A 57,405-nucleotide genomic window follows, 5' to 3' on the forward strand; every position below is an offset into this window, starting at 1 on the left:
GCCGGTACGCCCCGGACGCCCGCGGCGCCCCGGACCCGCGCCGGGCGGCCGTGCCCCGCCCGCTGGTCACCACCGCGCAGGTCTCGGCCCGTAACGCTTTGCGCACGCCGCAGTTCTGGTGTCTGTGGGTGGTTCTGTGCACGAACGTCACGGCGGGCATCGGCATCCTGGAGAAGGCCGCGCCGATGGTCTCCGACTTCTTCGCCCGCAGCCCGGCGCCGGTGAGCGCGTCGGCCGCCGCGGGCTTCGTCGGCCTGCTCTCGCTCGCCAACATGCTCGGCCGTATCGTCTGGTCGGCCACCTCCGACCTGGCGGGCCGCAAGAACGTGTACCGCCTCTACCTGGGCGCCGGCGCGCTGATGTACCTGCTGATCGCGCTGGCCGGGGACGCCTCCAAGCCGCTGTTCATCGGGTGCGCCGCGGTCCTCCTCTCCTTCTACGGCGGTGGGTTCGCCACCGTACCGGCCTATCTGAAGGACCTGTTCGGCACGTACCAGGTGGGCGCGATCCACGGGCGGCTGCTCACCGCCTGGTCGACCGCGGGCGTGCTGGGTCCGCTGATCGTCAACGCCGTCGCGGACGCGCGCCGCTCCTCCGGGCACACCGGTTCCGAGCTGTACACGACGTCCTTCTTCGTCATGATCGGCCTGCTCGTCGTGGGGTTCGCCGCCAACGAGCTGGTGCGGCCCGTGCACCCCCGGCACCACGAGCCGTCGTCCGCGGAGGCCCCGCCCGCGGCCCCCGCGCCCGCCGCTCCGAAGGGAGCCGCCCCGTGACCGCCCGGCGCACCGCCCTGCTCGTCCTGGCCTGGCTGTGGGTGGGCCTGCCATTCGGGTACGGCCTGTACGAACTGGCGCTCAAACTGAGACAACTCTTCACGGGATGAGAGAAGACGGGGTGGGCGCATCCGGCCTCGGAAGCCGAAGACAGGGTGGGCACCTCCGGCCCCGGGAGCCGGGGAATGCCACGCACCGGGCCCTCACCACCACATGCGAAGGCGGACGTCCATGGCAGAGCTGCACGATCTGACCGCGTTGGAGCAGGCCGCAGGGGTACGGACCGGCGAGCTGTCCCCCGTCGAGATCACCGAGCACTACCTCGCCCGCGCCGGGGAACTGGACGCGACGCTCGGCGCGTTCCTCACGCGTACGCCCGATATCGCCCGCAAGCAGGCGGCAGCGGCGGAGGCCGAGGCCGCCGCCGCGCGCCGCGAGGGCCGTACGCTGCCGCCGCTGCACGGCGTGCCCGTACCGGTCAAGGACCTCAACCAGGTCGCCGGTGTGCGCTGCACGATGGGCTCGCGGACGCTGGCCGACAACGTGGCGCAGCGGGACGACCACGTCGTCACCAAGCTGCGCCGAGCGGGCACGATCCTGCTCGGCAAGACCAACACCCCGGAGTTCGGCCTCCCCTGTTACACCGAGAACCTCCTCGCGCCGCCCGCCCGCACACCGTGGGACCTGGAGCGTTCGGCGGGCGGTTCGAGCGGCGGGGCCGCCGCCGCGGTGGCCGGCGGGCTGGCGCCCGTGGCGCACGGCAGCGACGGCGGCGGGTCCGTCCGTATCCCCGCCTCGCTCTGCGGGCTGTTCGGCATCAAGCCGAGCCGCGGCCTGATCAGTTCCGGCCCGCTGCTCCACGACGTCGCGGGCCTGGGCACCGCGGGCCCGCTCGCCCGTACGGTCGCGGACGCCGCCGCGCTGCTGGACGCGATGGCGGGACCGATGCCCGGCGACCCGTACGCGGCGCCCGCGCTGCCGCCCGGCGAGACGTACACCGCGTACGCCGGGCGCGACCCGGGGCGGCTGCGCGTCGGCTGGCTGGCCGACGTCCCGTTCTCCGGCATCGAGGTGCACCCGGACTGCCGGGCCGCCGTCGCGGAGACGGCCGCGCTCCTCGCCGGGCTGGGGCACGAGGTGGACGAGCTGACGCTGCCCGGCGACGACAGCTCCCGCTACGCCTTCACGCGTGTCTGGTCGGTGATCGCCGCCAACCGCCCGGTGCCGCCGGGGGCCGAAGCGGACCTGATGCCGCTGACCCGCTATCTGCGCGGGCGCGGCGCGGAGATCACGGCCGTGGAGTACGCCCGTGCGCTGTACGCGTTCCGGATGCTGGGGCAGCTGATCGCGGACGGCGTGATGCCGCGGGACGGCGGCTTCGACGTGGTGCTGACCCCGACGGTCGCCCAGCCGCCGCCGCGCGTGGGCGGGCTGCGCGACGACGCGGACCCGCAGGCCGAGTTCGCCGCGGTCGGAGCCTTCACCCCGTACACGGCGCTGTACAACGCCACCGGTCAGCCCGCGGTGAGCGTCCCGCTGCACTGGAACGCGGCGGGCCTGCCGATCGGTGTCATGCTCGGCGGGCGGTACGGCGAGGACGCGACGCTCGTCGCGCTCTCCGCCCAGTTGGAGGAGGCCCGGCCGTGGGCGGGCCGCAAACCCGCGATGTGGTGAGCGTCAGCGGTCCGCGCCCCGCCGGGCGGCACGGCGGCCGTCGCTCCGCCCGGTGGCACGGCGCTCGTCGTCCCGCGCGGCGGCGTCGCGTCCGCCGTCCCGGGCGCCGGGCGCCTCGGCGCCGGCCGCGCAGCGCCCGTCCGCACCGTCCGTACCGTCCGTACCGTCCGTACCGGAATTCTGCCGTCCGGCCTCGCGGCGGTCCTCCGGGGCACGCGCCGCGGCGGCGCGCGCCCCGGACGTCCCGCCTCCGCCCCCGGATGCGTCCCCGCGTCCCCGGGACGGCCCGCCGACCCGGTCCACACGCAGCCGCCGCGCGCCCGGTCCCTGCTCGCCGAGCTGGTCGTACGGGTTGGACAGCGCGCAGTTCTGCAGGGACAGGCAGCCGCAGCCGATGCAGTCGGCCAGCCGGTCGCGCAGTTCGACGAGCTGGGTGATGCGCTCCTCCAGCTCCTCGCGCCAGACCTCGGAGAGCCGGGCCCAGTCGTCCCGGTTGGGGGTGCGTTCGTCGGGCAGTTCGGCGAGCGCGTCACGGATGACGGCGAGCGGGATGCCGACCCGCTGGGCGGCGCGCACGAAAGCGACCCGGCGCAGCGCGTCGCGGGTGTAACGGCGCTGGTTGCCCGCGGTCCGGGTGCTGCTGATCAGTCCCTTGGACTCGTAGAAGTGCAGGGCGGAGACCGCCGCGCCGCTACGCGCGGAGAGCTGGCCGACCGAGAGCTCGTGGACCTTGTGAGGAAGCTGGGGCACGCAACCAACCCTATCCGTGTACATGCCCGGTGGGCTGCGGGGATGTGCCCGGTCCGGGCCCCCTGGCAGGCGCGTCCGGGCCCCCGGGCAGGCGGACGCGCCCCGCCCCCGGCCACCGCGCGCGCGGGCGGCGCCCGGTCACAGATAGAAGCGGCTGAGCGTCTGGGCGACGCAGACCGGCTTCTCGCCGCCCTCGCGTTCGACGGTCACCGTCGTCGCGAGCTGCACGCCGTCGGGCACCTCGGTCACGCCCGCGATCCGGGCCGTCGCGCGCAGCCGTGAGCCGACCGGGACGGGAGCGGGGAAACGGACCTTGTCGACGCCGTAGTTGATGCCCATCCTGACGTTGTCGACCCGCAGCAGCTGCGGTACGAGCGCGGGCAGCAGCGCCAGCGTCAGATAGCCGTGCGCGATGGTGGAGCCGAACGGGCCGGACGCGGCCCGCTCCGGGTCGACGTGAATCCACTGGTGGTCGCCGGTGGCGGCGGCGAACAGGTCGATCCGCTTCTGGTCGATCTCCAGCCAGTCACTGGTGCCGAGGTCCTCGCCGACCGCGTTCCGCAGTTCGTCGAGCGAGCCGAACACCCGGGGCTCTGCCATGTCCGTATGCCTCCTCAGGCTCCGCAGACGCGGACCGTACCGTCCACCGACTAAGCGCTTGCTCAGGATGCTCAGGATGTGCGGCGGGCCGGTCCCTGTCAATGCCTTCCCGGCTCACCCGTCCCGTCGGGCCTGGCTCACGGCCGCGCGCCGACCATCCGCAGCACCAGACCGGCGTACAGGTCGCCCACCTCCTCCGGCGTACGGGCGCCCTCCGCGGAGAACCAGCGGGCCACGTCCACGCAGAGCGACAGCACCGCGAGGGTGGTGCCCGGCACGTCGCCGACCGTGAACTCCCCCGCGTCGGCCCCGTCCTGGAGGATGCCGCGCAGCGAACGGTCGGTACGCCGCCGCAGATCGGCGACGTGCGCGTAGTGCTCCTCGCTCAGCGCCTGCAGCTCGTACTGGATGACCCGGGCGGTGGTGTGGTGCCGGGCGTGCCAGCGCGCGAAGGTGCGCACGGCGACGCCGAGCCGCTCGGCGGGGCCGCCGTCGGCGCCCGCCGCCTCCTCCATGATCCGCAGGGCCTTCTCGTGGCCGATGCCGCTGATCCGGAAGAGCAGCTCTTCCTTGGTCTTGTAGTGGATGTAGAGCGCGGCGGGGCTCATTCCGGCCCGGCCCGCGATGTCCCGGGTGGTGGTGGCGTGGTAGCCGCGTTCGGCGAACGCCTGGACGGCGGCGCAGACCAGGCGGCGGGCCGCTTCCGGGGACACGTCGGCCCAGTCCTCCGCCGGGCCGTCCGTCTGCTCCGCCTCCGTGACCATCGCGTACCCCGATCCTCGGTCCGCCGCGGGCCATCCACGACGGACCGAACACCTTACCCCGCCGGTGAGCAAGCGCTTAGAGCCGCCGGACGCCGGGCACGGAAGGGCCGTCGGGCGCCGCGCGCGGAAGGACGGAAGGCCGGAAGGGCCACCGGCCGCCGCGTACGGAAGGCCGGAGGGTCAGAACGCCGAGACGCCGGTGAGCGCCCGCCCGATGACCAGCTTCTGGATCTGGCTGGTGCCCTCGTACAGGGTCATCACCCGGGCGTCGCGCAGCAGCTTGCCGACCGGGTACTCGTCGATGTAGCCGTAGCCGCCGAAGACCTGGAGCGCGTTGTTCGCGGCGCGCACCGCCGCCTCGGAGGCGAACAGCTTCGCCTTGGACGCCTCGGTGACGAACGGCTCGCCGCGGTCGATCAGGTCGGCGACCCGCCAGGTCAGCAGGCGCGCGGCGTCCACGTCCACGGCGATGTCGGTGATCAGCTCCTGCACCAGCTGGTGGTGGGCGATGGTCCGGCCGAACTGCTCCCGCTGCGTGGCGTACCCGACGGCGGCGTCCAGGGCGGCCTGCGCGATGCCCACACAGCCGGCGGCGACCGACATCCGGCCCTTGGCCAGTGCCGACATCGCGACGGAGAAACCTTTCCCCTCCGGGGCCAGCATGGCGTCTGCGGGCACCCTGACGTCCTGGAGGACCAGTTCGGCGGTGGCCTGCCCCCGCAGCCCCAGCTTGCCGTGGATCTCCCGGCGCTCCAGGCCCGGGGTGTCCGTGGGGACGAGGAAGGCGCTGACGCCCTTGTGGCCGGGGGCGTCGCCGGTGCGGGCGAACAGCAGCACCACGTCGGCCCAGGTGCCGTTGGTGATGAACATCTTGGTGCCGTTGACGACGTAGGAGTCGCCGTCCCGTACGGCACGGGTCGCCAGGTTGCCCGCGTCCGAGCCGGTGCCGGGCTCGGTGAGGCCGAAGCAGCCGATCGCCTCGCCGGAGGTCAGCGGGGGCAGCCACCGCCGCTTCTGCTCCTCGTCGCCCCAGGCCGCGATGGTCTTGGCGACCAGGCCCAGCGACACGGAGACAATGCCGCGCACCGCGGAGTCGCCGCGGCCCAGTTCCTCGGTCACCAGCGCGTAGGCGAGGTGGCCGCCTCCGGAACCGCCGTACTCCTCGGGGACCGTCAGGCCCAGGAAGCCCACCTCGCCGAGTTTCTTCACGATGCTCCGGTCGACGCGTTCGGCGCGGTCCCAGGCGGCGGCGTGCGGGGTGATCTCGCGGTCGACGAAGCCCTTGGCGAGCTGCCGGGCGGCAGCCTGCTCCTCGCTGAGCTCCAGGTTCATCAAGGCCCCTTGGGGAGGGTGACGGCAGCCGGGCCGCCCGGACAACCGGACGCACCTTAACTACCACTGCTAGTTTTCGGGCGGCAGCCTCTACTATGTGCGGCATGGCCCGACCCCGCAAGCCCCTCCTGAGCCGGGAGCGCATCGTCACCACCGCCCTCGCACTCATCGACGCGGAGGGGCTGGCCACCCTGTCCACCCGGCGGCTCGCCGCCGAACTGGGCGTCAGCGGGCCGTCCCTGTACAACCACTTCACGACCAAGGACGAGATCCTCGACGCCGTCGCCGACACGGTGATCGCCGAGGTGGACGTGTCGGCCCTCGCCACCGGCGCCGACTGGCGGGCCGGCCTGCTGGCCTGGGCCCGCTCCTACCGCGCGGCGCTCGCCGCGCACCCGAACATCGTGCCCTTCCTCGCCCAGGGCCCCGGCCGCCGCCCGGCCGGCCTGAAGATGGCCGACGCGGCCTTCGGCGGCATGGTCGAGGCCGGCTGGCCACCGGCCCAGGCGACCCGGATCTGCGCCATGGTCCGGTACTTCGTCGCGGGCTCCGCGCTGGGCTCCTTCGCGCGCGGCTTCGTGGCCGACCCGGGCGCCTACGACCCGGCCGACTACCCCCACCTGGGCCAGGCGCACCTGCTCGCGGAGCATCAGCAGCGGGTCGACGAGGGGGCGTTCGAGACGGGCCTGCTGGCACTGGTCGACGGGCTGGCGCTGCGGCATCCGGGTCCCGCCCCGCCCTCCGCCATGTAGCTGTAAGGTACATCCGCCCGGGTGGTCCCGGTGCGGCGCGCGTCGGCCCGCGACGTGCTCCGCCTGCGCGAGGGGAGACGACGTGCGTGATCCGATCGCCGCGGTACGGGACCGGAGCGCGCCGTGGACCCGGCACCGCCGGACCCGGTACGCCGTCCACGTCCTGCGCGGCCAGGCCCAGGTCGACTTCGTACCGAGCGCCGTCACCGGCGCGGTCTTCTCGCTGGCGCTGTGCGCGGCGGGCTGGGCGTACGGCGCGTACGGACTGCTCGGCACCGCGGCGGGCACGGCCACGGCGCACCTGCTCGGCGTGGACCGCGGCCGGATCGCCGCGGGCCTCGAAGGCTTCAACGCGTGTCTGGTGGCGGTCGGTTCGGCGGTCTTCCTCGGCCCCGGGCACCTGTCCACCGCGCTGGTCGCGCTGGGCGGCTGCGTCGTGGTCACGGTCGTCACGGCGGCCGTCGCGCGCGTACTGGGCACCTGGCGGCTGCCGACGCTCACGCTCCCGTTCTGCCTGGTGGCGAGCGCGCTGACGACCGCCGCGCCGGGCTTCGCGCACCTCTGGCACCAGGCCGCGGCCCCGGCGGCGCTGCCGCGGCCCGCCGGTCCGCCGTCCGGGCTGTCGTTCACCGACCTGTGGCACGCGCTGTTCGCCAACGTCGCCCAGATCTTCTTCATGCCGCAGTGGTACGTGGGCGCACTCTTCCTCGCCGGGATCTTCGCCGCGAGCCGGACGGCGGGGGCGGTGGCGTGCCTGGGCAGCCTGACCGGCACCGGCACCGCGTGGGCGCTGGGCGCTCCGACGACGCAGATCACGTCCGGCATCGCGGGCTACAACGCGGTGCTGGCCGCCATGGCGCTGTGCGGGGTGTTCCTGGCGGCCGACCGGTGGAGCGTGGCGTACGCGGTGGCGGGGGCGGCGGCCGCGACGGCCCTGACCCCGGCCCTGACGGCTCTCACGGCCCCGTCCGGCGGCCACGCCTTCACCTGGCCGTACGTCCTGACCACCCTCGTCTTCCTGGCGGCGGCCCCGGCGTTCCCCCGCCTGCGCAAGGCCGGTGAGCCGGCGCTCGCCGTATAGGCGGTACGGGAACGGCGCTCTGGCGTCCAGCCCGCACCGACGGCAACGCTCTCATGGTCGGCACCTTCCTCACCGTCGCCGTGGGGGCGGCCTGGCTCAACGGCACGCTTCCGGGCGGCTTTGCGGAAGACGGCTGGTCCGCTTACGCGCTGGGGCACGCCGTCGCGGCGGGAGGTCTGCTGATCGGACGGCACTGGCTCCGACGCGGCAGGCAGGCGACGAGGGAGAGCCGCACACAGCACCAGCCGGTCCTCGCGGCCCACCGGGACGCGGTCCTGGCCCGCGAGGCCGAGTCGAAGCGCGGGGACGGACCGGGGCGGGAATAGCGGGGGGCCATGGCCGACTTCACCGCACCCTGCCCGGCGGCCCGGCAGCCGTCACCGTCTCCGACCGCGCCGCGTACACCGCCGCCACGGATCAGAAGACGACCAGGGCGCGGCCGCCCTTGCCCTCGCGCATTGCCTGAAAGGCGGCGGGGATGCCGTCGAGGGCGATGTGTTCGGTGACCATGCCGGACAGGTCGAGCGCGCCGCTGCGGACGTGTTCGGCGATGCGCGGCAGGTCGGCGGCCGGGTCGCTGTTGCCGTAGACGCAGCCGGACAGGGTGCGGCCGAAGTAGAAGAGTTCCAGGGCGGAGAAGGTGACCTGCTGGTCCTGGCCGCCGATGCCGACGACGGTGGTGCGCCCGCCGCGCCGGGTGGACGACCAGGCCGTACGGATGGTGTCCGCCCGGCCGACGCACTCGATCGCGACGTCCGCGCCGTGCCCGCCGGTGAGTTTGCGGATGCGCTTGGCGGTGTCGTCCGACGCGACGAGGAACTCGGTGGCGCCCGCGGCGCGGGCCAGTTCCTCCTTCGCCGGGGACACGTCCACGGCCACGATCGGGCCGGCTCCCGCGATCCGCGCGGACTGGAGGGTGGCCAGGCCCACGCCGCCCGCGCCGAACACCGCCACCGACTCCCCCGCCCGGACCCGCGCACTGTGGTGCACGGCGCCCCACCCGGTCAGTACGGCGCAGCCGAGCAGCGCCGCGTCGGTGAGCGGCACACCGGCCGGCAGCGGCAGCGCCGCGCGGGCCGGGACGACCGTCTCCTCGGCGAAGACCGCGGTGCCCAGGCCCGGGTAGAGGTCGGTGCCGTCGGCGGCCAGCCGGGCGTACGGGGTGTTCGCCGCGGCCCCGGAGTCGGCGCACAGCCAGGGCTCGTCCAGCCCGCAGAAGTGGCAGTTCCCGCAGGAGGGGGCCCAGTTCAGGACGACCTGGTCGCCGGGGGCGAGGGTGCCGACGCCCGCGCCGACGGCGGTGACGGTGCCCGCGCCCTCGTGCCCGAGGACGGCGGGCGCGGGCTGCCGCAGCGTCCCGTCGGACAGCGACAGGTCGGAGTGGCAGACGCCGGCCGCCGCCAGGCGGATCCGCACCTGGCCCGGCCCGGGGCCGGGCAGTTCGATCTCGGCGACCTCCAGCGGGGCACCCACGGCGGTCAGTACGGCGGCACGGGTCATACGGACGTGGCTCCTTCGGACTGTGAAACGCGGACTTCGAAACGCGGACTTCGAAACGCGGACTGCGAAACGGCCGGGCTCAGAGCTGGAGGGACTTGGTCTGGAGGTACTCGCTCAGGCCGTGCGGGCCCAGTTCCCGGCCGATGCCGGACTGCTTGAAGCCGCCGAACGGCGCGAGCGGGTTGAAGCGCCCGCCGTTGATGTCGACCTGGCCGGTGTCCAGGCGCCGCGCGAAGGCGACCGCCTCGTCCTCGTCCGCGGCCCAGACCGCGCCCGCCAGGCCGTAGACCGTGCCGTTGGCGATCTCCACGGCCTCCTCCTCGTCCGCGTACGGCAGGACCGCGACGACCGGGCCGAAGATCTCCTCCTGGGCGATAGTCATGCCGGGGGTGACGTCGGCGAAGAGCGTCGGGCGGACGTAGTAGCCGCGCTCGCGCCCTTCGGGGGCGTCCGGTCCGCCCGCGACGACCCGGGCGCCCTCCTCGATGCCGCGTTCGATGTAGCCGCGGACCCGGTCGCGCTGGGTGGCGTTGACGACGGGTCCGAGGCGGCTGGCGGCGTCCAGCGGGTCGCCCGGCACGTACTTGGCGATGGCCGCGGCGGCCAGTTCCAGGGCTTCGTCGTACCGGTCGGCGGGGACCAGCAGCCGGGTCCAGGCGCTGCACGTCTGACCGGAGTTGGCCATGACGTTGGCGATGTTGACGGCCACGGCCTTGCCGAGGTCGGCGCCGGGCAGCACCACGTTGGCGGACTTGCCGCCGAGTTCGAGGGCGCAGCGCTTGACGGCGGCTCCGGCGATGGCGCCGACCTTCCGGCCGACGGCGGTCGAGCCGGTGAAGGAGACCAGGTCCACGTCGGGGTGCTCGGCCAGTGCCTGGCCGGCGACCGGGCCGCGGCCGGTGACGAGGTTGAAGACGCCGGCCGGCAGGCCCGCCGCGTCCGCGCACTCGGCGAAGAGCTGGGCGGTCAGCGGGGTGTCCTCGGCGGGCTTGAGGACGATCGTGCAGCCCGCGGCGAGCGCCGGGGCCACCTTGGCGACGATCTGGTGCAGCGGGTAGTTCCAGGGGGTGATGGCGCCGACCACGCCGACCGGTTCGTGCAGGACGGTGGAGGTGCCGATCTTCTCCTCGAAGGGGTGGGTGGCGGCCAGTTCGGCGTACGAGCCGGCCACCGCGACCGGGACCGCGGCGTGCACCGCCCTGCTGAACGCCAGCGGCGCGCCCAGCTCGGCGGTGACCGTCTCGGCGATCTCCTCCGCGCGCCCGGCGAGCTGGTCGCGCAGCGCGGTCAGCCGGGCGGCGCGCTCGGCGGGTGCGGTGCGGGCCCAGGACGGCAGGGCGGCGCGGGCGGCGCGTACCGCCGCGTCGATGTCCTGCGCGGTACCGGCGGGGACGGTGCCGATGACCCGTTCGTCGGCCGGGTTGACGACGTCGATGGTGTCCGGTCCGGCGGCGGGCCGCCAGCTTCCGTCGATGTACAGAGCGTCGTGCTGCTTCACGTCGTCGCCTCCCACGCCGGTTGCTGTCCCGTGGGCCCCGAAGGTACCCGCCCGCCCAAACTAGCGGCGGTAGTTTTACGGCGCCAGCCCCCTTACCGGCCACGGGGGCGCGCCCCGTCGCGACGGGTTCGCTCGTCGCAGGGGCGCCCGGCGGCGGGCGGCGCCGGAGGGCCGTCGCCGGTTCTCTCCCGGGGCGGTGGCGCCGCGGCCTTGCGCGCCGGGCGGGCGGCGACGGCCGCCGAGGCCAGCAGGAGGGCGCCGAGCATCGCGAACGGCGCGGCGGTCCCGGCCAGCCCGGCCAGCAGGCCCGCCCCCGCGGGGGCCGCGACCTGGCCCAGGCGGTTGCCGGTCAGGCGCAGGGCGAGCGCCGTACTGCGGGCCGCCGCCGGGGCGGCCTGGACGACCGTGGTCATGGACAGCGGCTGGCCGACGCCGAGGCAGAAGCCGAGGACGGCGAGCATCACCGCCAGCGCCCAGACCGGCGCGGGCAGGGCCAGTCCGGCGCAGAGCAGACCCGCGAGCGCGCAGCTGGTCACCATCAGGGCGGTGCGCCCGAGCAGGCGGATCATGGGCGTCATGACCAGTCGGCAGGCGACCGTGGCGGCCGCGCGCAGGCTGAGCAGCAGTCCGACGGTGGCGGGCGCGATGCCCCGGTCCTCGCCGATGACGGGGAGGTAGGCGGTGAGGATGTCGGTCGCGGAGAGCACCGCGAGGCTCATGAAGATGCCGGCCGCGACGCCCCGGGTGCGCAGGATGCCCCGTACGGAGGTCCGTTCGACGGCTCGCGTGCGGTCCCGGGCGGCCCCGGAGGTGAGGGCTCCGCCCCGCACGGGCCGCTGTTCCAGGCGCCACAGGGACACGTAGGAGAAGGCGGCGAGGGCGCCCGCGGCGAGGAGCGCGGTGGCGCTGGTGGGTGCCATCGCGCCGTCGTGCTCGGAGACGACCAGTCCGGCGGCGGCCGGGCCGACGAGCTGGCCGAGGGAGGCGCCGATGGTGAAGTGGCCGAAGTTGCGGTCGCGTTCGTCGGGGGCGCTGCGCCGCGCGACGATGGACTGGGCACCGATGACGAAGCACAGGTGGCCCAGGCCCATCACCCCGCTCCAGGCGGCCATCGCCGGGAGCGAGCCCGCCACGCCGCTCAGCGCGCAGCCGCCGGAGATCAGGGCGACGCCCGCGACGAGCAGCGGGGCGCAGCGGCCGTGGTCGGTGCGGCGGCCGAGCGGTACGGCCACCAGCAGCGGCAGCAGCGCGTACACCGCCGTGATCACGCCGACCGCCCGTTCGTCGGCGCCCAGTGCCAGCGCCCGGTAGGAGACGGCGGGCCGGGCCATGCTCACCGCGGCCTGGGCGAAGGAGAAGGTGACGACCAGGCGCAGCAGCCAGCCCCGGCCGGGTGTGGCGGCGTCCACGGGTCAGATGATCCCGTACAGCAGGCCGGCGGCGAGGACGACCAGGGAGGTCAGCACCGCCCATTTCACGGTGAAGCGGGTGTGGTCGCCGAACTCCACCTTCGCCATGCCGACGAGGACGTAGACGGCGGGGACCAGCGGGCTGGACATGTGCAGGGCCTGGCCGACGAGCGAGGCGCGGGCGATCTCCAGGGCGCCGACGCCGTGTGCGGCGCCCGCCTCGGCGAGGATCGGGACGATGCCGAAGTAGAAGCCGTCGTTGGACATGAAGTAGGTGAGCGGGATGCTCAGGATGCCGGTGACGATGCCCATGTGCGGTCCGAGCGCGTCCGGGATGCCGTCGACGAGCCAGCGGGCCATGTGCTCGACCATGCCGGTGCCGGTGAGGACGCCGGTGAAGACGGCGGCGGCGAAGACCATGCCGGAGACGTTCAGGACGTTCTCGGCGTGGGCGGCGATCCGGGCCTTCTGGTCCGGCATGTGGGGGAAGTTGACGGTGAGCGCGGTGGCGGCGCCGAGGAGGAAGAGCACCGGGATGGGCAGCGTCTGCAGGACGAGGAGGACCAGCAGGGCGACGGTGAGCGCGGCGTTGAACCAGTAGAGCTTGGGGCGCAGGGTGGCGCGGTGCGGGTCCAGGCCCCGGAAGTCGTCGTCGGTGCCGGGGGCGGTGTCGGCGGGGCCGGTCGCCGTGGCGGGGCGGGCCTCGGCCGTGTGCGGTGCCGGCGTACGCGGTGCCGCCTTGCGCGTGACGGCCGTACGGACGCGGGCCCCGAAGCCCCCGGTCGCCGCGGCGAGCACCGGTTCGGCCGCCGTCGATCCGGACGCCGCCCGGTCGGTGGCGGTCCCGGCGTCGTCGAGCGTGAGCAGGCCGAGCCGCTTGCGCTCGCGGCGCCCGAGGACGTACGCGAGCAGGAAGACCGCGACCAGGCCGGTGGCCAGGGCCGGGACCATCGGGACGAAGATGTCGCCGGCGTCCAGTTTGAGGGCGGTGGCGGCGCGGGCGGTCGGGCCGCCCCAGGGGACGGTGTTCATGACGCCGTTGGCGATGGCGGCGACGCCCGTCATGACCACCAGGCTCATCTTCAGGCGGCGGTAGAGCGGGTAGAGCGCGGAGACCGTGATCATGAAGGTGGTGGAGCCGTCGCCGTCGAGCGAGACGATCGCGGCGAGCAGCGCGGTGCCGACCACGACCCGTACCGGGTCCGCCTTGCAGAACCGCAGGATGCCCCGGACGACCGGGTCGAACAGCCCGACGTCGATCATCACCCCGAAGTAGATGATGGCGAACATCAGCATCGCGGCGGTCGGCGCCAGGTCGCCCACGCCCTTGAGGACGTAGTCGCCGAGGTGCGCTCCCTTGCCGACCAGGACGCAGAACAGCGCGGGGATCAGAATGAGCGCTGCCATCGGCGACATCTTCTTCGTCATGATCAGCACCAGGAAGGTGGCGATCATGACGAATCCGAGGACTGTCAGCATGGGGGTACCTCACGTTCGCCTTTGAACACCGCCCGGGACGGCGGTCGAGGCGACGCTAGGTGGCCGAAACTTTCGTTAACAAGGTCTTGACGCGCGAGCAATACGAGCAAAACAACAAGCCGCCGAAGCGGTGTGCGCACCGCGGTCCGGCCGGTCCGGGACCGGCACGCCGCCGGCCCGGGGCCGCCCGGAGGCCCCGTCGGGTGGCCGAGAGTCTCCGTTGACGGACCGGGTCCGCAATCCTAAGGTCCTCCATAGGATTGCTGAGTCCCCTTGAGCGGCGGGAGCGCGCGATGACTGGCACGGGCAACGAGCGGGCGAGAAAGACGGCCGAGGGGCTCGCGTACTCCGCGGGCTTCGGCAACGAGCACAGCTCGGAGGCCGTCACCGGCGCCCTGCCGGTGGGCCGCAACTCCCCGCAGCGGGCCCCCCTCGGCCTGTACGCGGAGCAGCTGAGCGGTTCGGCGTTCACCGAGCCGCGCTCCCACAACCGGCGTACGTGGCTCTACCGCATCCGCCCGTCCGCCGCGCACCCCGCGTTCACCCGGATGGACAACGGAGCGGTGCGCGGCGCGCCGTTCACCGAGACCGAGCCCGACCCCAACCGCCTGCGCTGGAACCCGCTGCCGGATCCCGGGGCCCCCACCGACTTCCTGGCCGGACTGTGGACCCTGGGCGGCAACGGCGACGCCACCCAGCGCACCGGCATGGCGATCCACCTCTACCACGCCAACGCCTCCATGGAACACCGGGTGTTCAGCGACGCGGACGGCGAACTGCTGATCGTGCCCGAGCACGGCGGGCTGCTGATCCGTACCGAACTGGGCCTGCTGCGCGCCGAACCAGGGCACGTCGCGCTGATCCCGCGCGGCGTCCGCTTCCGCGTCGAGCTGCTCGACGCCACCGCCCGCGGCTACGTCTGCGAGAACTACGGACAGCCCTTCCAGCTCCCCGACCTCGGCCCGATCGGCGCCAACGGCCTGGCCAACGCCCGGGACTTCCTCGCGCCGGCCGCCGCGTACGAGGACACCGAGGGCCCCTTCGAGGTCGTCAACAAGTTCTGCGGCAACCTCTGGAGGGCGACGTACGCGCACTCGCCGCTGGACGTCGTCGCCTGGCACGGCAACCACGTCCCGTACGTCTACGACCTGCGCCGCTTCAACGTCATCGGCTCGATCAGCTACGACCACCCGGACCCCTCGATCTTCACCGTGCTGACCTCGCCGTCCGACACCGCGGGCCTGGCGGGCGTCGACTTCGTGGTGTTCGCGCCGCGCTGGCTGGTCGGCGAGAACACCTTCCGGCCGCCCTACTTCCACCGGAACGTGATGAGCGAGTACATGGGGCTCGTCGAGGGCGCCTACGACGCCAAGGCGGAGGGCTTCGTCCCGGGCGGCGGCTCGCTGCACAACATGATGTCCGCGCACGGCCCGGACCGGGAGACCTTCGACCGGGCGAGCGCGGCCGAGCTGAAGCCGCAGAAGATCGACGACGGGCTGGCGTTCATGTTCGAGACGCGCTGGCCGGTCACCCTCACCGGGCAGGCGGCCGGCGCCGACCACCTGCAGAGCGGCTACGACCAGGTGTGGCAGGGTCTGGAGCGCCACTTCCGTCCCTAGGGCCTGCCCCGACCCGTCGGACACATCGCAAGAGCCCGCCCGGCCCCTGATACGGAGTCGTCCGTGACCACCTTCGCCCCCGACTCGCTGGACCTGAACCGCAAGCTGCCGCTGTGGTACCAGGTCTCGCAGTCGCTGCGCGCGTCCATACTCGGCCGCTCCCCCGCCGCCCCGCTGCGCCTGCCGACCGAGGACGCGCTCGCCGCGCACTACGGCGTGAGCGTGCTGACCATGCGCCAGGCGCTCAAGGAGCTGGAGACGGAGGGGCTGATCAGCCGGCACCGCAGGCGCGGCACGTTCATCGAGCCGAGCGCGCGGCGCGGGACGCCCGTGCGGCTGCTCGGTTCGGTGGACGCGATCGTGGCCCAGCAGTCCGGTATGCGTACCGAACTGCTGGCCCACGGCCCGGCCCCGGTGCCGTCCGAGCTGGTGGAGTTCTTCCCCGGCCTGGTGGAGGTGGCCACGTACCGCAGGCTGCGCAGCGACGCGAAGACCGGCGAGCCGACGAACCACGCGCGCAACTTCCTGCACCCCGACGTCGCCGCCCGCGTGGACCTCGCGGACCTGGAGCGCTGGCCGATGACGAAGGTGCTGCGGGACTCGGTGGGCATCGCCATCAGCCGCATCACGGACACCGTCGAGGCGCGGCTGGCCGACCCGGAGACCGCCCGGCTGCTCCAGGTGCCGCTGCTCAGCCCGATCCTGCACTACACGGGCATCACGTACGACCAGGACGGCCGGGTGGTGGACGTCGCGCGCATCCACTACCGGGGCGACCGGTTCTCCTTCACGGTGACGCTGGACGCGCACTGAGCCACCGGCCCGGCCCGGACGCCGCGTTCAGATCCGCTCCAGGCTGCGCCCCGTGGTGCGCGGGCCCAGCAGGGCCACGTCCAGGCACAGCAGCACCATCAGCGCGGCCGAGCCGGTGAAGACGGCGCCCGGCCCCAGAGCGTCCAGCACGGTCAGCGCGACGAACGGCAGGATCACCGAGGTGAGCCGGGACAGCGAGTAGGCGATGCCGATGGCGCTGCTGCGCAGGCCGGTCGGGAAGATCTCGGTCTGGTAGACGTGGAAGGCGTTGGAGAAGACGTTGCTGCACACGGTCAGCGCGAAGCCGGCGCTCACGATCAGCCGGCCGGAATCCGCGAAGCCGAAGGCCAGGCCGGACGCCGCCATGCCGAGCGCGGCGGCGATGATCAGCGTCCGGCGCTCGACGCGGTCGATGAGCGGTACGGACAGGGCCGAGCCGAGCGGGTAGCCGCAGAAGCCGAGGGCGGCGTAGCTCAGCGACGCGGTGACGGTGTGGCCCTTGGCGGTCAGCACGACCGGCGCCAGCGACCCGAAGCCGTAGTAGCCGACGGTCTGCAGCACCTGGAAGATCCACCACATCAGGGTGCGGCGCCGGTGGTCGCCGCGGAACATCTCGCCCAGCGGGACGCGGCGCTGCGGCACCTCCGCCGCCGCGGCGACCGACGGCAGCGTCCCGCCGGTCTCCCGCGCGACGCGCTCCTCGATGTCCGTGACGATCCGTGCCGCTTCCTCCTCGCGGCCGTGTACGGCGAGCCAGCGCGGCGACTCCGGCAGCCGGACCCGCATGAGCTGGATGAACGCCGCGCCCAGCGCGCCCGCCACCAGCAGCCAGCGCCAGCCCTCGACGCCGAACAGTTCGCGGGTGGCGACCAGGCGGGCGCCGACGAAGGCGGCCGCCGGCACGCCGAGGAAGCCGAAGGTGTAGGCCCAGGCGATGTAGCGGCCGCGGACCGCGCGCGGCAGGAACTCGGCGAGGTAGGTGTCCACCAGGACGAGTTCGGCGCCGAGGCCGAGCCCGGCCAGGAAGCGCAGCGCGATCAGCCACTCCACGTTCGGCGCGAAGGCGCACAGCAGCGAACACAGGGAGTACGCGCCCAGATTGACCAGGAACATCCGGCGCCGCCCGAACCGGTCCGCGAGCACCGACAGGACGTTGGCGCCCACGAACATGCCGAGGAACCCGGCGGCGATCACCCACGACTTGGCGGTGTGGTCCAGGTGCCAGCGCTCGGCGAGCACCGCGGCCAGCACCCCGCCGAGGAAGATCTCGTAGAGGTCGAAGAAGGCGCCGATGCCGACGGTGAAGGTGAGTCGGCGATGCCAGCGGGACGGCGGCAGCCGGTCCAGCCGGGCTCCCGCCCGCGCACCGGTGAGCTGCGTGGCGGTCATGGTGCTCCTCCCGGCGGACGGCGGCGGCGGTCATACGGGCGTACGGCCAGGACCGTACCCGTCGGTGATCACTCGCAAAAGACCGCCTCCGGCCGCCGCCGTTACGATGCCCCCAGCGACCGAGCGCACCGAAGGTCCAGGGAGGGCGACCCGCGTGACGGTGACACAGGGGACGGGCAGCGGCGGCGGCAGGCTCGCGGCGGCACCCCGGCTCGATGACCTGATGCCCTGGTCGGCCGCGCCGCTGCGGCTCGGCCGCGGCTGGGTCATGGCCCCGGACGCCGCCTCGCTGCGGGCCCGCTGGGCGGCGCTGCACGAGGCCGCGGACGACGGCGCGCGCGAGCGGCTGTTCCGGCCCAGCCGCGCCCGTACGCTGCGTACGGCGGTGCCTCAGCTGCCCGGCCAGCCGACGCCCACCGGCCGGCTCGCGCACACCGGCGGGCCGTGCCCCGATCCGGTGCGCGTCCTGCACGGCCCGTACGACCAGCAGTGGCTGCTGCCCGACCACCGGCTGATCGACGGTGCCCGGCCGGAGCTGTGGCGGGTCGCGGACGGGCGGCAGGTGTTCGTGGTGGAGCTGGGGCACGTACCGCAGACGGACGGCCCGGCGCTGGTCGCCTCCGCGCTGCTGCCGGACGGCCGGTCACCGGCCGGCCGTCCGGGCCGCATCCGCCCGTTGTACCGGCGCCCCGGCGGCCGCGAGCCGAACCTCGCCCCCGGCCTGGCGGAGCTGCTGGCCCGGCGTCTGGACCGGCCGGTGGGCGCGGCGGAGGTGCTCGCCTGGACGGTGGCGAGCGCCCGGCCCACGCCGTCCGGCGCCGTCGTGCCGCTGACCGCCGACGCCGGGGTGTGGGAGGACGGTGTCGGGCTGGGCGAGCGGCTGCTGTGGCTCCAGACGAGGGGCGCACGGGGTGACGGGACGGCGTACGGGGCGCGCGCCGGTGACCGTCCTCGGATGCCCGGAGGGCGGCGCCCCTACGTACGGGCCCCGCTGCCCGCCCGCGGACTGCCCGACGCTCTCTCCTACCTGCCGGACGAGGAGGCGCTGCTCCTCGGCCCCGGCCGGGTCTCCCCCGTGTCCCCGGCGGCCTGGGAGGCCGAGGCGGGCGGGGTGCGCGTACTGGAGGCGTGGTTCGGGCGCCGTACCGCTCCGGTGGCCGAGCCGGGGAGCCTGGAGGCGGTGCGGCCGGCCACCTGGCCCCAGGAGTGGACCACCGAACTGCTGGAGCTGGTCTCGGTCCTGTCGCTGGTGGCCGGGCTGCGGCCGGCGCTGGACGACGTGCACCGGCGGACGGCGGACGGGCCGCGCGTCGAGGCGTCCGAGCTGCGCGCGGCAGGCGTGCTGCCGCCGCCCGCCGCGGCCCGCCGCCCGGCCTCCGTCCTGGACCACCACGAGGAGGGCCCGGACGGGCAGTTCGCCCTCCTGTGACGCGGCCGGGCCGCCCCGGGCGTTGCCCGGCGCGCGGCGGCGGGTAGGTGCTCCGACCATGGACCGCACGCCGCCGCAGCCGCCGCCCCTGGAGGGCATCACCGTCGTCGCCGTCGAACAGGCCGTGGCCGCGCCGTTCGCCACCCGGCAGCTCGCCGACCTCGGCGCCCGGGTGATCAAGGTCGAGCGGCCGGACGGCGGTGACTTCGCCCGCGCGTACGACACCTCCGTACGCGGGCTGGCCTCGCACTTCGTGTGGGCCAACCGCGGCAAGGAGTCCCTGGCGCTCGACCTGAAGGACCCGCGCGGCCGTGCGCTGCTGGAACAACTGCTCGCGGGGGCGGACGTGTTCGTGCAGAACCTGGCGCAGGGCGCGGCCGCGCGGCTCGGACTCGACGCGGCGGCGCTGTGCGCCCGGTACCCGCGCCTGGTCGCCGTCGACATCTCCGGCTACGGCCCCGACGGCCCGTACGCGCACAAACGGGCCTACGACATGCTCGTGCAGTGCGAGGCCGGGCTCGTCTCCCTGACCGGGACGCCGGAGGAGCCCGCGAAGGCCGGGATACCGGCGGCGGACATCGCGGCGGCGATGTACGCCTTCACCGGTGTGCTGGCCGCGCTGCTGCGCCGCGGCACGACAGGGCGCGGCGGCCCGGTGGAGGTCGCGATGCTGGACGCGCTGGCCGAGTGGCTGGGGCACCCGCTCTACTTCGGGATGTACGGGGGCACACCCCCGGCGCGCACGGGGGTCGCGCACGCCGTCATCGCGCCGTACAACGCCTATCCGACGGCGGACGGACAGCCGGTGCTGCTGTCCGTACAGAACGACCGGGAGTGGCAGCGGCTGGCGCGGCAGGTGCTGGAGCGGCCCGAACTGGCCGGGGATCCGGCGTTCGCGACGAATGTGGCGCGTACTCGCAACCGGGACAAGACGGACCGTGTGGTGGGTGAGGCGCTGGCCGGGATGGGAGCCGGCGAGGCCGTACGGCGGCTGGAGGAGGCGGGGATCGCCTGTGCGCGGCTGAACGGGGTGGCGGAGCTGGCCGGGCATCCGCAGTTCGCGGCACGCGGCCGCTGGCGGGAGGTGGGGTCACCGGCAGGGCCGCTGCGCGCGCTGCTGCCGCCGGTCACGCTGCCCGGGAGCTCCGGGCCGGTGATGGGGGACATCCCGGCCCTCGGCGAACACACCGACGCGCTGCTGAGCGCTCTGGGTCTGACGAGCGAGCGGATAGCAGCGCTGCGCCGGGACGGTGTGGTCGCCTGAGGGACCGGGACCGGCTCTCTTGACGGCCGTGCCTCAGCCGTGGCCGCCGAAGAGCGACCGGCGCAGCCTGCGCAGCGGTGCGAACAGCGACACCCTGGCGCCGCGGCTCGTCCTGCTGCGCCGGTGATCACGAGCAGTGAGCTCCTGCATCAACGATGTCGCGCCCTCCGTCTCCCGGTGCGGGACGGCGGGACCGCCCAGCACTGCGAGATGGCGGTCGAGCCGCGCGCTGGACGCGCCGCTCCCGCAACTGATGGCAGGCACTCGAGGCCTGCTGCGCATTGTTATCTGTTCCATGACACTCCCCACCCGTACGAGGGCACCCGGCCCGGGCAGGGTAACCCTATCTCTCTCCTTCGACACGCGCGCGGCCCGGGCAGCGGCGTTCACCTCCCGCACACCGACGTTGACGCCACCTTACGGATCAACGTCAGCCGAGGGCGAGTTGAATGAGTACCGAGGTCGTGGGCCTGACGGAGCCGCCGGCCGGCTCCAGGGTGACCGCGAGCCGGTCCGCCCGCCCCGACCCGTCGTGCCGAAGATCACGTACCACGGCGGGGCCCGCGGTGCGGGTCAGCGGATCGTACGGCAGCATCGCGGCCGGGCGGGCGGTGGCGGTCCCGTCGCGCATCCGCCACAGCTGGTACGCGTGCCCTTCCGGCGGGGGCGGCAGCCCGGCGGCGTTCACCACGGCCCGGTTCATGGCGACCGATTCGACGGCGCTCAGGGAGCGGCCGCCGATCGGATGGCCGGAGACGGCCAGCGCGTCGGGGGCGGCCAGGACCGCGTTCACGGCCTGCGTCACGGCGCGCTGGTGGTCCAGTTCGGTATCCGTTCGGGCGAGCTGGAGGGCGAGCAGCGCGCTGACGACGAGGCTCAGCGCGGTGACCGCGGCGGCGACGCGGGGGCCGAGCCGGACGGGCAGGCGCAGGCGGGCCTTCTCCGTTCCGGTGCGGGTCTCCGCCGTACGCACGGAAGACGGAACATCTGATTCCGGTACCGCCGCCTCCTGCGCCGTGGCCAGCGCGGCCGTCAGCACACGGGCGCGCAGGTCGTCGGGCGCGGGACGGGCGGCGGCGCGGGCCAGCCAGGTCGCGTCCTCGGTGAGGACCCGCAGTTCGGCCGCGCAGTCCGGGCAGCGCAGCAAGTGCCGCTCGAAGCGGCGGCGTTCACGCGGGCCGAGGGCGTCGAGGGCGTACGGGGCGGCCAGGGCGTGCGGGCCCCGCCACCCGGCGCGCGCCGCGTCGCGCAGGGCCGCGTACGGCGGTCGGCGGCTCATCCGGCACCTGCCAGGCAGTCGCGCAGCCGCGCCAGCCCGTCCCGCAGCCGGGACTTGACCGTGCCGAGCGGTACGGCCAGCCGACGGGCCGCCTCCCGGTGCGTGTAGCCGTCGTAGTACACAAGGGTGACGGACTGCCGCTGCAACGCGGTGAGCCGCTCCAGGCACCGGCGCACCCACTCACGCTCGAAGGAGCTCTCGACCTCCTCGGCCACCTCGTCGAAAACCGTCACCGCGCCCCGCCGCGCGGCCCGTTCCTCGCGCGCGCTCGCGGCCCGCGCCGAACGCACCCGGTCCACCGCCCTGCGGTGGGCGAGGGTCAGGATCCACGACAGCGCACTGCCGCGCCCCGGGTCGTAGCGGCCGGCCCGTCGCCAGATCTCCAGCAGCACTTCCTGTGTCACCTCCTCGGCCTGGGCGCTGTCCCGCAGGACGCGCCGGGCCATACCGAAGACGGGCGCCGACACCAGGTCGTACAGCTCCCCGAAAGCGTCGTGGTCACCGCGCGCGATCAGGGGCAGCAGCACCTCGGCGCCGCGCCCTGCGGCCGTTTCGGAGTCCACGCGGCTCACCCCCGCTCCCGTGACGACCGGTCATTCTGCCCGCCGTGGTGGGTTCGGGGCGAGACGCGCGGCGGACCGGTCCGGGCGGCCACGGCTTTCCCGGGCCGCGGAAAATCCGGACCCATCCGGACGGCGGGCGGCCCCGAATAGCCGCCACAGCGCCGGTACGGCAGCACTGCCGCGGCGCCAGGACCGGGCCGTCCGGTCCCGCCCGAGGGGGAGGACCCACACGATGACCGCCACCACGAAGGACGAGAAGGACACCAGGCCCGGGAAGGGCAGGAGGCGGAGCCGCCGGACCGTCGCCGTGCTGGCCTGCGGCTCCCTGGCCACCGCGGGCATCGCCGGCGCGGCGGCCGGCCCGCTCTCGGTCCGCTCGGCGCAGGCCGCGAGCCACCGGGAGGCGCCGCAGATCTCCGGGCAGCCGGAGTACGACACCACGGACGTGTACGCCTACCAGAGCCCCGACAAGCCGGACACCACCACGCTGTCGGTCAACTGGTGGCCCTTCGCGGAGCCCGCGGGCGGCCCGAACTTCTACAAGTTCGCCGCCGACGCCCAGTACGACGTGCACGTGGACAGCGACGGGGACGGCCAGGGCGACCTGATCTACCGGTGGACGTTCAAGGACAACTACCGCAGCGGCGACACGTTCCTCTACAACACCGGCCAGGTCACGTCCCTCGACGACAAGGACCTGAACTTCTTCCAGACCTACGACATCGACCTGCTGCGGCTGAAGGACCAGAAGGTCGTCTCCAGCACGAAGGTCGCCAACGACCTCGTCGCCGCGCCCTCCAACGTCGGCAAGGCCTCCATGCCCGACTACCAGAAGCTGCGCGACCAGGCGGTCCGCCCGGTCGCGGGCGGCGCGACGTCCTTCGCGGGCCAGGCCGACGACCCGTTCTTCCTGGACCTGCGCGCCTTCGACCTGCTGTACGGCGGCGATCTCTCGGAGGTCGGCCGGGACACCCTCAAGGGCTACAACGTGCAGTCCGTCGCGCTCCAGGTGCCGACGAGCACCCTGCGCCAGTCCGCCTCGCAGCCGGTGATCGGCGTCTGGTCCACCACCCAGCGCAAGAACGCCTCCGGCGGCTGGTCGCAGGTGTCCCGGATGGGCAACCCGCTCGTCAACGAACTGGTCATCCCGCTCAAGGACAAGGACCGCTTCAACGCGTCCGCGCCGTGGAACGACGCGCAGTTCCTGAAGTACGTCACCGACCCCGAGCTGGCCCGGCTGATCGAGAAGATCTACGGGATCAAGGCACCCGCGCTGCCCCGCAAGGACCTGATCCAGGCGTTCCTGACCGGCGTGCCCAAGCTGAACCAGCCGCCGAACGTGCGCCCCGCGGAAGCGCTGCGGCTGAACACGTCCATCCAGCCCACCGCGCAGCCCAAGCGCCTCGGCGTCCTCGACGGGGACAACGCGGGCTACCCGAACGGCAGGCGGCTCACCGACGACGTCGTGGACATCTCCCTCCAGGTGGTCGAAGGCGAACTGGTCGGGCAGAAGAACGACCTGGGGGACGCGGTCGACGCCAACGACCGGGCCTTCGGCAAGACCTTCCCCTACCTGGCGCTGCCCACCTCGGGCTCCGAAGGGCCCCTGGCCAAGAAGAGCGGCGGCGGCAGCACGGACGGCAACACCCAGGGCTCGGTGAACCAGTCGGCCGGTCTGCGGACCGGACTGCGTCCGCAGGACAGCGGCACCGGTGACGGCGACAACGACGGCACCGTCCTGATCGCCTCCGCGTCGGCAGGCGCCGCCGGGCTGGTGCTGACCGGGGTCGCCCTGCTGTGGCTGCGTGCCAACCGCCGTGCGGGAGACCGGCGTTGAGGCACCTCAGGACGCCCAGGAGCGTGCGTGGCCGGCTGGCCGCCGCCGTCGTGACCGTTTTCCTCCTCGCTTGTGCGGTCACGGTCGGCGGGCTCGTCCTGGGCAATGGCGGCGGCCGGGCACCCGCCCTCGTGCCCGCGCCGCCGTCACCCGACGTCCCCGTGGACCGCGGCGCGGCGGCCGGCCTGACGGGCGCCGTGAACGCCCTCCAGGCGCGGCTGCGCGAGCGGCCCGGGGACTGGCTCGGCTGGGCCGGGCTCGGCGCCGCCTACGTCGAGCAGGCCCGTACGACCGGCGACCCGACCCGCTACCCGCAGGCCGAACGCGCCCTCGGCCGGTCGCTCGCGCTCCGCCCGCGCGGGAACGACGCCGGGCTGGCGGGGCGGGCCGCGCTCGCCGCGGCGCGGCACGACTTCCGTGCCGCGCTGCGGGACGCGGACGCCTCGCTCGCGGTCAATCCGTACGGCGAGCGGGCCCTGGCGGTCCGCGTGGACGCGCTGGTCGAGCTGGGGCGCTACGACGCCGCGCTGGCGGCGGCCCGGCACGCCGACGCGGTGCACCCCGGCCTTCCTTCCTTCACCCGGCTCGCCTACGTGCGGGAGCTGCACGGTGACGCCGAAGGCGCCCGCAAGGTGCTGGACCTGGCCCGGCGGTCCGCCGCACAGCCCGCCGACATCGCGTACGTCGCCACGGCGCTCGGCCAACTGGCACGCAGCCAGGGCCAGTACCCGGAAGCCCTCCGGCACTACGGGGATGCGCTGCGCGCCGTACCCGCCCACCTTCCGGCCCTGGAAGGCCGGGCACGTACCTACGCGGCGCGCGGCGAACTGGACAAGGCGGCGCGCGAACTGCGCGAGGTCGTACGCCGCTATCCCCTTCCGGGCCCCCTGGCCGCGCTCGGCGAGGTCTACGAAGCGCGCGGCGAACGGGCGCTCGCTCAACGGCAGTACGCCCTGGCCGGGACCTGGGACGACCTCGCGCGCGCCAACGGCGTGGCCGTGGACCTGGACACCGCGCTGATCGAAGCCGACCACGGTGACCGGCGGGCCGCCCTGCGCGCGGCCCGCGCCGAGTGGGCCCGCCGCCACACCGTGCACAGCGCCGACGCCTTGGCCTGGGCCCTGCACCGGACCGGCCGGGACCGGGAAGCCCTCCCCTACGCCGAGCGCGCTGCCGCCCCCGGATTCCGGGACGCGGCGTTCCTCTACCACCGCGGCATGATCGAGCGCGCGCTCGGCCGGACCGACGACGCCCGCCGCGACCTGTCCGCCGCCCTGCGCCTGGACCCCGGCTTCTCGCCCACCGGCTCGGCCGCGGCCCGGTCCGCACTCGCTTCCCTGGAGGCCGGACGGTGACCCGCCGGGCCGCCACCCTGCTGGCCGTGGCGCTCGCGGCCGTTCTGCTGCTGCTCGTACCGGCCGGTCCCGCGAGCGCGCACCCGCTCGGCAACTTCACCGTCAGCCAGTACGACGGGCTGGCCGTCCGGCCCGGCGAACTGCGCGTGGACCATGTCGAGGACCTCGCGGAGATCCCGGCCGCCCAGCAGAAGGCCCGTATCGACCGGGACGGGAACGGGGTTCTGAGCCGTACGGAACTGGCGGGGTGGGCCGGGGAACGGTGCCGGACGGCGGCCCGCGGCAGCGGACTGACCGTCGACGGACGCCGGGAACAGCTGCGGGCCACGGGCGCCACGGCGGACACCCGGCCCGGCCAGGCCGGGCTGCCGACGCTGCGCCTGGAGTGCGGACTGACCGCACGGCTGCCTTCGGACGGGCGGGCCGCGCTGCGGTTCCGCGCGGCGGAGGGCGACGGCGCACCCGGCTGGCGGGAGGTCACGGCCCAGGGCGACCGTACCCGGCTCACCGCGTCCGACGTGCCCGCGAAGTCGGTGTCCCGGCGGCTGACCGCGTACCCGCAGGAGGTACTGGCGTCGCCGCCCGCCCGGCGTTCGGCGGCTGTACGAGCCGTAGCGGGAGGGCCTGCACTGTCGGACACGGCCGGCTCGCCGCCCGCCGCGGCCCCGCCCGCCGCTTCCGTCCTGCCGCGGGGCGCGGACCGCTGGACGCAGGCGCTGACCGGGCTCGTCGCCCGGCACGACCTGACCCCCGCCTTCGCGGCGCTCGCGCTCGGCACCGCGCTGCTGCTCGGCGCGCTGCACGCCCTCGCGCCGGGACACGGCAAGACCATGATGGCCGCGGCAGCGGCGGCGGGCGGGCGGAGTTCGCGGCGGGACGTGCTGGCGCTGGGCCTGTCGGTGACCGTGACGCACACCCTGGGCGTCTTCGGGCTGGGGGCGCTGATCGCGGCCGGGTCGGCCGCCGCGCCCTCCGTGGTGGCCTGGCTCGGGGTGGCCAGCGGGGCGCTGGTGGCCGGAGCGGGCGCCTTGCTGCTGCGCCGCGCCCTGCGGCTGCGGAGGCACGGCCATGGGCACGGGCACGGGCACGGGCACGGGCACGAACATGGTCACGGGCATGAACACGGCCACAGCCACGGCCACGAACATGACCACGGACACGACCACTCACACGGCCATCAGCATTCCCACGGCCATCACCACCATCATCACCACCACCCCGCCCGCCCCGGTCTGCGCGGCACCATCCTGCTCGGCTTCGCCGGCGGGCTGGTGCCCAGCCCCTCCGCCGTGGTGGTCCTGGTCGGCGCCGCGGCGCTCGGCCAGGCGTGGTTCGGGTTCCTGCTGGTCGTCGCGTACGGCGCGGGGCTGGCCGCAACCCTGGCCGCGGCGGGTCTGCTGGCCGTACGGCTGACGCTGCGGCTCGGTGACCGGCTGGCCGCCGGGCGCGGGGCCGGCGCGCGGCTGCTGTCCGCCGCGCACCGGCTCGCGCCCGTCGGCACCGCTGCCGTCGTCCTCCTGCTCGGCTGCGGATTGCTGCTCAAGGGGGCGGCAACCACGCTGGGTTGAGGTACGTTTCCACCGAATCGCTCTACTGCGAGGGGGGCTCGTCCATGAGCGAGGATCCTGGCGGTGCGGGAGGTCCAGGCGGTGCGGGAGGTCCTGGCGATGCGGGAACCGGTGGCCTGCGGGGCGGCGGGGAGGGCGGGGACGGCGGACGGCTGCTGGCGGGGCGCTACCGGCTGGGCGACGAGCTGGGCCGGGGCGGTATGGGCGTGGTGTGGCGGGCCCGGGACGAGGTGCTGGCCCGCGAGGTCGCCGTCAAGGAGGTGCGGGCGCCGCGCGATCTGACCACCCGCGAGGAGGAGTTGCTGTACACGCGGCTGGAGCGGGAAGGCCGGGCCGCGGCCCGTATCGCGCACCGCAACGTGGTGACCGTCTTCGACGTGGTGTCCGAGGGCGGGCGGCCGTGGATCGTCATGGAGCTGGTCCGCGGGCTGTCGCTGGCGGAGACGCTGGCCGCGGAGGGGCCGATGGAGCCGCGCCGGGCCGCGGGCATCGGGGCGCAGGTGCTGGCCGCGCTGCGGGTCGCGCACACGGCGGGCGTCCTGCACCGGGACGTGAAGCCGGGCAACGTCCTGCTGTCCAACGACGGCCGGGTGGTGCTGACCGACTTCGGTATCGCGCGGGTGGCGGGTTCCGCCGCGCTGACGCTGACGGGCGAGCTGGTGGGGTCGCCGGAGTTCCTGGCGCCGGAGCGGGCGCTGGGGCAGCAGGCAGGCCCGGAGTCGGACCTGTGGTCGCTGGGCGTGACGCTGTACGCGGCGGTGGAGGGGAGCTCGCCGTTCCGCCAGGACACTCCGCTGACCACGCTGCGCGCGGTGGTCGACGAGCCGTTGCCGCCGCCCCGGCGTGCGGGACCGCTGGCGCCCGTACTGGAGGGGCTGCTGCGCAAGGACCCGCGGGAGCGCCTGGACGCGGCCGAGGCGCAGGGGATGCTGGAGGCGGTCGCGGGCGGCGGCGCCACACCGACGGTCGTGGTGCCGCCGCCGACGGTCTCCGCCGACCGCACCTACACCGCGGACGGGTACGGATACGGCCCCGCGGCACCGATGCCGGAGCCGGGCCCGCCCAACGGGACACCGGACGGGACACCGGCCGGGGACACCACGACGGCCGTGGCCGGCCGGGAGGCCGAGCGGCGCCGGCGGCGCTCGGTCCGGCTGCTGCTGGCCGGTGCGCTGCTCGCCCTGCTGGCGGCGGGCGGAGTGGCGTACGCGCTGCTGAACGACGGCGGCACGCCGGACCGTACGCCGGGCAGCACGACGGGCGGCGGGGGCTCCGGGGGAAGCACCGGCGACGGCGGAGGCGGTACGGGCGGCGGGGGCGGCGCTTCCCCGGGACAGTCGTCCCCCGGCAGTACGGCTTCCGCCACCACTCCCCCGGGCGCCACGACTCCCGGCCGTACGTACCCCGCCACCACTCCGCCCGGACACACCTACCCACGGACCACCCCGCCCCGTACGACCCCGGCACCGACGACCGGACACCCCACGACCACCGGGCCGACCACGCCCGCCCCCACGACCTCACCGGCCACGACCGCGGGCGGGGCCGGTGACGGCGGGCAGTACGGCGGGGCGACCGGCACACGGGACGACGGCGGCGGCGCGCGGACCTATGAAGAAGTCCCGCCCGGAGGCGGGACTTCCTAGGGGCGGAGGCGCGGGGTCAGGCGACGGAGTCGAAGACGGGCAGATAGCCCTGGGACTGTCCGTTGGCGGTGGGGTGGTAGGAGCTCTCCACCGGGAAGGTCACGCTGTGCAGCCAGGGGGCGGAGGAACAGATCTCGTGCCCGGCGAACGTCGTGTTGACGTCCGCGAAGGCGAAGCCGTGGTCGGCGGCGCGCTTGGCGGTGACGGTGTTGATGTCGTCGGCGGCGGCGTTGATCGCCGCGCGGGACTTCTCCGAGAGGCCGACGGCGCAGCCGCCGCCGAGCTTGTAGAAGCGGGGGTAGCCCAGGACGACGACCTGGGCCGCGGGCGCCTTGCCGTCGATCGCGTCGTAGACCTGGTCCAGCTTCGCGGGGAGCGTCTGCTTGATGTAGGCGCGCGCCTGGGCGACCCGGTTCAGGCAGGCGGTCTCGCCCTGGAGGGCGCAGGTGGTCATGGTGTCGGCGAAGCCCGCGTCGTTGCCGCCGACGGTCAGGCTCACCAGGTCCGTGCCGGAGTTCAGCGGGGCGAGCTGCCTGGCCAGCACGTCCCCCGTACGGGCGCCGGAGCAGGCGGTGAAGCTGAAGGACGAAGGGGCGTGGGCGGCGGCCCACAGGGCCGGGTAGGACTTGGAGCTGCGCTTGCAGGAGCCGCTGCCGCTGTCGTAGCTGCCCGCCCCCACACCTGAGGAGTAGGAGTCGCCGAGGGCCACGTAGTCGGTGGCCTTGACCTGGGGCGCGGACACGGCGGCGCTCGCGCCGGAGAGCGCGAGCGCCGTGGTGACGAGGAGCGCGGACGCCGTCGCCGCGCTTCGGGACAGTCTCATGGAACCTCCCTGAGCAGGATCTCTGCCACTTCTGATGTAGCAGGACCCATCCGTTACGGGAAGCGTCGACACCAATTCTCACGATCACGGGTGATCCCTGTGGACGTGTCGTGGCATTCGCGTGACGTGTACATATGACTACCCGCCAGGAGGCGTGCGCCAAAGACGCATCACCACCGCAGCGATCAGGCCAGACCGCCTCCGGCGTAAAGCCCCCTCCCCCGGCGGCCGGTCACCGGCCGAACGGGCAGGCCCCGCTTCACGAACGGGTCGCCCACGCCCCCAACCACGCGGTAGACATGGCCCGTTCACACCTTCTTCGTGTCTTGACGGGCGCGCGCCCCCTGCGCGACATTGAAGCCCGGCATCAGGCGCTTATGGGGGGCAAAGCTGCCAATGCAGACCAAGACCATCAACGGCAACGCGCCGGACGGCGGCAGACCGGCCGGCGACGGGCCCGCGCACGGCGGTCCGGGAGACGGCGGGCCGGACCATCCGGGGTCCGGCGCGGACGGCCGCGGCGGCGGACGGCTGCGCGCGGATTCGGCACCCGTTCTGGCCGGGGCGGCCGTGGCCGTGGGCGGTGTGGGCGCCTTTCTGGCGCTCGCCGACATCGCCTCGCCGCTGCGCGCGCCCTGCACGCTCTTCTTCCTGGTGCTGGCGCCCGCCACGGCCGTCGCCGCCGCGCTGGGGCGGCTCGACCCGCTCAGCCGGACCGTCGTCGCGGGGGCCGGGGCCGTCGCCGTGGACCTGCTCGTCGCGCAGGTCATGCTCGCGCTGCACATCTGGTCGGCGCGCGGCGGGGTGGTGGCGGTGGCCGTGCTCAGCGGCATCGTATTCCTAGGGGTCAGCGTGCGGCGCCGGCGTTCCGGCGCCCGTGGACGGGGAAGTCGGACGAACTGACGTGGACATCAGCGTGTACCGCCCGGGTGAGCTCAAGGGCACCGACCGGGCGGCGTGGAGCACCGTGCAGTCCCAGGCCCATCTGCTGGGTACGCCCCAGTTGGCCAATCCTTTCCTCGCACCCGAGTTCACCCTCGCCGTCGGCCACTGCCGGCGCGGGGTGCGGATCGCGGTGATCCGCGAGGACGGTGAACCGGCCGCGTTCCTGCCCTTCCAGCGCTCGTCGCTGGGCGTCGGGCGGGCGATCGGGCTGGGGGTCTCCGACGCGCAGGGGCTGGTGCACCGGCCCGGCTTCCAGTGGGACTCCCGCGAACTGCTGCGGGCCTGCGGGCTGTCGGTGCTGGAGTTCGACCATCTGGTGGAGGGGCAGAAGCCCTTCGAGACGAGTCCGCTGCGCAGTTATCCCTCCCCCGTCATCGACGTGGACCAGGGGTACGAGACCTACCTGGGGCGGCTGCGGTCCCAGGCGCCGAAGTTCACCCGCACGACCCTCGCCAAGGAGCGCAAGCTGGCCCGGGACGTCGGGCCGGTGCGGTACGTGCACGACGAGCGGGACCCGGCGGCGCTGCGCCGCCTGATCGACTGGAAGTCGGCGCAGTACCGCAGGACGGGCCGCAGCGACCGCTTCGCGCACCCCTGGATCCTCCAGCTCGTGGACCAGCTCTTCCACTCGCGCACGCCGTCCTTCGCCGGACTGCTGTCGGTGCTCTACGCGGGCGACCGGCCGATCGCCGCGCACTTCGGCCTGCGTTCGGAGCGGGTGCTCGCCTGCTGGTTCCCCGCCTACGACCCGGAGTACGCGAAGTTCTCACCGGGGCTGGTGCTGCACCTGCGGATGGCCGAGGGGGCCGCGGCCGACGGGCTCGCCTATCTCGATCTGGGCCGCGGCGAAAAGGAATACAAGGACTCCCTGAAGACCCGGGACCTTTCCGTGTCCGAAGGGTGGGTGGCGCGGCCCCATCCGGTCGCGCTGTGCCATCGGGCACACCGGGTACCGGTGCGGGCATTGCGTAACACGGTGCTGGCCCGGCCGGAATTGTTCGAGCCGGCTGATCGTCTCCTCAAACGGATGGGCCGAATCCGGTCGGGGCGTTGAGGAGGGCACCGCTCCATATCCGCCAATGCCGCGAAACGGGATGCGAGGTCGAGGTATTGCCATAGAGTCCCAGTCATCAATACCGTCGTACACCACTCGCACCGGCCCGTCATGCAAGGCGGCTCTAGGGGAGGGCTCAAGCGTCGCGACAGGGCCCGGAGCGAGGCGCGGTAGGGGGGTGCCGTGCTCGATCTTCACGTGATGAACACCGCGTGGACCGTCGGGACACGAGCCGCGCGGCCGGAAACACGAATGCCAGCTCGCCCTGTTCGCACGGCGAAAAGATCCATGCCGTCCTGAGCGGGGTGCGAACCCCCCTTTCGAACCGGATACCCATCCGGGCCGCCCGGGGGTGGGCGGCCCACCGGACGAGAGGGAAACACACTCATGAGTTCATTCCTTCGCTCCGCGGAAACGGATCAGCAACCGTTGTCGCCGGTGAGTGCCGAAACGCAATACCGTCCTGTTTCCTCGCATCTGGCCATAGCTCCGCCGGTCAGCGTCGTGATACCCGCGATGAACGAGGCGGAAAATCTTCCGTACGTCTTCAAGACACTGCCGGAGTGGATACACGAAGTCGTGCTGGTGGACGGGAATTCCACCGACGACACCGTCCGGGTCGCACGGGAGCTGCGGGCCGACGTCAAGGTCGTCGAGCAGCGCGGCAAGGGCAAGGGGGACGCCCTCATCAGCGGCTTCGCCGCCTGCACCGGGGACATCATCGTGATGGTCGACGCGGACGGCTCGGCGGACGGCGCCGAGATCGTCAGCTATGTCTCCGCGCTGGTGGGGGGCGCGGACTTCGCCAAGGGCTCGCGGTTCGCCAACGGCGGCGGCACCGACGACATGACGCCGGTGCGCAAGCTGGGCAACCGGGTGCTGACCACCGTGGTCAACACCAAGTTCGGCGCCCGCTACACCGACCTGTGCTACGGCTACAACGCCTTCTGGCGGCACTGCCTGGACGAGATCGCCCTGGACTGCGCCGGGTTCGAGGTCGAGACGCTGATGAACATCCGCGTGGTCAAGGCCGGTCTGAAGGTCCAGGAGATCCCCAGCCACGAGTACAACCGCATCCACGGCGTGAGCAACCTGCGCGCCGTGCGGGACGGGTTCCGGGTGCTGAAGGTGATACTGCGCGAGCGCAGCACCCGCCACAAGCGCCCCGCCCGCCCTGCCATGATCACGGGAGAGGCGTCTTGAGCGTCCGCGTCTCCGTGGTGATCTGCGCATACACCGAGGACCGCTGGGGCGACATCCTCGCCGCGGCGGCCTCGGTGCACGACCAGTCCCATCCGGCTCACGAGACCCTGCTCGTGGTCGACCACAATCCGCCGCTGCTGGACCGGCTGACCGCTCATTTCGCGTCACCCGCCCGGTCCGGTGCGGTACGCGTCCTGGCCAACGCCGGGCCGCGCGGCCTGTCCGCCGGGCGCAACACCGGCATCGCCGCGTCGACCGGCGAGGTGATCGCCTTCCTCGACGACGACGCGGTGGCCGAGCGGGACTGGCTGCTGCACTTCGCCGAGGGCTACGCCGATCCGCGGGTGATGGCGGTCGGCGGCCGGACCGAACCGGTGTGGGCCTCGGGGCGGCGGCCCGCCTGGTTCCCCGAAGAGTTCGACTGGGTGGTGGGCTGCGCGTACCGGGGGCTGTTCCCCGAGGACGACGGCACCGGCGGCCCGCACACGGTCCGCGTACGCAACGTCCTGGGCGGCAACGCCTCCTTCCGGCGGGAGGCGTTCGAGGCCGCCGGCGGGTTCGCCACCGGCATCGGCCGGGACGGCGACCGGCGGCCGCTGGGCTGCGAGGAGACCGAGCTGTGCATCCGGCTGGCCCGCGCCGTGCCGGGCGCGGTGCTGCTGGTCGACGACCGGTCGGTGATCCATCACCGGGTGCCGGTGAACCGGGAGCGCTTCGCGTACTTCCGGTCCCGTACGTACGCGGAAGGGCTGTCCAAGGCGCTGGTGACGCGCAGCGTGGGCGCGCGGGACGGGCTGTCGGCGGAGCGCCGCTACTCGACCCGGGTGCTTCCGGCGGGCGTCGCGCGCGGCGCGCGGGACGCGCTGCTGCGGCGGCCGGGCGGCGCCGGACGGGCGGGCGCGATCGTGGCGGGCATGGCCTCCGCCGCGTACGGCTACGCGCTGGGGAGCATGCAGGCCCGGCGCGGCGGCCGGGCGGCGGACGGCGCGGGCTTCGTGGTGCCGGACGTGCCGGAGGGGGCGGACGAGCCGAACGGGGCGGATGTACCGGACGGGTCGGATGTGCCGAACGGAAGAGGTGTGCCGGGCGGGAGAGGCGTGCCGGGCGGTACGGGCCGCACGGACCCGGCTCCCGCACACGCGCGCGATCCGGACAGCGTTCCGGCACGTGCAACTCCCCGGGCGGCCGGTGAGTCTTCGTCGGCGGGGAGTGAGGGGGCGGTCGCATGACCGAGCCGCGCGTCGTACCGATCCTGATGTATCACGCGGTGTCCCACGCGCCCGCGCGTGCCACGCTGGACCTGTCCGTCACGCCGGAGGCGTTCGCCGAACAGATGGCGGTGCTGGACGACGGCGGCTTCACCCCGCTGACCACCGCCGCCCTGGCGGCGGCGTGGCGGGGCGGCGGCCCGCTGCCCGCCCGGCCCGTGCTGATCACCTTCGACGACGGCTACGAGGGCGTGCACCGGCACGCCCTGCCCGCGCTGTCCAAGCACGGCTTCGCGGCCACCCTCTTCGTCTCCACGGGCTGGCTGCGCGGCCCGTACGACACCGGCGGCGGCCTCGACACCATGCTCGACTGGGACCAGACCCGCCAACTGGCCGGTGCCGGTGTGGAGATCGGCGGGCACAGTCACACCCATCCGCAGCTGGACCGGCTCTCCGACGACCGCCTGTGGTTCGAGATCACCCGCTGCAAGCAGATCGTCGCCGACGAACTGGGCGCGCTGCCGGCCTCGTTCGCGTACCCGTACGGCTACTCCAGCCGACGGGTGCGGCGGGCGGTCCGCGGTGCGGGCTTCCGGCAGTCGCTGGCGGTGGGCAACGCGCTCGCCGTGCCCCGCCAGGGCCCGTACGCGCTGGCGCGGATGACGGTACGGCGCGGTACCGGCACCGAGGAGTTCGCACGACTCGTGGCGGGCCGGGGCGTCGGGCGGACCTTCGCCCGGGACCGGGCGCTCACGAAGGGGTACGCCGTGGTCCGCAGGGCCCGTCAGGCGGTCGAGGCAGTGGGGAAGGTGCGCGAAAGCCGTGTCTGACACGACCACCCGGACCGAGGAGCGTACGGACCCCGGACCGGCCGGCGGCGGGCGCAGGCGCCTGTTCGGCGGCCGGGGCGCCGGCGGCAAGGGCGGCGGGGGCAGCCCGCTGTTCCGCAACGCCTACGCGCTGATGCTGAACACCGGCATCTCCGGGCTGCTCGGTCTGGGGTTCTGGCTGGTCGCGGCCCGGTACTACACCGAGTCGGCGGTCGGCCAGGGCTCGGCGGCCATCGCCGCGATGAAGCTGCTGGCGGGGCTGACCTCGCTGACGCTGACCGGCGCGCTGGCGCGCTACATCCCGGTGGCGGGCCGCTCCACCGGCCGTCTCGTCCGCCGTACGTATCTGGGCAGTTCGCTGGTCGTCGCGCTGGCCGCGACGGTCTTCCTGCTCACCCTGGACCTGTGGGGGCCGTCGTACCGATTTCTGCACGGGCCCGTGCACGGTCTGGGGTTCGTCGTCGCGGTGGTCGCCTGGTCGCTGCTGACCCTCCAGGACGGCGTGCTGACCGGGCTGCGCAGCGCGCTGTGGGTGCCGGTCGGCAACCTGGTCTTCTCCGCGGTCAAACTGGCGCTGCTGATCGCGTTCGCCGCCGCGATCCCGCTGGCCGGCGTCTTCGTCTCGTGGGTCGCCGCCATCGCGGTGTCCGTACTGCCGCTGGGCTGGCTGGTCTTCCGGCGGCTGGTGCCCCGGCACGTCCAGGCCACCGAACGCACCGCGCGGCCGCCGTCGCTGCGCGAGATGGGCCGCTTCCTGGCCGGTGACTACACGGGCTCGCTGTTCTCGCTGGCCGTCGTCTACCTGGTGCCGGTACTGGTCGCCTCCCAGGTCAGCGCCACCGACAACGCGTACTTCTACATCACCACCACCATCGGCGGCACGGTCAACCTGCTCGCCATCAACATGGGCGCGTCCCTGACCGTCGAGGGCTCGCACGACCCGGCGCGGCTGGCCGAGAACACCAGGGCCGCGCTGCGCCGGATGGCCCGCATCATGATCCCGGTCTGTCTCTTCCTGTTCGTCTGCGCGCCGTACATCCTCGCCGTCTTCGGCAAGGGGTACGCGGACGCGGCCACCCCGCTGCTGCGCTGGTTCGCGGTGGGCGCCGCGCTGCGCGTCGTGATGGAGGTCTACTTCGCCGTCCTGCGGGCGCAGAGCCGTACCTCGGGACTGGCGTACATGCAGGGCCTGCTGTGCGTCCTGGTGCTCGGCCTGACGTTGCTGCTGCTGCCGCGGATGGGGCTGACCGGCGCGGGCGTCGCGGAGATCTCCAGCCTGGCGGTGATCGTCTCGATCGCGTCCGTCAAGCTGTACCGCATCCTCAAGGGGCGGCCCTCCGCCCCCCTCACGCGGGCCCCCGCCGAAGGGCTGGCGCCGGACGGTGACCTGGCGGACCTGGCCGTCAACGGCGACCTGGGGGACGCGCGGGCGCCCCTCCCGGACACCGCCGTACCACCGGCCGGTCCGGACCGCGCGCCGGAGGCGGCGGACACCGCGCCCGATGCGGTGCCGCACCGGCCCGGCTGGGCGCAGCGGACCCTGGGGGACGTCGATACGGTCCCGCTGGGTCTGCACGTGGACTTCGACCACATGGAACGCCGGCCGGACGTCCGGCCACCGGCGCCGTCCTGGGCGCACCCGAACGGAGACGGCTCCGGAGACGGGGACAGGGACAGGGACGGCCACCGCGGTACGGAGCGGACGGTGAACGCGGCGAAAGCGGACGCCCCAGCGACCGCGTCCACCACACCCACCACCGCCACACCCGTCACCACTTCCCCCACCACCGCTGCACCCACCACCACACCCCCCACCACCCCGCCTCCTGCTGCCACACCCCCCACTCCACCCCCTTCCACCACACCCACCGCTCCCCCACCCCCCACACCCCCGCTCGCCGCCCGGCTCGCGGCGGCCGTCCCCTTCGGCACCCGGCTCACGGCCCGGCTGGGCGGGCGCCCCGACATCGGCGTCTGGGCGCTGCTGGTCGCCGCCGTCACGCTGTTCTGGCTGCCGCTGCGCGGCATGGGCGACGCCGACCTGGACCGGATGGGCGGGCTCGGCCTGATCAGCGTGCTGCCCGCGGCGACCCTGCTGGGCGCCGTGCTGCTCGTGCTGGCCTTCGCGTCGGCCCTGTGGCTGTCCCGGCCGCGGCGCGCCCTGCTGGCGGCCGTACTGATCCTCACCGTGGTGGCCCTGCACGCGCTGCCCGCCGTCCTGGAGGCCGAACCGCGCTTCGCGACGGCCTGGCAGCACCTGGGTTTCCTGGACTACATCGGCCGGACCGGTACCGCGGTGCCGGACCTGGACGCGCGCTGGAGCTGGCCGGGCTTCTTCGCCGCGGCCCAGTTCCTCGCCGAGGCGTGCGGTGTCACGGACTTCACCGAGGTGCTGCGCTGGTGGCCGCTGACCATCCAGCTGCTGTATCTGGCCCCGGTGTTCCTGCTGCTGAAGTCCGTACGGGCGAGCTGGCGGGCGAAGTGGAGCGCGGCGTGGCTGTTCGCGCTGTGCGGCTGGGTCGGCCAGGACTACTTCTCCCCGCAGGGCTTCACGTACCTGCTCTACCTGGTCTTCGCGGCGATCCTGCTGGTGTGGTTCCGCGACCCGCGGGTGCTGCGCGGCAAGCGGTGGCCCGGCGAGGCCGAGGTCGTACCGGCCGGGCGTGGGCAGCGGGTGGCGCTGCTGGCCGTGCTGGCCCTGCTGTTCACGGCGTCCGTGGCGGGCCACCAGCTCACCCCGTTCGTGATGCTGGGCGTGCTGACCTTCCTGGTGCTGGTGCGCCGTACGTCCTTGTACGGGCTGCCGCTGCTGTTCGGCGTGGTGGTCGTGGTCTGGGTCGGTTTCCTCGCCGAGCCGTACTGGTCCGGGCACTTCGACGAGCTGTTCGGCGGGATCGGCGGCTTCGGCGGAAACGTCTCCTCATCCGTCACCGGCCGGATCGGCACCGGCGACAGCACCCACAAGCTGGTGCTGTACGCGCGGGTGGCGCTGGCCGGCGGCGTCATGGCGCTGGCCTGCTGGGGCGTGCTGCGACGGCGTGCCGCCGGGTTCTCCGAACGCTCGCTGCTGGTGCTGACCTTCGTACCGTTCCTCGCCTTCGGCATGCAGTCCTACGGCGGCGAGATGGCGCTGCGGGTGTTCATGTTCGCGCTGCCCGGCGCCTGCGTCCTCGGGGCGCTCGCGCTGTTCCCGCGCGCCGTCGGCAGCCGCCGCGGCCTGGGCCCGCTCGCCGCCCTGCTGACCGGCGTGGTGCTGGTGACCGGGTTCCTGGTGGCCCGTTGGGGCAACGAGCCGTTTGAACGCGTCCGGCCGGGCGAGGTGGCCGCGATGGACTACGTCTACGCGCACGACCGGCCCACGGCGCGGGTGCTCTGGCCGACCAACGACACGGTCAACGACGTCACCCCGGCCACGCCGTGGGGGGCGAAGGACATGGAACGGGTGCAGTACGTGCCCGTACTCGCCCCGCGAGACCCGGTCCTGACCGACTCGCTCGTCAACGCGCTGCGCGACGCCGGACCGCACTCCTACTTCATGGTCAACCGCGGTCAGACGGAATCGCTGCGCCTGGGCGCGGGCTACGCCGCCACCTGGGAGCAGCGGCTGCGCACCGCGCTGGACCAGCGCCCCGAACTGCGCCGCGTCATGAGCAACAAGGACGCGGCGCTGTACGAACTCGGTCAGCAGCAGCCGGGCCCGGTGGCCGAGCCGGATCCCGGCCCGGTCGGCCCGCGCATCACCTGGACGTCGTGGTCGGTGGTCGGCGCGCTGGCGGCCGGTGCCCTGCTCCTGCTGCTCGCGGCCCGCGAGGTGGTGCGGGTGGCGCTGCCGCCGGGTGTGCGCAAGCTCCGGTGGATGCAGAGTTCCTTCTGGTTCACGCTGCCCCTGCTGCTGGTCTTCCTGGTGGCACTCGTCCAGCGGTTCGTGACGATGTCGTGAGCCGCCGGGCGGCGGCCGTCAGGAGCGCTTCAGCCACTGGATGCCGTACGCGTCGAGCGTGACGCGCTGCCCGTCCACCGTCGTCCGGACGGGACGGCCGGAGGTGTTGACGGCCAGGATGTCCTCACCGTCGGCGAGGACCCGGACGTCCGCCCGGCCGTCCGCGGCGACGTCGACGCGCTCGTAGGACGTACCGGGCGGGAACGCGCGGGAGAAGCGGGACAGCAGGTCCATCATGGGCAGCCGGCCGCCGCCGCCGCGCAGGTCGGTGCTGCGCCACAGGCAGCCGGGGCAGTCGCCGCTCTCCTTCTCCGGGTTCCAGTAGAAGCCGCTGGTGGCGCCGCCCTCCGTCATGGAGATCAGCGCGCTCGCCTGGACGGCGGTGCGGCGCGCCTCGCTCCAGCCGCTGCGGTCGTCGTTGGCGTCCGCGACTTCGACGTACCACTCCGCCCACCACAGCGGCAGCCCCGTCGTCTCCCGCAGCCAGCGCCCGGTGTCGGCGAACTTGCGGGTGGCGGCGAACGCGTCCGGCACGTACCGGTCGTCCTTGGTGTAGCTGGAGCCGTCCACGACGACGAAGTCCGCGCCCGCCTTGTGCGCGTTCCAGTACTCGACGGCGTCGACGGTGCGCTGGTCCAGGCTGCCCCAGGGGCCCTTGACGTCGGAGGCGTAGGTGTCGTCACCGGGCGGGTGGCTGTCCATGACCGCGTACGGGCCGCCCACCTGGTTGTCCTTGTCGGCCTTCTTCAGCTCCCGGTAGACCATGTTGTACAGGCGGGTGTAGCCCTCCTGATCCCAGCGGTTCCTGGACTCGTCGAAGAAGCCCTTGAACTCGTTCCAGACGATGAAGTGCCGGATGTCGGGGTAGCGGCGGGCGATCGTGCCGACCAGCGCGGCGAAGTCCGCGTAGTGCTCCGGGCTCGGCGCCTTCTCCAGGGCGCTCCAGTCCGTCTCGCCCGCCTTGCCGCCCTTCATCCAGTCGGGGGCGCAGCACAGCGTCAGTACGGGCGTGCCACCGGTGCGGCGCATCAGGTCGACGCGGCTGTCCAGCTCCTTGAAGTCGTACGTTCCCGGACTCGGTTCGGGGTTCTGTGCGCCCCAGCCCATGATGTGCTGGTTCTGCGGCATCGGGTCGGCGGACAGCAGCCGGCCGGCGCTGCGCGTGGCGGCCTTGTTGCCGCGGTCCGCGCTGTACTCGGTGTGCGTGAAGCCCCAGCCCACCTGCGCGGCGGGCGAGGTGGCGGCCGGTCCGCCGTTGCTGCCGCTCTCCGGCGGGAAGCCGCACATGGCCAGGGCCATCGCCAGTACGGCCACGCCCATCGCGAGCAGGGCGGTGGCCCGGGGCCGGTTGCGGAGCCTGCGGCTTTTCCCGGTGCTGTCGTCGGCGCCCGGCGCATTCGCCGGGCCCGGCGGCCGGACCGTTTCCGTACCGCCGTGCCGGTCCCCGCCGTGACGTTCCCCATGACGTCCCACGAGGGGCCAGCCTAGCCAGCTTCGCGGGCCGGACGGCCGGTTTCCCGGTAAGTGCAGGGGCCGTTCCGCCTTCCTTGGGAGTTCCGGGAGAAAGACCTGGGCGGCAGGGGAAATTCCATGTACGCGGTGGCCGGTGTTGCCGGATCATGGTGGTCATGTGTGCCGACCACGTCCAGCCGTCCGCCGCCGAGGAGTCCCTCCCGATCCGTCTGAACATGGACGACAGCGATTCGCCGTCCGATGTCGTCGACGCCCTGTTCCTGGGGCGGTTCGCCAGCGGTGAGCAGCCGTACGCGCGCAGCCGCTCGGTGGACCGGGTCAAATCCGGCCTGACGCTGCTGCCGCCCGGCGCCAAGGTGCTGCGCTCGGCACGCGACGAGGACCGCAGCGCCACCCTCGCCGAGGGCGACGGCTTCACCCTGCTGGTGTCGCGGTGGAACCGCGGCGCGGACGTGACCGTGACGGCCACCACCGACGAGCTGGCCCAGAAGGTGCTGGGCCAGTCCGCGGACGGCGCGGAGGACGAGCCGGAGCCGCAGCCGGAGAACGTCTCGATGGGCTTCTGGTACCTCTCCCCCCGGCGCGGCCCGCACCGTACGACCCGGCAGATCTCCGCCGGCACCTGGGACGAGATCAGCCCCAACTACACCGCGCCGGTGTCCGAGGCCCTGGAGCGGCTGATGAAGGTGGCGCCGGAGGAGATCTCCGGGCGGCTGCTCCTGCTGCACGGGCCGCCGGGCACGGGCAAGACGTCCGCGCTGCGCACCCTGGCCCGCTCCTGGCGCGACTGGTGCCAGGTCGACTGCGTACTGGACCCGGAGCGCCTCTTCAACGACATCGGCTACCTGATGGACATCGCCATCGGTGAGGACGACGTGGCGGGCAAGGGGCGCTGGCGGCTGCTCCTGCTGGAGGACTGCGACGAGCTGATCCGCGGCGAGGCCAAGCACACGGCGGGGCAGGCGCTGTCCCGGCTGCTGAACCTGACGGACGGGCTGCTGGGCCAGGGCCGCAACGTCCTGGTCGGGGTGACGACCAACGAGGACCTGGAGCGGATGCACCCCGCGGTGGTGCGGCCGGGCCGCTGCCTGGCCCGTATCGAGGTGGGTCCGCTGAACCGCACGGAAGCGGTGCGGTGGCTCGGCAGGGAGGACGGCATCGGCCGCGACGGCGCGACCCTGGCGGAGCTGTACGCGCTGCGCCGCGGCACCGGCCCGGCCTCGGTCCCGTCGCAGGACTCGGGGGCGGACGCGGGGCTGTATCTGTAGGTTCTCCCCGGTCAGGCGTGCGGCACCCGCAGCCGTACGGCGGTCCGCCGGCCGATCAACCGGTCTCCCCAAACCGCAGCGGTGCCCCGCGCCGGAGAGGAGGATGGGAGCCATGGCTGATCAGATGCCGCCGGAGAAGTACTGCCCGGACTGCGGAGGTACCGGTGAAGTTGAGTGGGAGACGCAGGGCGGTAACACCGTGAAAACGCAGTGCAGTGGATGTGCCGGTACGGGCAAGGTGCCGGCATGAGCCAGGGAAGGCCGCGCGGCGGGCCGATCGGCGTGGATCCGCGCCATGTCGGCGTACTGCTGTGCCCGTGCGGCCAGGACACGGTGAAGCTGCCGGGCCAGTACGAGGCGCTGTGCCTTCGCTGCTACGCGTTGGCGCGCGCGGCGTACGAGCGGCGTATGGCCAACGGCAACCATCGCGGCATAGCGGCCAACATCGCAGGCGACACCTGTATGGCATGTGAAGGGGACGACGTGGACGCGGACGGCTGCCTGTGGTGGTGCAACCACTGCCACATCGTCACACGCGTTGCCTACCCGGCCCCTTACCCCGGCCTCCCCCGGCCCAAAGGCCGCCCCGCCTGGCTGCGCTGAACGATGCGCACGGCAGGGCCCCGCTCGCACGCCGCCCAGGCGCGCGGGCGGGGCTCCTTGCTGGTCAGGTGTCGTTCTTCGCGTACGCCTGCCGGTCCGCGGGCAGTTCCCGCACGAGGCAGAAGGGGTGTCCGGCGGGGTCGGCGTAGACGCGGAAGCCGCGTGGCGGTGCGTCGTGGGTGGAGTCGAGCAGGGTGCCGCCCGCGTCCAGCACGCGCTGGTGGGCGGCTTCCAGGTCGTTGACGCCGAGGTCCAGGTGGGACTGCTGGGGGTGGTCCGGGTCGGGCCAGCGGGGCGGTTGGTGGCCGGGGGCGCGCTGGAAGGCGAGGACCGTGCCGTGGTCGGTGTGCAGGGTGACCCAGTCGTCGTCGGTGGTCCAGAGGGGGGTGCGGCGGTTGATCTCGCCGCCGAGCAGGTCCGCGTAGAAGCGGGCGAGCCGCAGGGGGTCGGGGCAGTCCAGGGCGGTGCACTGGACGCGGGCGACGGCGGTCACGCGTCGTCTCCGTAGGTGGCGCGCAGGGCGTCCGCGACCGCCGCGAGGGCGGCGGGGTGGTCCAGGCCGAGCCGGCGGGCGCGCCGGGCGTAGGAGGCGGCGGCCGCGGCCGCTTCCTTGTCGGCCGCCTCGCCGGCCGCCGCGATGAAGGTGCCGTTGCGTCCCCGCGTCTCGATCACGCCGTCCGTCTCCAGGGCGCGGTAGGCCTTGGCGACGGTGTTGGCGGCCAGGCCGAGCTGCTCGGCGAGGCCGCGTACGGTGGGCAGTTTGCGGCCGACCGGCAGGCCGCCGGCGCGGACCTGTCCGGCGATCTGGGCCCGGACCTGCTCGAACGGCGCGTCCGACGCGTCCGGGTCGATGGTCAGCCGCAGGGGCGGCGCTTGCTGGACGGCCACGGTGGCGCTCCTGGTACGGGGGTTGCGGGGGACGCGGGGGGGGGTGGGTCGCCCCCATTGTGCGCCAGGGGCGCCCGCCGTGTCCGCAGGGCCGCTCATGTCGTGCCGCGGCACCGGCTCCGCCGCCGGTCCGGGCGGAGTGCGCGCCGGTTGTGCGCGCTCCCCCGGCGCGCCGTTCGCTCCACCTCCGGTGTCGTAGGCCCGACACCTCCGGTGCTGTACGCCCTACACCTCCAGTGTCGTACCGGTCGTGACCAGCCACTCGTTGAGGCCGAGGGCCAGTTCGGCGCCCGGCCTGATGTCCTCCTCCGATCCGTCGGCGGTCACCCGGGCCACCACGTCCGCGTCCAGCAGTGCCCGTACCGGCGCGGCGGGGTCGGCGGCGACCTGCCTGAGTTCGGTGCGCAGCGCTTCGCCGTAGCGGGGGTCCTGGGTGCTGGGGTACGGGCTCTTGACCCGGTCGGCGACGAGGCCGGGCAGCACATCGCGGGTGGCGGCGCGCAGCAGTGACTTCTCCCGGCCGTCGAAGGTCTTCATCGCCCAGGGGGTGTTGTAGACGTACTCGACGAGCCGGTGGTCGCAGAACGGGACCCGTACCTCCAGGCCGACGGCCATGCTGGCCCGGTCCTTGCGGTCGAGCAGGGACTGCACGAAGCGGGTCAGGTGGAGGTAGCTGACCTCGCGCATCCGGCGCTGGAGGCCCGTCTCGCCGTCCGCGTACCGCACTTCGGTGAGCGCCTCGCGGTAGCGCCGGGTCTCGTAGCCCTCCAGGTCCAGCTTGCCGAGCAGGCCGGGGTCGAGCAGCGCCTCGCGGGTGGCGTTGCCGCCGGCGAACCGGTCGGCGATGCCGGCGGACGTCCAGGGGAACGTTCCTGCGTGCACGTGTCCGGGGTGGTGGAACCAGCTGTAGCCGCCGAACACCTCGTCGGCGGACTCCCCGGACAGGGCGACGGTCGAGTGCTGCCGGATCGCCCCGAACAGGAGGTAGAGCGAGGTGTCGCCGTCGCCGAAGCCGTTGGGCAGGTCGCGGGCGCGCAGCACGGCCGAGCGGTGGGCGCGGTCGGTGAGGTCGGCGGTGTCCAGCACGATGGCCTCGTGGTCGGCGTGTACGTGCGCGGCGAGCGCGGCGGCGTACGGACCGTCGGGGGTGCCGCGCAGGTCGTCGGCGCGGAAGTGCTCCGTGTAGCCGGTGAAGTCGACGGCGAACGAGCGCACCGGGCCGCTGCCCTGCGCGGCCAGGGCGCGGGCGGCGAGCGCGGTGATGACCGAGGAGTCCAGGCCGCCGGAGAGCAGGGTGCACAGCGGTACGTCGGCGATCAGCTGGCGTTCGACGATGTCGTCGAGGAGCTCGCGGACGTGCGCCACGGTCGTGCGGAGGTCGTCGGTGTGCTCGCGGGGTTCCAGGGACCAGTAGCGGCGGGTGGCCAGGCCGCCGCGGCGTACCCGTACGGTGTGGCCGGGCCGGACCTCGTACATGCCCTGGTAGACGGCGTGACCCGGGGTCTTGGTGAAGGTGAGCAGCTCGGCGAGGCCCTCGGTGCCGACGACGGGGCGTACCCGGGGGTGGGCGAGGATCGCCTTGGGCTCCGAGCCGAAGAGGACGCCGTCGGGCGTGGGGTGGTAGTAGAGGGGTTTGATGCCCATCCGGTCCCGGACCAGGAGGAGTTCCTCGGTGCGGGGGTCCCACAGGGCCAGGGCGTACATGCCGTTGAGCCGCCCGGTGAACTCCTCGCCCCACTCCAGGTAGGCGCGCAGCACGACTTCGGTGTCACTGCCGGTACGGAAGGTGTGGCCGTGGGCGGTCAGTTCCGCGCGCAGCTCGCGGTAGTTGTACACCTCGCCGCTGTAGGTCAGGGCGAGCAGGGTCCGGCCGTCCTGTTCGGCGGTCATCGGCTGCTTGCCGCCCTCGATGTCGATGACGGCCAGGCGCCGGTGCCCGAACGCGGCGTGCGTGGTGAACCAGGTGCCCGCGGCGTCCGGGCCGCGGCAGGCCATCGTCGCGGTCATGGCGTCGAGCGTCGCGTGCTCGGTGGTGAGGTCGTGGTCGTAGGAGATCCATCCAGTGATTCCGCACACGGTCGCGGCTCCTCCTTCGATCGGTGGCGGGCGCGCCGCGTCCCGGCGGGGGCCCGCGCCGACGACCGTACGCCCGGGGCCCGTCACGCGATCCGTACGTGCCGTACGGGCCGTACGCGACCGTCCGGAACGAGCCAGCCGCGCCGCGGCTCCCGGGGCACGCCGGGCCCGGTGCCTCCCCGGGATATTCGGAGGCGGCGCGCGGCCCGCGGGCGTACCGTCCCACTGATGACCATCACCGTGCGCCCTTTCCGCCGATCCGATGCCCGGGACGTCTGCGACGTGCGACGCCGCGTGCTGCCCTACAACATCTCCACGCCGCAGTTCGTCGCCTGGGAGATCGCCGAGGCGCCTGCCGCCCGGCAGTTGCGGGTGTTCGTCGCCGAGGAGGACGGCCGGATCGTCGGTGTGGCGAAGGCGAGCGTCCAGCACGACAGCAGCACCCCCGGGCAGGGTGTCGTCGCGCTGCTGGTGGACTCCGGACAGCGCGGCCGGGGCGCGGGCAGCGCCCTGCTCGCCGCGGCGGAGGACCACCTGGCCGGGGCCGGCGCCACCCACCTCCATGCCCATCCCCGGGACGATCCCCGCTCCCTGTCCTTCGCCGAACGCCGCGGCTACCGCCGCCTGCGCGCGTCCCGCCACCTCCGGCTCGATCTCGCCCACGCCGCACTGCCGCCGCTGCCCGCGTCCCTTCCGCCCGGGACGGAACTGCGGACCGCCGCGGACCTCGGTGCCGACCCCCGACCGCTGTTCGAGGCGGACGTCGAGGTGACGGTCGACGAGCCGGACGACCTGGTCGTCGACGCGATGACCTACGAGGACTGGATCACCCACACCTGGGAGCATCCGGACATCGACCTGGACCTGACGACGGTGGTGACGGTGGACGGCGAGATCGCGGCGTTCAGCCTGGCGCGGACGGACGGGCGGGGCCGCTACGGCTCGGAGATGACCGGCACCCGCCGCGCCTACCGGGGGCGGGGGCTGGCCAGGCTGGCCAAGACCGACTCCCTGAACCGGGCCCGCGAGGCGGGCTGCACGGAGGCGTTCACGTCCAACGACGCCGAGAACGCCCCGATGCTCGCCGTCAACGCCGCGCTCGGCTACCGCCCCTGCGCCGTCGAGTGGCACTGCGTCCGCGAACTGCCGGGCGCCTGACACTCACGTGGTGCCGGCCTCCGGCGGTTCGCCGCCGTCCGCGTAGTGGAAACCCGGCGGCGGGTGCATCAGGAAGTCGTGGTGCGAGATGTTCCAGGCGTACGCGCCGGCCAGCGCGAAGGCGACCCGGTCCCCGGCGCGCAGGTGGGCGACGGGGACGCGGCGCGCCAGTACGTCCTTCGGGGTGCACAACTGCCCCGCGAGCGTGACCTCCTGGCCGTGCGCCCCCGGGCGCGGCCAGGGGCGGGTCCACTCCTCGACGGGCAGGACGGCGAAGGGGTGGTCGTGTCCCTTGGCCACCGGTGTGCGCAGGTGGTGGGTGCCGCCCCGCAGTACGGCGAACGCCTCACCGTGGCTGTGCTTGACGTCCAGGACCTCGGTCACGTACCAGCCGCAGTAGGCGGTCAGCGCCCTGCCCGGTTCGATGCGCAGCGTGAACTCGGGGAAGCGGTCGGCCAGCACGGCGAGCCCCGCGCCGTATTCGGTCCAGTCGAAGCGGGTGCCCGGGTGTGCGTAGTCGACCGCCATGCCGCCGCCGAGGTTGACCTCGCACAGGGAGTGGCCGTGCCGGGCGGCGAAGTTCCGGGCCCATTCGGTGATCCGGGCGGCGAGGGCCAGTTGCGCGTGCGCGTCCAGGCCGCTGGCCAGGTGGGCGTGGATGCCGCGCAGCCGCAGCGGCCCGTCGCAGAGCAGCGGCAGGCAGTGCTCAGCGCGCGCCGGGTCGAGGCCGAAGGGCGTGGCCCGGCCGCCCATCGCGAGGGCGGCACCGGCCGTGACTCCGGCGCCGAGCGGCAGGTTGACGCGGAGCAGTACGTCGGCGGGGCGGCCGGTCTCCCCGGCGAGGGCGGAGAGCATCCGCAGTTCGTGCTCGCTCTCCAGGTGGAAGCGCTCGACGCCCAGGTCCAGTGCCGCGCGCAGCTCCGCCTCGGTCTTCCCCGGTGCGCCGAACGCCAGCGGCTGCGCGGGGACGGCCGCGCGCACGTGTGCGGCCTCGCCCGCGGAGGAGACCTCGCAGCCGTCGGTGTACGGGGCCAGCGTCCGCAGCAGGTGCGGGTCCGGGTTGGCCTTGGCCGCGTAGTACAGCTCGACGCCGGGTGGCAGGGCGGCCCGTACGGAGGCCGCGTGGGCGGCGAGGTCGGACAGGTCGTAGACGTAGGCGGGCAGCGGGCCGTCGAGGGTGCCGCCGGGAGCGGGGTGTCCGGCCGTGAGGGTGTCCACCTGGCGCGCGGCCAGCTCCGTGATCATGAAGTGCTCCGGGGGCGGGGGAAAGCGGCCCGGGGTGCGGCTCGCGTGCGGGACGCGGCCGGGCCGTCGGCCACCGTACCGTCCGCCGCGCCGGGGCCGACGGGCGAGGGGATGCGCACGTATCCCGCCTCCCGGTCCGCCGCGCGTCCCCAGCGCGTCAGCAGGTTGGCCTTGGCGGGCAGCGGCGCGCCGGCCAGCAGGGCGCGCAGTTCGGCCGGTTCGCCGTGTTCGGCGCTCCGTTCGCGCAGCACTCCGCGTACGGCGCGCCACAGTTCGCCTTCCAGCGCGGGGTGCCGGTCGGCGACGGCGGCGGCCATTTCGGCGAGGTGGTTGACCAGCAGGCAGTAGACGACCCGGTCCCAGCCGCGCTCGCGCCCGTACACGAGGGGGCGGGCCACGTCCTGCGGCAGGCCGTCGAGGAACGCGCCGTGCGGGCCGGGCAGCAGCTTGGTGCCCTCCAGATCGCGGAAGAGGACCTGCGCGGGCATGCCGAGGGCGTCGACGCCGAGCACGACGTTCTGGAGGTGGGGTTCGAGGACCACGCCGTGGTCGAAGTAGGCGGCCAGCACGGGCGGTACGAGCAGCGAGAGGTACGCGTCCCACCAGCCCAGCGCCGCCACCGGGTCGGCGCCGCGCAGCAGTTCGCCGAACCGGGCGTCGCTCGACGGGTGCTCGTCGGCGACGGCGGCGGCCAGCAGCGGGGTGACGCCGGGCCGCAGCCGCGCGTCCAGTCCCTCGCGCACGATGACGCCCAGCCCTTCGGCCAGTTCCCGGTCGCCCACGTCCACGGTGCGGTAGCCGGGTTCGCGCAGCAGGTCGCAGCCGGGGAAGCGGGCGGCGAGGGCGGTGGCGACGGGTTCCAGGTGGTGGGTGAGGGCGACGGCGCCGCGCAGTTCGTAGTCGGCGTTCCTGCGTACGCAGTTGGTGATGCGGGTGTTGAGGCTGAACTTGAGGAAGTTCCGGCCGTCGTAGAGCGTGCGGACGGACGCGGTGGGCGCGAAGGCGTCGCCGCGCTCCCCCAGGTCGAGTACGTCGCCGCGCCGTACGGCGTCCCGCAGGGCGGGGTGCGCGCGGAGCATGGCGTACTGCCAGGGGTGCGCGGGCAGCAGCCGGTAGCCGTCGGGCACGTCGCCCTGCCGGTCCAGCGCCGGCAGCGCGGCGGGCGAGGCCGCTTCCTCGCGGACGCGGTCGGCGCGTACGGCCAGGTGGCGCAGCGGGAAGCGGGCCCCGGCCTCGGGCGCGTAGCGGGCCCAGTCGGCGGCGCTGCCGGTGCGGGACTTGGGCGTCGGGTGGAACCGGTGGCCGAACAGCAGCGACTGTTCGGAGCGCAGGTAGCGGGCGTGCGGGCCGGTGTCCCGGCCGTTCGCCCGGCCGGGGGCGGCGGCGTGGCGCAGGGCGGCGGTGACGCCCGCGTGGCTCGATGCGACCTGCGCCCGGAATTCCTCGTTCCGTACTCCCGTGCGCAGTTCCAGTTCACGCTGCGCGCACGCGGCCAGTTCCTCCCAGCCCAGTTCGTGCCAGCTGCCGTCGCACCACCGCCCGGCCGGACCGCTGAAGCGGTGCGCGCCGGTGAGCGAGGCGCGGCGCAGGGTGATCCGCAGCAGTTCGCCGCAGCGCGGCAGGCGGAGCAGCAGGTGCGTACCGGCCACGGCGGTCTGCCGTTCCGGGCCGCAGATCTCGCGCAGCAGGCAGTTCAGGAGGGTGTGGGCCACGGGTTCGTCGGCCGAGAGCGGGAGTGTGTCGTCCGTGCCGGCCGTGCAGGAGGGGGCGAGGGGCATTGCGGGGACTCCAACAGGGGGGTGGGGAGCGGGAACCTGGGAGGGTAAGCCCGGGAGGGGGCGCCTGGGGAGGGATTCGGGCAGCGGCCGGCGGGGCTGCGGAGGGGCCGGGCGGGGAGCGTCAGCGGGCCCGGCCGGGCATCACGCCGGACACGGCCGCGGGCGCGGCGCCGGGCTCGCGGCCGGAGCCGCGGTCACCGGCCCGGCGCCAGGTAGTTCGGCCCGGTGACGTAGTGCTTGTTGATGTCCGACGCCCCCGACCGGCGTTTCGTGAGCAGGCTGCCGGCCGTGACCATGGCCTTGACCGGCAGCCGGTCGGCGTCCAGGACGCGGTGGCGCAGGACGGCGGCGGCGGCGCCGGGCGCGGCGTCCAGCCGGTCGACGGCCTCCGTCAGCCGCGCTCTGAGCTGCCCGAGCAGCACCGGCAGCGGCGCGCGGCCGAGCCGGGCCAGTTCGAAGGCGAGGGCTCCGGCGCACAGGTGGACGGTGACGGTGGCGAAGACGTCCGCCACCGGGGCGTCGCCGCCGACCAGGATGCGCCGGTCGTCGAAGCCGCACAGGTCGGCGGCGTTTCCGCCCAGGACGGCGGCCAGCCGTACGGTGTTCACCCGCGGCCCGTCGTTGTCCTTGAGCAGCAGGCGCAGGCGGGGGCGTCCGGCCATCTCGTCCAGGACCAGGGAGGTGTTCTGCTGGTGCGACTCCAGGGCGATGCCGTACGCGAAGAGGGTGGTGTGCCAGTCCAGGAGGAGCGTCAGGTAGGCGTCGAGGAGGGCGAGCAGGTCGCCGCCGTAGAAGCGGCGGGCGAGGTCGTCGGCGACCAGGGTGCCGTCCGGCATCCGGGCGGCGAGCGCGGCCAGCGGCACGACCCGGGCGCCGCGCAGCCCGCTGGACCCGCGCAGGCCGCGCAGGCTGCGCGCTCCGGCGAGCCCGTCGGCGCTGCCGCACACCGCCGCCGCACCGCTGCTGCCCTTCGGGAAGCGGCGCACCAGGGTGGCCAGCAGGTCGTGTCCGGCGTCCAGGTGGGCGGTCTCGTCGGCGAGGAGCACGGTCTCGGCGAAGCGCGGGTGCCGGGCGACGACGGTCTCCAGCAGCCGCTGTCCGACCGCGCCGTCCACGAGCGTGCCCGGTTTCATGCCGCGCCGGTTGAGGCGGCCCAGGGTGGCGGTGGCGAGCGGGAGTTTGAGGTGGGTGTACGGGTCGTCGGTGACGGCGACGGTCCGCATCGACAGGGTGGGCCGTACCCGCAGCCACGCGTGGCCGGCGAGCCGCGCGTCGTCCTCCAGGCCGCGGGCGCGCAGCGCCTCGGCCAGCGGGCCGTCCGCGGTGAGCGGGTGGACGGGCAGGGCGAGGTGGCTGCCGTCCAGCCGGGGCAGGCCCAGGTCGCCGGGGGCGGGCCACCAGGCGGGCAGCGCCGCCGGGTCGCCGTTGACGGCGTCGCGCGGCAGGGCCAGCCAGCGCAGCGCGAAGCCGGGGGCGAACTCCGGTGCGTAGGCGCGGACCTGGGCGTCGTCCAGGCCGATGCGGGCCCGGCCGGTGGGGTACACGGGGTGGTCGCGGTACGCGGCGAGCGTGTCGTAGTCGAGCGCGCCGCCGGGGCCGCACCAGGCGCGGTCACCGTCGTACGCACCGGCCGTCGTGCCGTGGTCCTCTCCGTACGCGCGGACCGCCGCACCCCGGTCCCCGCCGGCCGCCGCCCCGCTGTTCCCGCCGTACGCGCCGCCGCCCGCGTGCGGGCCGAGCCGGGCGATGACCGCCGCGCGCTCGGCGGCCTGCATCCGGGCCGTGGACAGCGCCTGGCGGCACTCGCCGGTGAAGGCGTCGAAGCCGGGCCGGTCCTCGGGCGCCACGGCGGTGCGCAGCAGCCCCATGATGCCGTCCACCCCGGTCACCCGCGTGCCGTCGGCGCGCTCCAGCTCTCCCCTGCGGGCGGCGATCTCGCACTGGAAGCCGTCGGCCTCGACCGGGACCAGCACCGGGCCGTCCGGGAGGACCAGCCGCAGCCGGTCCCCGTCCGCGCGGCGCACCGTCCCGGCGTGGCGGCGCAGCCCGTACGCGTCCTCGCGCAGCAGCGTGCTCACCACGCGCCGCATCAGCTCTTCTTCCGCGTCACCCGCCGGGGCAGCGCCCCGCAGTGTGTCCGGTACGCCGTCTCCCGCCACCGCCGTCACGGCACGATCTCCCAACAGTGGGCGGCCAGGAACTCCCTTACGGCCGCGTCGATACGCCCCTCGTCGCGGCCGGTTGCCCGCAGCACGCCCAGGAAGTCGCGGTTGGTGCGGTACAGCGGATGCCGCTCGCCCGTCGTGCGTAAGGGCCGGTAGTCGAGGCGGACGCCGTCCGCCTCCCGTACGTGCGCCTCCGGTGCGGCCTTAAGCGTCCCGGCCCGGTCGGCGCACACGTACTCCATGCGCACCCGCGCGCCGTGCCGCACAGGCAGGGTGCCCGGCAGTGGCTTCCCCATGTGTGTGAGGAGGATCAGTTCGAAGAGCGGGAGGCCGAGCGCTTCGGCGAGGACGAGGTCGCACTGGTCGCCGATGGCGCGGTAGTTGACCTCGATGATCCGGGCCCGGCCGTCCTGTTCCACGTATTCGGTGTGGCAGGCGCCGAACCCGACGCCGAGCGCGCGCAGCTGTTCCAGGACCTGCTCCGTGCAGGGGCGGGGTGGTTCGGGGAGCAGGCGCAGCCGCTCCTCCACGAAGTGCGGCGGTGGCGAGATGTCCGTACGGAACGAGGCCAGCGGGTGCAGTGCGTGCCCGTCGCCGAGGGTCTCCAGGGTGTGCAGCGGGCCGTCCAGGTACTCCTCCAGGACCAGTGCGGCACCGGGCCGCCGCGTCCGGATCTCCTGGCAGCGCGCGGCCAGTTCCGCGTCGTCGGCCACCAGGAAGACGTCTTCGCTGGCGACGCCTTCGCGCGGTTTGAGCACGCAGGGGTACGGGACGCCGTGCCCGGCCGGGTCGTCGTCCGCCGCCAGTTCGGCGGATCTGACGGTGTCCAGCCCGGCGGCGGCGAGGCTGCGCCGCAGTTCGGCCTTGTTCTTCGTGCGGAGCGCGGCCCGCCAGTCCTTGCCGGGCAGCCCGAAGTAGTCGGCGGCCAGTGCGGCCTGCGCCTGGAGGTGGTCACTGTTGGTGAAGACCGCGGCGTGCGCCCCAATCCGGTGCGCGTGGGCGGCGGTTCGCGCGATCACCGCGCGGACGTCCTGCACGTCGCACGGTAGGATCTCCACCTCGCCGGGCGGCGCTTCCGCCGGCGGCCCGTCCCCGCGCCGTTCGCGCGCGTACCGCCTCTGCCGCTCGTACGCCTCCCGGTGGGCGTCCGGCTGGTCGGTGAGCAGCGTCACGGCGAGGCCGAGGCGGGCCGCGGCCGGCAGGAAGCCTTCCGTGACGGAGTCGGTGGGGTTGCGGGCGAGGAGGATCAGGCCCGCGCAGGCGTCGTTCGGAGTTGCGGCCTCGTTCACATGCCGAAGATTAGGTTAGGCATACCTAACCTTGTCAACTCGCGCCGTCCACCGCCCCGTCGCCCCTCTCCTCCCCCTTCCCGCCTGCTCCGCACCCCCTTTTCCCGCCATCACACCCCCGCTCCGCACCCTCGGAGCCCCCCGGGGCTTAATCCCTCCTCAGATCTCCCTTAAGAGGGCCATAAAGATCGCCGAGAACCGGCTTCCGGCCCGGAATCCGCTGCTCAGCGGAGCTAGCGTGCTGATCGCACCGACCGGGCCAGGCGCCCTGGACGGCGCCGCTCCCCCCCCCCGCCCCGACGAAGGAGACCCCCACGATGACCGCTCGCCGCAAGGCCGCCGGGATCGCGCTGACCGGCCTCGCCCCGCTGGCGCTCACCGCGCTCACCGCGACCCCGGCCGTCGCCCACGGCTCGATGACCGACCCGGTCAGCCGGATCTCCGCCTGCTTCGCCGAAGGCCCCGAGCACCCGAAGTCCGCGGCCTGCAAGGCGATGGTCGCGGCCGGCGGCACGCAGGCCCTGTACGACTGGAACGGCGTACGGGACGGCAACGCGGGCGGCCAGTCCAGGAAGCGCATCCCCGACGGCAAGCTGTGCAGCGCCAACAGCCCCGAGTACAAGGGCCTGGACCTGCCGCGGGCCGACTGGCCGTCCACGAACCTGAAGGCGGGCGACCACACCTTCCGCTACAAGGCGACCGCCCCGCACCGCGGCACCTTCGAGCTGTACGTCACCAAGGACGGCTACGACCCCGCCAAGCCGCTCAAGTGGTCCGACCTGGAGACCAAGCCATTCGCCAAGGTCACCAACCCGACGCTGGCCAACGGCGACTACGTCTTCGGCGGCAAGGTGCCCGCCAAGTCCGGCCGCCACCTGATCTACAGCATCTGGCAGCGCTCGGACAGCCCCGAGGCGTTCTACACGTGCTCCGACGTCGTCTTCGGCAAGGGCGGCGGTACGGGCAAGGGCGCGGCGGCCGCGGCCCCGTCCGCCGCCGCGCCGAGCGACCGGCAGATCGCCGCGGACGCGGACAAGTCGTCCATGGACCACATGCACCACGGCGGCCACGGCACCCACGGCGGCTCTCCGGCGGCCGGGGACGACGCCAAGGCCGCGGGCGACGGTACGGCGGGCAATGCGGCGCGCCCCAACGGCGGCGCGGCCAAGGAGGTGGACCCCGCACAGGCCGGTGACCGGCAGGCGGCCGGCAGCCACCTCGCGGAGACCGGCGGCGACAGCTCGACCGCACCGATGGCCATCGGCGGCGCGGCCGTCCTGGCGGTGGGCGCCTCGGTCCTGTTCGCGAGCACGCGCCGCAAGGCGGCCCGGCAGCGCGGCTGACCTGGGCGCCGTCCGGACCCGGTTACCACCCACCCGGATACCGCCCGGACCCGGTTGCCGCCTGACCCGGGCGCTGCCTGACCCGGGCGCCGCCCCGGTCCCCCTCAGGCCCCCGCGGGGTCATCCCCCACTGGCCCCGCGGGTAGCACCACGTATCCCCACGCACCACCCCCCACACTGGCGCCGCCGTCCCCTTTCCTTCACCTCAGGGGGCGGCGGCGCCTCCACGCGCGCCCCGCTTCCGCGCCGCACTCCCCTGTGGTGCGGCGTGGCAGCACGGCAGGCGCGCCCGGCCGTGGTGCTTTCCACGTCGTGTCATCCTTCAGCGCCGGGCAGCACGCCGGACCTTCCCGTTCCAGCGGGGGAATCCCGGGAATCTGCGGGGAATCCCGGAAAATTCCGGAAGAGCCCCCGCGCCGGGCGGTTGTCAGTGGGCTCCCGTACAGTCGTAAGGGAGTTGACCTTGCTGACGAGGGGATCATCGTGACGACGAGGGAGTGGGCAGGGGACGCGGAAACCCGGCAGGTCACGGAGGTCGCGTCCGAGCGCGAGCTGCGGGAGCTGATCGGCGAGCCGAACGACCGCGCGGCGAACAAGATCCGGTCGCGGCTGCACGACCTGGACCGGCAGTGGCTGGCGCGTTCGCCGTTCTGCTATCTGGCGACCGCGGACGCCGAGGGCCGGTGCGACGTCTCCCCCAAGGGCGACCCGGCCGGTTTCACGCTGGTGCTGGACGACGCGACCCTCGCGATACCGGACCGCCCCGGCAACAAACGCCTGGACGGCTTCCGCAACATCCTCGCCAACCCGCAGGTAGGGCTGAACTACGTCCTCCCGGGCCGCAGCGACACCCTGCGCATCAACGGCCGGGGCCGGATCCTGCGCGACGCCCCGTTCTTCGACGACATGGTCGTCAAGGGCAACCGCCCCCGGCTCGCCCTGCTCGTGGAGATCGACGAGGTCTTCTACCACTGCTCCAAGGCCTTCCTGCGCTCACAGCTGTGGCAGCCGGAGAGCTGGCAGCCCGACGCGGTGCCCTCACGGGCCCGTATAGCCAAGGGGATCGAGGCCCCCGACATCCCGCTGGAGCAGCTGGAGGCGCACTACGGCGCGGGATACGCGGACCGGCTGTACGGCTGAGCCAGCTTCGCCGCGGGCCGGGCCGCCGCCTCGCCGAAGCGCTCCCGCGCCCGGTCCACGGCCGCCTCGATGCGGCGCGCCTTGTCCTCGGCCGGGTCGAACGTCAGCTGCCGGGAGGCGAGTTCGGCGCGGCACAGGTCCTCCGCGCGCAGGGCGACGGACCGTACGCGGGCCCGTTGCAGGCCGAGCGCCGCGTGCAGCGCGTACGCCGCGTCCGTCAGCGCGGGCCCGTGCGCGGTCGGTTCGGGCAGCCGCCGGGTGCGCGTCGTCGTGGAGCGGTCGGCGTAGCGCACGGTGAGGGTGAGCGCGCGGGCCGCCCGGCCGCTGCCGCGCAGCCGGGCGCCGAGGTCGTCCGCGAGCGAGAGCAGCGCGCGCCGCCGCCGGTCCGGGTCCAGCTCGTCGTGGGCGAAGCGGTGTTCGGCGCCGGCCGAGCGCGCGGCGGCGTTCGGGGTGACCGGGCTGGGGTCGATGCCGCGGGCCTTGTCGTACACCGCCCGGCCGGTCTTCGCGCCGAGGATGCGCTGCAGGGTCCCGGGCGGCGCGGCGGCGATCCGGCCGACGCTGTCCAGCCCGTACGCGCACAGGGCGCGCGCGGTCGCCGGGCCGACGCCGTGCAGCGCGGCGGCCGGTTTGCGGTCGAGGAAGTCCGTGACGGCGTCCCCGGGGACCCGGCGCACCTCGCCGGGCGCCGCGCCCTGCGCCGCCATCCGCGCGAGCAGCGGGTTTCCGGCGATGCCGATGGTGCAGCGCACGCCGTACCAGGCCAGTGCCCGCAGCCGGATCAGCTCGGCGATGCCCGCGGCGTCCCGTTCGAAGTAGCGCAGCGCTCCCCGCACGTCGGCCAGCGCGGCGTCCGGCGGCAGCGCCTCGATCACCGGCGTGAACTGGCCGAGCAGCCGCAGGAGATGGCCGTACGTCTCCTCGCCGAGCGGAGCACCCGCGTGCCCGCCGTCACCGTCGCCGCCCTCGCTCCCGTCCTCGGCCGCGCGGAACCGCACGTACAGCATCTCGGCAGGCACCCCGGCCCGGCCGGACTCCCTGGCCCCGCCGGACGTCCCGATCCCGCCGGTCATCCCGATCCCGCCGGTCATGCCGCTTCCGCCGGGCGTCCCGACCCCGCCGGACGCCCCGGACCCGCCGGGCACCCCGACCCCGCCGGGCACCCCGACCCCGCCGGACGCCCCGATCCCGCCGGTCATCCCGGCCCCGCCGGTCATCCCGCGCTCCCCGGGCTGGCGTGCCACAGCTTGCGTCCGGTTCCGGCGCCTTCGCCCGCCGGGCGGAGATCGGCCCAGGGGTGCAGCTCGTAGCCGGTCTCCAGCCGGATGGTGCGGCCGGCGGCGGCCGGTTCCGCGTCCGGCCGTGGTTCCGTGTTCGACGGTGGCTCCGTGTTCGACCGTGGCTCCGCGGCCGCCCAGGTCGCCTCGGCGGCTGCCGAGCCCGCACGGCCCGGCTCGCTGTGCACCCGGCGCGGCACCGCGCCGCCGTCCCCCGCCCCACCGTCCATCGCCCCAGCGTCCCCCGATCCGGCCGGGGCCACCGCCCGGCCCCCTTCCGCGAGGCGTGCGGTGACCGCCTCCAGGCCTCCCTCGCGGCGCAGTTCGGCCAGCTCGGCCAGGTTCCAGGCGGCGGCGCCGACCACGCTGAAGCTGCGCGGCCCGCGCCGCTGGACCGTACCGCGCACGAGCAGCAGCCAGGAGTGGAAGACGGTGTGCGCGCACGCCTCGTGGGAATCGTCGAAGAAGGCGCAGTCGACCAGGCCCGTGCTGTCGTCGAGGGTGGTGAAGATGACCCGGCGGCCGGAGCGGATCGGCGGGGTCTGGGTGGCCGCCTTGGCCCCGGCGACCAGCACCGTCTCCCCGTTCCCGGCGTCCCGCAGCCGCTTGGCCGGCAGCGCTCCCAGCTCCGCGAGGAACTCCCGGTGGTCGCTCATCAGGTGCCGGGTGGTGTCCATGCCGAGGACACCCAGCTCGGCGCTGAGCCGTTCGACGTCGCTCAGGTCGGGCAGCCCGGCCGGTTCGACCTCCTCGACGGGCGCGCCCGCGCCGTCCCCGGCGTCCAGGGGCAGCTGCCCCTCGTACACGCCCCGCTGCCGGCCGTGCAGTTCGGCCAGGTGCAGCAGCAGGTCGCGCCGGTTGGCGCCGAAGGTGTCCAGCGCGCCCACGCGGGCGAGGCGTTCGGCCACCGGGCGGCTGGGGCGGGCCCGCTGCCACAGGTCGGGGAGCGAGGAGTAGGGCTGCCCGTCCTCGATGCGCCGCGCCTCGGCCTCGCTCATGCCGTGCACGTCGGCCAGGGCGAGCCGCAGCCCCCAGACCGCCGGACCGTTTCCGCCCCCCGGACCGACCCCGGGCCCGGCACCCGACCCGACACCCGACCCGACATCAGACACCAGGACATCAGACACCAGTTCGATTCGATGGGTGACCGCCGACCGGTTGACGTCCAACGGCAGCACCGGCACCCCGCGCCGCCGCGCGTCCGCCAGCAGCAGCCGCTTCGGGTACATCCCCGGGTCGTGGGTGAGCAGCCCGGCGTAGAAGGCCGCCGGGTGGTGCGCCTTGAGCCAGGCGGACTGGTACGTCGGCACCGCGAAGGCGAC

The 57,405-nt window shown here is 74.2% G+C and carries 46 protein-coding genes and 2 pseudogenes (2 of these 48 only partly in view); 25 read left to right on the top strand and 23 right to left on the bottom strand.

Annotated elements, in window-relative coordinates; genetic code table 11:
• From A6A06_RS37425 to A6A06_RS37430, 3 genes are all read left to right on the top strand, one after another.
• Window positions 1–776 carry the 3' portion of an OFA family MFS transporter gene (locus A6A06_RS37425; RefSeq protein WP_073768385.1) on the top strand. It extends 619 nt beyond the left edge of the window, so the window shows 776 of its 1,395 coding nt (coding positions 620–1,395); the start codon falls outside the window, past its left edge; its stop codon occupies window positions 774–776.
• Window positions 773–886, top strand: a complete 114-nt coding sequence (locus A6A06_RS44090; RefSeq protein ID WP_425274966.1) for an MFS transporter small subunit — start codon at window positions 773–775, stop codon at window positions 884–886. Before A6A06_RS37425 ends, A6A06_RS44090 begins: the two co-directional genes overlap by 4 nt.
• Before the next feature lie 121 nt (window positions 887–1,007).
• Entirely contained in the window at window positions 1,008–2,450 is a 1,443-nt protein-coding gene (locus A6A06_RS37430) for an amidase (protein WP_073768069.1), read from the top strand.
• A gap of 285 nt (window positions 2,451–2,735) precedes the next feature.
• Here the strand turns inward: A6A06_RS37430 and soxR are convergent.
• The 4 genes and pseudogenes from soxR to A6A06_RS37450 all read right to left on the bottom strand — a co-directional run.
• Window positions 2,736–3,200: pseudogene (gene soxR / locus A6A06_RS37435) on the bottom strand (redox-sensitive transcriptional activator SoxR); the annotation flags it as partial.
• 138 nt (window positions 3,201–3,338) lie between these two features.
• On the bottom strand, window positions 3,339–3,800 hold the full coding sequence (locus A6A06_RS37440) for a MaoC family dehydratase (protein ID WP_073768071.1): 462 nt from the start codon (window positions 3,798–3,800) through the stop codon (window positions 3,339–3,341).
• A gap of 137 nt (window positions 3,801–3,937) precedes the next feature.
• Window positions 3,938–4,564: a TetR/AcrR family transcriptional regulator gene (locus tag A6A06_RS37445; protein ID WP_073768073.1), complete on the bottom strand. Its 627-nt coding sequence runs from the start codon at window positions 4,562–4,564 to the stop codon at window positions 3,938–3,940.
• A 180-nt stretch (window positions 4,565–4,744) separates the two neighbouring features.
• Entirely contained in the window at window positions 4,745–5,896 is a 1,152-nt protein-coding gene (locus A6A06_RS37450) for an acyl-CoA dehydrogenase family protein (RefSeq protein ID WP_073768075.1), read from the bottom strand.
• 104 nt (window positions 5,897–6,000) lie between these two features.
• Between A6A06_RS37450 and A6A06_RS37455 the strand changes: the two genes are divergently transcribed.
• From A6A06_RS37455 to A6A06_RS37465, 3 genes are all read left to right on the top strand, one after another.
• Entirely contained in the window at window positions 6,001–6,648 is a 648-nt protein-coding gene (locus A6A06_RS37455) for a TetR/AcrR family transcriptional regulator (protein WP_073768077.1), read from the top strand.
• A gap of 82 nt (window positions 6,649–6,730) precedes the next feature.
• Complete coding sequence (locus A6A06_RS37460; protein WP_079194614.1) at window positions 6,731–7,729, top strand: urea transporter; 999 nt, start codon at window positions 6,731–6,733, stop codon at window positions 7,727–7,729.
• A 53-nt stretch (window positions 7,730–7,782) separates the two neighbouring features.
• Complete coding sequence (locus A6A06_RS37465; protein ID WP_073768079.1) at window positions 7,783–8,055, top strand: hypothetical protein; 273 nt, start codon at window positions 7,783–7,785, stop codon at window positions 8,053–8,055.
• Between the two features lie 91 nt (window positions 8,056–8,146).
• On the opposite strand, the gene A6A06_RS37470 is transcribed toward A6A06_RS37465, so the two are convergent.
• The 4 genes from A6A06_RS37470 to A6A06_RS37485 all read right to left on the bottom strand — a co-directional run bounded on the left by A6A06_RS37470 (window position 8,147) and on the right by A6A06_RS37485 (window position 13,615).
• Window positions 8,147–9,229, bottom strand: coding sequence for a Zn-dependent alcohol dehydrogenase (locus tag A6A06_RS37470; RefSeq protein ID WP_073768081.1), 1,083 nt, complete (start codon window positions 9,227–9,229; stop codon window positions 8,147–8,149).
• Between the two features lie 79 nt (window positions 9,230–9,308).
• Window positions 9,309–10,727, bottom strand: coding sequence for an aldehyde dehydrogenase family protein (locus A6A06_RS37475; protein WP_073768389.1), 1,419 nt, complete (start codon window positions 10,725–10,727; stop codon window positions 9,309–9,311).
• A 92-nt stretch (window positions 10,728–10,819) separates the two neighbouring features.
• On the bottom strand, window positions 10,820–12,136 hold the full coding sequence (locus A6A06_RS37480) for an MFS transporter (RefSeq protein WP_073768083.1): 1,317 nt from the start codon (window positions 12,134–12,136) through the stop codon (window positions 10,820–10,822).
• 3 nt (window positions 12,137–12,139) lie between these two features.
• Window positions 12,140–13,615: a CitMHS family transporter gene (locus A6A06_RS37485; protein ID WP_073768085.1), complete on the bottom strand. Its 1,476-nt coding sequence runs from the start codon at window positions 13,613–13,615 to the stop codon at window positions 12,140–12,142.
• A 293-nt stretch (window positions 13,616–13,908) separates the two neighbouring features.
• On the opposite strand from A6A06_RS37485, the gene hmgA reads away from it, so the two are divergent.
• Window positions 13,909–15,234 (top strand): homogentisate 1,2-dioxygenase, encoded by a 1,326-nt coding sequence (hmgA, locus tag A6A06_RS37490; protein ID WP_073768087.1) that lies wholly within the window; start codon window positions 13,909–13,911, stop codon window positions 15,232–15,234.
• A gap of 63 nt (window positions 15,235–15,297) precedes the next feature.
• Window positions 15,298–16,047 (top strand): GntR family transcriptional regulator, encoded by a 750-nt coding sequence (locus tag A6A06_RS37495; RefSeq protein WP_073768089.1) that lies wholly within the window; start codon window positions 15,298–15,300, stop codon window positions 16,045–16,047.
• Between the two features lie 27 nt (window positions 16,048–16,074).
• Here the strand turns inward: A6A06_RS37495 and A6A06_RS37500 are convergent, their stop codons facing one another.
• Window positions 16,075–17,436, bottom strand: coding sequence for an MFS transporter (locus A6A06_RS37500; protein WP_073768091.1), 1,362 nt, complete (start codon window positions 17,434–17,436; stop codon window positions 16,075–16,077).
• A 154-nt stretch (window positions 17,437–17,590) separates the two neighbouring features.
• On the opposite strand from A6A06_RS37500, the gene A6A06_RS37505 reads away from it, so the two are divergent.
• The gene (locus A6A06_RS37505) at window positions 17,591–18,865 is read left to right on the top strand and encodes a type ISP restriction/modification enzyme (protein ID WP_443333822.1); all 1,275 of its coding nucleotides are present in this window, start codon (window positions 17,591–17,593) and stop codon (window positions 18,863–18,865) included.
• A 58-nt stretch (window positions 18,866–18,923) separates the two neighbouring features.
• Window positions 18,924–20,129: a CaiB/BaiF CoA transferase family protein gene (locus A6A06_RS37510; protein WP_073768093.1), complete on the top strand. Its 1,206-nt coding sequence runs from the start codon at window positions 18,924–18,926 to the stop codon at window positions 20,127–20,129.
• Between the two features lie 33 nt (window positions 20,130–20,162).
• Here A6A06_RS37510 and A6A06_RS43360 read toward each other — a convergent pair whose 3' ends face one another.
• The 3 genes from A6A06_RS43360 to sigK form a co-directional block, all read right to left on the bottom strand.
• Window positions 20,163–20,426 carry a hypothetical protein gene (locus A6A06_RS43360; RefSeq protein ID WP_073768393.1) on the bottom strand — a complete coding sequence of 88 codons (264 nt, stop codon included), beginning with the start codon at window positions 20,424–20,426 and terminating at the stop codon, window positions 20,163–20,165.
• Between the two features lie 133 nt (window positions 20,427–20,559).
• On the bottom strand, window positions 20,560–21,408 hold the full coding sequence (locus A6A06_RS37520; protein WP_079194615.1) for an anti-sigma factor: 849 nt from the start codon (window positions 21,406–21,408) through the stop codon (window positions 20,560–20,562).
• The gene (sigK, locus tag A6A06_RS37525) at window positions 21,405–21,980 is read right to left on the bottom strand and encodes an ECF RNA polymerase sigma factor SigK (protein WP_079194616.1); all 576 of its coding nucleotides are present in this window, start codon (window positions 21,978–21,980) and stop codon (window positions 21,405–21,407) included. The genes A6A06_RS37520 and sigK overlap by 4 nt, the downstream gene beginning before the upstream one ends.
• 223 nt (window positions 21,981–22,203) lie before the next feature.
• Between sigK and A6A06_RS37530 the strand changes: the two genes are divergently transcribed.
• The 4 genes from A6A06_RS37530 (at window position 22,204) to A6A06_RS37545 (ending at window position 28,377) form a co-directional block, all read left to right on the top strand.
• Window positions 22,204–23,808: a DUF4331 domain-containing protein gene (locus A6A06_RS37530; RefSeq protein WP_073768095.1), complete on the top strand. Its 1,605-nt coding sequence runs from the start codon at window positions 22,204–22,206 to the stop codon at window positions 23,806–23,808.
• 23 nt (window positions 23,809–23,831) lie between these two features.
• On the top strand, window positions 23,832–25,163 hold the full coding sequence (locus A6A06_RS37535; RefSeq protein WP_242441136.1) for a tetratricopeptide repeat protein: 1,332 nt from the start codon (window positions 23,832–23,834) through the stop codon (window positions 25,161–25,163).
• Window positions 25,160–26,731 (top strand): nickel transporter, encoded by a 1,572-nt coding sequence (locus A6A06_RS37540; protein ID WP_079194617.1) that lies wholly within the window; start codon window positions 25,160–25,162, stop codon window positions 26,729–26,731. The genes A6A06_RS37535 and A6A06_RS37540 overlap by 4 nt, the downstream gene beginning before the upstream one ends.
• Before the next feature lie 200 nt (window positions 26,732–26,931).
• Complete coding sequence (locus A6A06_RS37545) at window positions 26,932–28,377, top strand: serine/threonine-protein kinase (protein ID WP_242441152.1); 1,446 nt, start codon at window positions 26,932–26,934, stop codon at window positions 28,375–28,377.
• A 16-nt stretch (window positions 28,378–28,393) separates the two neighbouring features.
• Here the strand turns inward: A6A06_RS37545 and A6A06_RS37550 are convergent, their stop codons facing one another.
• Entirely contained in the window at window positions 28,394–29,200 is an 807-nt protein-coding gene (locus tag A6A06_RS37550) for an SGNH/GDSL hydrolase family protein (protein ID WP_073768101.1), read from the bottom strand.
• 396 nt (window positions 29,201–29,596) lie between these two features.
• Between A6A06_RS37550 and A6A06_RS37555 the strand changes: the two genes are divergently transcribed.
• The 6 genes and pseudogenes from A6A06_RS37555 (at window position 29,597) to A6A06_RS37580 (ending at window position 38,380) form a co-directional block, all read left to right on the top strand.
• Complete coding sequence (locus A6A06_RS37555; RefSeq protein WP_242441137.1) at window positions 29,597–30,103, top strand: hypothetical protein; 507 nt, start codon at window positions 29,597–29,599, stop codon at window positions 30,101–30,103.
• A gap of 1 nt (window position 30,104) precedes the next feature.
• Complete coding sequence (locus A6A06_RS37560; protein ID WP_073768103.1) at window positions 30,105–31,199, top strand: GNAT family N-acetyltransferase; 1,095 nt, start codon at window positions 30,105–30,107, stop codon at window positions 31,197–31,199.
• A 387-nt stretch (window positions 31,200–31,586) separates the two neighbouring features.
• On the top strand, window positions 31,587–32,402 hold the full coding sequence (locus tag A6A06_RS37565; protein WP_073768105.1) for a glycosyltransferase family 2 protein: 816 nt from the start codon (window positions 31,587–31,589) through the stop codon (window positions 32,400–32,402).
• Window positions 32,399–33,430 (top strand): annotated as a pseudogene (locus tag A6A06_RS37570) (glycosyltransferase family 2 protein); the annotation flags it as partial. The gene A6A06_RS37565 and the pseudogene A6A06_RS37570, both read left to right, overlap by 4 nt.
• A 197-nt stretch (window positions 33,431–33,627) precedes the next feature.
• Window positions 33,628–34,440 (top strand): polysaccharide deacetylase family protein, encoded by an 813-nt coding sequence (locus A6A06_RS37575; protein WP_073768107.1) that lies wholly within the window; start codon window positions 33,628–33,630, stop codon window positions 34,438–34,440.
• Window positions 34,433–38,380: a lipopolysaccharide biosynthesis protein gene (locus tag A6A06_RS37580; protein WP_073768109.1), complete on the top strand. Its 3,948-nt coding sequence runs from the start codon at window positions 34,433–34,435 to the stop codon at window positions 38,378–38,380. Before A6A06_RS37575 ends, A6A06_RS37580 begins: the two co-directional genes overlap by 8 nt.
• Window positions 38,381–38,398: 18 nt before the next feature.
• Here A6A06_RS37580 and A6A06_RS37585 read toward each other — a convergent pair whose 3' ends face one another.
• Window positions 38,399–39,700, bottom strand: a complete 1,302-nt coding sequence (locus A6A06_RS37585) for a GH39 family glycosyl hydrolase (RefSeq protein ID WP_073768403.1) — start codon at window positions 39,698–39,700, stop codon at window positions 38,399–38,401.
• Window positions 39,701–40,008: 308 nt separating this feature from the next.
• Here A6A06_RS37585 and A6A06_RS37590 point away from each other — a divergent pair, with 308 nt between their 5' ends.
• A complete protein-coding gene (locus tag A6A06_RS37590; protein ID WP_073768406.1) occupies window positions 40,009–41,121 on the top strand; it encodes a DUF5925 domain-containing protein in 1,113 nt (370 codons plus the stop codon).
• Between the two features lie 246 nt (window positions 41,122–41,367).
• Window positions 41,368–41,724 carry a hypothetical protein gene (locus tag A6A06_RS37595; RefSeq protein WP_073768111.1) on the top strand — a complete coding sequence of 119 codons (357 nt, stop codon included), beginning with the start codon at window positions 41,368–41,370 and terminating at the stop codon, window positions 41,722–41,724.
• 64 nt (window positions 41,725–41,788) lie between these two features.
• On the opposite strand, the gene A6A06_RS37600 is transcribed toward A6A06_RS37595, so the two are convergent.
• The 3 genes from A6A06_RS37600 to asnB all read right to left on the bottom strand — a co-directional run bounded on the left by A6A06_RS37600 (window position 41,789) and on the right by asnB (window position 44,688).
• Window positions 41,789–42,217, bottom strand: coding sequence for a VOC family protein (locus A6A06_RS37600; RefSeq protein WP_073768113.1), 429 nt, complete (start codon window positions 42,215–42,217; stop codon window positions 41,789–41,791).
• Entirely contained in the window at window positions 42,214–42,612 is a 399-nt protein-coding gene (locus A6A06_RS37605) for a GntR family transcriptional regulator (RefSeq protein WP_073768115.1), read from the bottom strand. Before A6A06_RS37605 ends, A6A06_RS37600 begins: the two co-directional genes overlap by 4 nt.
• 225 nt (window positions 42,613–42,837) lie before the next feature.
• The gene (gene asnB / locus A6A06_RS37610) at window positions 42,838–44,688 is read right to left on the bottom strand and encodes an asparagine synthase (glutamine-hydrolyzing) (protein ID WP_073768116.1); all 1,851 of its coding nucleotides are present in this window, start codon (window positions 44,686–44,688) and stop codon (window positions 42,838–42,840) included.
• Window positions 44,689–44,916: 228 nt separating this feature from the next.
• Here asnB and A6A06_RS37615 point away from each other — a divergent pair, with 228 nt between their 5' ends.
• Window positions 44,917–45,846: a GNAT family N-acetyltransferase gene (locus A6A06_RS37615; protein ID WP_073768118.1), complete on the top strand. Its 930-nt coding sequence runs from the start codon at window positions 44,917–44,919 to the stop codon at window positions 45,844–45,846.
• A 3-nt stretch (window positions 45,847–45,849) separates the two neighbouring features.
• On the opposite strand, the gene A6A06_RS37620 is transcribed toward A6A06_RS37615, so the two are convergent.
• The 4 genes from A6A06_RS37620 to A6A06_RS37635 form a co-directional block, all read right to left on the bottom strand.
• Complete coding sequence (locus A6A06_RS37620; protein WP_073768120.1) at window positions 45,850–47,091, bottom strand: type III PLP-dependent enzyme; 1,242 nt, start codon at window positions 47,089–47,091, stop codon at window positions 45,850–45,852.
• Entirely contained in the window at window positions 47,088–48,869 is a 1,782-nt protein-coding gene (locus A6A06_RS37625) for an IucA/IucC family protein (RefSeq protein ID WP_073768122.1), read from the bottom strand. The genes A6A06_RS37620 and A6A06_RS37625 overlap by 4 nt, the downstream gene beginning before the upstream one ends.
• A 194-nt stretch (window positions 48,870–49,063) precedes the next feature.
• Window positions 49,064–50,959, bottom strand: a complete 1,896-nt coding sequence (locus A6A06_RS37630; RefSeq protein ID WP_079194631.1) for an IucA/IucC family protein — start codon at window positions 50,957–50,959, stop codon at window positions 49,064–49,066.
• A gap of 74 nt (window positions 50,960–51,033) precedes the next feature.
• Window positions 51,034–52,323 carry an ATP-grasp domain-containing protein gene (locus A6A06_RS37635; protein WP_079194619.1) on the bottom strand — a complete coding sequence of 430 codons (1,290 nt, stop codon included), beginning with the start codon at window positions 52,321–52,323 and terminating at the stop codon, window positions 51,034–51,036.
• A 317-nt stretch (window positions 52,324–52,640) separates the two neighbouring features.
• Here A6A06_RS37635 and A6A06_RS37640 point away from each other — a divergent pair, with 317 nt between their 5' ends.
• Together A6A06_RS37640 and A6A06_RS37645 are read left to right on the top strand one after the other, a co-directional pair.
• Window positions 52,641–53,666, top strand: a complete 1,026-nt coding sequence (locus A6A06_RS37640) for a lytic polysaccharide monooxygenase (RefSeq protein WP_073768124.1) — start codon at window positions 52,641–52,643, stop codon at window positions 53,664–53,666.
• Window positions 53,667–54,149: 483 nt separating this feature from the next.
• The gene (locus A6A06_RS37645; protein WP_073768126.1) at window positions 54,150–54,806 is read left to right on the top strand and encodes a pyridoxamine 5'-phosphate oxidase family protein; all 657 of its coding nucleotides are present in this window, start codon (window positions 54,150–54,152) and stop codon (window positions 54,804–54,806) included.
• Here A6A06_RS37645 and A6A06_RS37650 read toward each other — a convergent pair.
• Both A6A06_RS37650 and A6A06_RS37655 read right to left on the bottom strand, forming a co-directional pair.
• Window positions 54,770–55,813 carry a DinB/UmuC family translesion DNA polymerase gene (locus A6A06_RS37650; protein ID WP_079194632.1) on the bottom strand — a complete coding sequence of 348 codons (1,044 nt, stop codon included), beginning with the start codon at window positions 55,811–55,813 and terminating at the stop codon, window positions 54,770–54,772. The genes A6A06_RS37645 and A6A06_RS37650 overlap by 37 nt on opposite strands.
• Window positions 55,814–56,019: 206 nt before the next feature.
• Window positions 56,020–57,405, bottom strand: partial view of a DNA polymerase III subunit alpha gene (locus A6A06_RS37655; protein WP_073768128.1) — the 3' end only. 2,397 nt of this gene lie beyond the right edge of the window; the window shows 1,386 of its 3,783 coding nt (coding positions 2,398–3,783); the start codon falls outside the window, past its right edge; its stop codon occupies window positions 56,020–56,022.

The sequence above is a fragment of the Streptomyces sp. CB02923 genome, from assembly GCF_001905005.1.
Lineage (GTDB): Bacteria > Actinomycetota > Actinomycetes > Streptomycetales > Streptomycetaceae > Streptomyces.

What these genes read in the sequence shown, in the direction of transcription:
- A6A06_RS37430 (WP_073768069.1), top strand. Translation starts at nt 1,008, where the DNA reads ATGGCAGAGCTGCACGATCTGACCGCGTTGGAGCAGGCCGCAGGGGTA.
- A6A06_RS37440 (WP_073768071.1), bottom strand. Translation starts at nt 3,800, where the DNA reads ATGGCAGAGCCCCGGGTGTTCGGCTCGCTCGACGAACTGCGGAACGCG.
- A6A06_RS37445 (WP_073768073.1), bottom strand. Translation starts at nt 4,564, where the DNA reads ATGGTCACGGAGGCGGAGCAGACGGACGGCCCGGCGGAGGACTGGGCC.
- A6A06_RS37450 (WP_073768075.1), bottom strand. Translation starts at nt 5,896, where the DNA reads ATGAACCTGGAGCTCAGCGAGGAGCAGGCTGCCGCCCGGCAGCTCGCC.
- A6A06_RS37455 (WP_073768077.1), top strand. Translation starts at nt 6,001, where the DNA reads ATGGCCCGACCCCGCAAGCCCCTCCTGAGCCGGGAGCGCATCGTCACC.
- A6A06_RS37465 (WP_073768079.1), top strand. Translation starts at nt 7,783, where the DNA reads ATGGTCGGCACCTTCCTCACCGTCGCCGTGGGGGCGGCCTGGCTCAAC.
- A6A06_RS37470 (WP_073768081.1), bottom strand. Translation starts at nt 9,229, where the DNA reads ATGACCCGTGCCGCCGTACTGACCGCCGTGGGTGCCCCGCTGGAGGTC.
- A6A06_RS37485 (WP_073768085.1), bottom strand. Translation starts at nt 13,615, where the DNA reads ATGCTGACAGTCCTCGGATTCGTCATGATCGCCACCTTCCTGGTGCTG.
- hmgA (WP_073768087.1), top strand. Translation starts at nt 13,909, where the DNA reads ATGACTGGCACGGGCAACGAGCGGGCGAGAAAGACGGCCGAGGGGCTC.
- A6A06_RS37500 (WP_073768091.1), bottom strand. Translation starts at nt 17,436, where the DNA reads ATGACCGCCACGCAGCTCACCGGTGCGCGGGCGGGAGCCCGGCTGGAC.
- A6A06_RS37510 (WP_073768093.1), top strand. Translation starts at nt 18,924, where the DNA reads ATGGACCGCACGCCGCCGCAGCCGCCGCCCCTGGAGGGCATCACCGTC.
- A6A06_RS43360 (WP_073768393.1), bottom strand. Translation starts at nt 20,426, where the DNA reads ATGGAACAGATAACAATGCGCAGCAGGCCTCGAGTGCCTGCCATCAGT.
- A6A06_RS37520 (WP_079194615.1), bottom strand. Translation starts at nt 21,408, where the DNA reads ATGAGCCGCCGACCGCCGTACGCGGCCCTGCGCGACGCGGCGCGCGCC.
- A6A06_RS37530 (WP_073768095.1), top strand. Translation starts at nt 22,204, where the DNA reads ATGACCGCCACCACGAAGGACGAGAAGGACACCAGGCCCGGGAAGGGC.
- A6A06_RS37545 (WP_242441152.1), top strand. Translation starts at nt 26,932, where the DNA reads ATGGGCGTGGTGTGGCGGGCCCGGGACGAGGTGCTGGCCCGCGAGGTC.
- A6A06_RS37550 (WP_073768101.1), bottom strand. Translation starts at nt 29,200, where the DNA reads ATGAGACTGTCCCGAAGCGCGGCGACGGCGTCCGCGCTCCTCGTCACC.
- A6A06_RS37555 (WP_242441137.1), top strand. Translation starts at nt 29,597, where the DNA reads ATGCAGACCAAGACCATCAACGGCAACGCGCCGGACGGCGGCAGACCG.
- A6A06_RS37565 (WP_073768105.1), top strand. Translation starts at nt 31,587, where the DNA reads ATGAGTTCATTCCTTCGCTCCGCGGAAACGGATCAGCAACCGTTGTCG.
- A6A06_RS37575 (WP_073768107.1), top strand. Translation starts at nt 33,628, where the DNA reads ATGACCGAGCCGCGCGTCGTACCGATCCTGATGTATCACGCGGTGTCC.
- A6A06_RS37585 (WP_073768403.1), bottom strand. Translation starts at nt 39,700, where the DNA reads ATGGGCGTGGCCGTACTGGCGATGGCCCTGGCCATGTGCGGCTTCCCG.
- A6A06_RS37590 (WP_073768406.1), top strand. Translation starts at nt 40,009, where the DNA reads ATGTGTGCCGACCACGTCCAGCCGTCCGCCGCCGAGGAGTCCCTCCCG.
- A6A06_RS37595 (WP_073768111.1), top strand. Translation starts at nt 41,368, where the DNA reads ATGAGCCAGGGAAGGCCGCGCGGCGGGCCGATCGGCGTGGATCCGCGC.
- A6A06_RS37615 (WP_073768118.1), top strand. Translation starts at nt 44,917, where the DNA reads ATGACCATCACCGTGCGCCCTTTCCGCCGATCCGATGCCCGGGACGTC.
- A6A06_RS37620 (WP_073768120.1), bottom strand. Translation starts at nt 47,091, where the DNA reads ATGATCACGGAGCTGGCCGCGCGCCAGGTGGACACCCTCACGGCCGGA.
- A6A06_RS37625 (WP_073768122.1), bottom strand. Translation starts at nt 48,869, where the DNA reads ATGCCCCTCGCCCCCTCCTGCACGGCCGGCACGGACGACACACTCCCG.
- A6A06_RS37630 (WP_079194631.1), bottom strand. Translation starts at nt 50,959, where the DNA reads ATGCGGCGCGTGGTGAGCACGCTGCTGCGCGAGGACGCGTACGGGCTG.
- A6A06_RS37640 (WP_073768124.1), top strand. Translation starts at nt 52,641, where the DNA reads ATGACCGCTCGCCGCAAGGCCGCCGGGATCGCGCTGACCGGCCTCGCC.
- A6A06_RS37650 (WP_079194632.1), bottom strand. Translation starts at nt 55,813, where the DNA reads ATGCTGTACGTGCGGTTCCGCGCGGCCGAGGACGGGAGCGAGGGCGGC.